Below are 55018 nucleotides of genomic sequence, written 5' to 3' on the forward strand. Positions count from 1 at the left end.
TTGTCGTGCGTGCCCAGATAGCCGGCGAAGTCGCCGGACTGGCGATTGAAACACTTGACGGTGCGGTAGTTCATCGAGGTCCCCTGGCGATGGCGCGAGCTCGAGGAGGGCGGCTGCGCGACCAAGCGGACGCGACCTTATCTTCAGCTTTCAGCTGTGCGTGTGAAAATATTCACCGAGGGTTGTGCCTGTCTCGATCGGCGCCTCAGGCGAGCAGTCCCGCCGTCCGCCTGATCGCCGCTTCCGCCTCCGCGACCAGGCTGGCCACGATCTCGGCCGCCGGGCGCACGTCGGTGATCCCGCCGGCGCTCTGGCCCATGGCCAGGCACGAGCGGTCGGGGTCCAGGCCCTCGGTCTGGCCGGCGATGCCGCCCAGCACCCCGGCCTGGACGCTGGCCATGGCCTGCAGGGGGAAGGGCTGGATGTCGCCGGCCCGGGTCTCCCAGTCGTCGACATAGGGGTTGGCGCGCACCCGCATCGGCTTGCCGGAATAGCAGCGGGTGCGGACGGTGTCCTCGTCGCGGGCGGCCAGGATGGCGTCCTGGTAGAGCGCGCCGGCGTGGGCCTCGGCGCTGGCGATGAAGCGGGTGCCCATCCAGACGCCTTGCGCCCCCAGGGCCAGGGCGGCCGCCAGCCCCCGACCGTCGTAAAGGCCGCCGGCGGCGATCACCGGGATGTCGACCGCCTCCACCGCCTGGGCCACCAGCGGCAGGGTGCCGACCAGGCCCGTGTGGCCGCCGCCTTCGCCGCCCTGGCAGATCACCGCGTCGCAGCCGGCCTCCTGCGCCTTCACCGCATGACGCACCGTGCCGCAGACCACCATCACCTTCAGCCCCGCCTCGTGCAGCCGGGCCAGGATCTGTGAGGGCACGCCCAGGCCGGCGATGAAGGCGCTGGCGCCCTCCTCGATGATGACCTCGACGCTGGCGGTCAGGGCGTCGGGCGTGGCGGCCAGCAGGTCGACGCCGAACGGCCTGTCGGTCAGGGCTTTGACCTGCCGCATCTGCTCGCGGATGAAATTGGGCGAGGTCCCGGCCATGCCCAGCACGCCGTAGCCGCCGGCGTTGGAGACCGCCGCCGCCAGCGGCGCGTACGAAACCCCGCCCATGCCGGCCAGCAGGATCGGATGCTCGATGTTCAGCAGGTCGCAGATCGGCGTGCGCAGGGCCATGGCGGCGGTCTCCCTATCGCGGCCCTCTGGCGGGGCCGTCCGGGGGAGAGTGCGCTCGCCCTTGCTGGCGGCAAGCGTGCCGCGAGGTCAGGCGCGGGGCGGTGGGCCCGGGGGCGCTATTCGTCGAGGATGCGCTCGGGATCCAGTTCCGGGGTCCAGAAGCAGGCGGCCATCGCCGCCAGCATGACGGCGACCATCGCCAGGAAACCACGCGGCGGGGCCAAACCCGCGATGTAGGGGCCCACGATGTCTTGCGGGGTCATCTCTCTCGTTTCCTCGTGAGCCGGCGCCCCGATCTGACGTCGAGACTGCCGTTCACGGAGGAAAGCGTCTCACCGAAGCGAAGGTTCGACAAGTCCCCATTTTTCAAGGGGTTATTGTGGACTCGCGGGTCCAGGATTGGAGCGGGGCAGGCCATGACGGCCCGCCCCGCCTCGCACCTCTAGCGCCGTACGGTCAGGCCCAGGGACAGCGCCCGCGGGCTTTCGCCATCGGCGTCTAGGCCGGGTCGTCCAGCGAGAAGCGGTCGGCGCTCTCGTCGTAGGAGAAGACCTCGGCGTAGCGGCTCCAGTTGGTCGCCGCGCGCAGGGTCTGGTCGGCGTAGTCGGGAGACATGAAGTCCTCCAGCTCGTCGCGGAAACGGCTGGCGGGGGCGGCGTGGCTGGGCCGGTCGTCCAGCACCCGGCGCACGTGGGCGGCCAGGGGAACGTGGGCCAGCAACTGCTGGGCGAAGATCGACTTGCGCGCGTCGACGTCGGCCTCGGCGTAGCGACGGGCCGTGGGCGTCAGCATCAGGTCGCCCTCGCGCAGTTCGGCCAGGCGCAGCAGCTGCAAGGTCTCGGCGATCGGAAAGAGCGCGTCGGCCTCGTACCGCAGCACCCGGGCCAGGTCGGGCATGTGCGCCCGGCCGTCGAACGGAGCGGCGCAAACCGCCTCGATCAGGCCGGCCATGACGTTGGTCGAGACGCGCGGCAGCACCATGCCAAGGCCCATGCCGGGAAAGACCCCGTCGCGAGCGGCGGCGGCCGCCTGGTCGGGCCGGGTCATCTGGGCGTAGATCCGCTCGACCAGGGCCCGGAAGGCCGGGTCCTGGCGGTTGCGCGGCTGCGGCAGGTCGACCTTGACCGTCGACGCCACCCGGCCCGGATTGGACGAGAACACCAGGATGCGGTCGCACATCAGCACCGCCTCCTCGATGTTGTGGGTGACCATCAGGATCGACTTGATCGGCATCCGGCCCTCGTTCCACAGGTCGAGCAGGTCGGTGCGCAGGGTCTCGGCGGTCAGCACGTCGAGGGCCGAGAACGGCTCGTCCATCAGCAGGATCGAGGGATCGACCACCAGGGCGCGGGCCAGGCCCACGCGCTGGCGCATGCCGCCCGACAGCTCCTTGGGATAGGCGTTCTCGAAGCCGTCCAGACCGATCAGGTCGATGGCGGCCAGGGCCCGGCGGCGGCGCTCGTCCGGGCGCACGCCCTTGGCCTCCAGCCCGACCTCGACGTTCTGCAGCACGGTCAGCCAGGGGAAGAGCGCGAAGCTCTGGAACACCATGCTGACCGTGGTGGGGCCGTCCTCGCGCGGCGGGAAGGCGATGTCGCCCGAGGTTGGCTTGATCAGGCCGGCGATCGACCGCAGCAGGGTCGACTTGCCCGAGCCCGAGCGGCCCAGCAGGCCAACGATCTCGTTCTCGTCGAGGGTCAGGTCGACATTGTCGAGCACCAGCAGGTTCGCGCCTTCGGCCTTGCCGTACAGGTGACGGATGGCCTTGGCTTCGACCAGGGCGGGCGATTGGATGGGGGTGAAGCAGGTCATGGACGCTCTCCCTTAGGCCAGACGGAGACGGCGCTCGGCGAAGCGGTACATCGGCCGCCAGAGCACGCGATTGAAGACGATGACGAAGACGGACATGACGGCCACGCCCAGGGCGACGCGGGCGCTGTCGCCGGCGGCGGTGGCCCTGGCGATGTAGGCGCCCAGGCCCGCGGCCTCGAGGCGCTGATGGCCCCAGCTGACCGCCTCGGCCACGATGCTGGCGTTCCACGACCCGCCCGAGGCGGTGAGCGCGCCGGTCACGTAGTAGGGAAAGATCCCCGGGATCGCGACCTGCCGCCACCACTGCCAGCCCCTGAGGCCAAACATGCCGGCGGCCTCCTTCAGGTCGCCCGGAATGGCGCTGGCCCCGGCGATGACGTTGAACAGGATGTACCACTGGGTCCCGAGCACCATCAGCGGCGAGAGCCAGATGTTCGGGTCCAGGCGCAGGGCGACGATGGCCGCCACCGCGAACGGGAACAGCACGTTGGCCGGGAAGGCCGCCAGGAACTGGGCGATCGGCTGCAGGCGCTCGGCCCAGGCCGGGCGCAGGCCGATCCAGACGCCGACCGGGACCCAGACGAGGGTGGCCAGGGCGATCAGCACGACGACGCGGACCAGGGTCGCCAAGCCCAGCAGCGAGACCTGGCCCAGGTCGCCGAGGGTCAGGCGCTGGCCGAGGAACGACCACAGCAGCCCGGCGCCGCCGACGACCGCGATGGCGACCAGCGCCAGCCAGAGGCCGTCCAGGACCCTGTCCAGCGCCGCGGGCGGCGCGGGCAGGCGCAGGGGCGGCAGGCGGACGGGCGGGCGCAGGCCTGAGGTGGCGCGGGACAGCCTCGCCAGCGGCTGGGCCAGCGACCGGATCCAGACGGCCCGGCGCAGCAGATCGTAGAGCCACGAGGCCGGACGCTGCTGGCTGGCGGTCTGTTCGAAGCGGAACTTGTCGGCCCAGGCCACGACGGGACGGAACACCAGCTGGTCGTAGAGCACGATGACCACGGCCATGGCGGCCACGCCCAGGGCCAGGGCCTTCATGTCCTGGCGGGCGATGGCGACCGACAGCCACGAGCCGATCCCGGGCAGGGTGACGGTGGTGTCGCCCACGGTGATGGCTTCCGACGCCACGACGAAGAACCAGCCGCCCGACATCGACATCATCACGTTCCAGACCAGGCCGGGCGTGGCGAACGGCAGCTCCAGCCGGACGAACCGGCGCCAGGGCGAGAAGCCGAACTGGCGGCTGACGTCGTCCAGGTCGGCCGGGATGGTCCGCAGCGACTGGTAGAAGCTGAAGGCCATGTTCCAGGCCTGGCTGGTGAAGATCGCGAAGATCGCCGCGCACTCCACGCCCAGCTGGCGGCCGGGGAACAGGCCCATGAAGAAGGTGACCGTGAAGGTCAGGAAGCCCAGCACCGGCACGGACTGCAGGATGTCGAGGGCGGGCGCGATCAGGAGCTCGGCCTTGCGGCTCTTGGCGGCCAGGGTGGCGACCGTGAACGTGAAGACGAGCGAGGCGAAGAGGGCCAGGAACATCCGCAGCGTCGTGCGCAGGGCGTATTCAGGCAGGCGGGCGGGATCCAGCGTGACCGGGGCGGCGTGCAGGGCCGCCAGGGGCTGGCTCATGTCCTCGGCCCCGCGCACGACCAGGACGGCCGCGGCGGCGAGCAGGAGGAAGGCGACCAGATCCGCCCACGAGGGGACGGTTCCGGCGCGAAGAAAGCGCGCGAGCGGACGCGCGGCCTTGAGGTCTCCGGAGAGGAAAACCATGGGGCTTGTCCTTGTGACTGTGGCCGCGACCGGCCGTCAGCAAGGAGCCCGTTGAACCCCTAGCGTGACGCCGTTCGCGGCGTGTTGGATCGACTGTGACTGTCGCTGGGCATGGGGTTTGGGTTTCCGTTGAAAGCGTCGTCGCCGCGTCGCGGCATCGAGCGCGGCGGCGGGATGCGCCCGCCGACCGACGTTGTCAAGTTGCTGTGGAGAAGATCCGTCGAGCGGCCGTCTTTTTCCGAAGCCCGCGTTCCGGGGCGCGGCGATCCGGCGATGCGCCTAGCGCCCGAACAGCGCGTAGGTCTGTTCGATGACCTGCCGGGTCAGGTCCCACTCGACGGCGGCCATGGCCTCTTCGCGGGTGAAGAAGCGGGCGTCGGCGGCGTCGTCGCCGGCCTTGGGTTCGCCGCCGGTCCATTCGGCGGCGTAGTCGAACATCACGAAGTGGCGGGTGGTCTCGCCGGTCTCGCGCGAGGTGAAGACGCCGTCGACGACATCAATGAGGCCTAGAAGCCGGGCTTCCACGCCCGTCTCCTCGCGCAGTTCGCGCAGGGCGGCGGCTTCCGCCGTTTCGCCGAACTCGATCCGTCCGCCCGGCAGGCTCCATTGGCCAAGACGCGGCGGCGTGCCGCGCTTGATCAGCAGCACCTCATGCCCCCGCAGGCAGATGACGCCGGCGGTGGGGGAGGGGATCGGAGCGGGGGTGTTCATGCGAAACCAGACTTCAAATCTACCGTCGAGCGCTCCCCCACCAGGGGCAAACACTCGCCGAGCCAAGCTTCCGCCGCCTTGCGCCCACGGGCCTTGAGGTCGGTCAGAAAGCTCCACTCGGTATTGAACTTGGACGCCAGCGACAGGTCGGCCAGCGGCTCGTCGGCCTTGATGGCGTGCAGCAGCATCCGCCGATAGCGCCCCCGGGCGTTGTCTTTCAAGAGGCCTTCGTCGAGCAGCTTCTGCACGAAGCCGATGGCGCGCAGTTCCGAGGACAACGCCGCGTTGAAGGTGATCTCGTTCAGGCGGTCCATGATCTCGCCCGGGGTCTTGGGCGTCTCGTCGCGGACGAAGGGATTGAGGCTGACCAGCAGGATGTCGTCGGGGGTCTTGTCGTAGAACAGCGGCCACAGGGGTGGGTTCGCGAGAAAGCCGCCGTCCCAGTAGGGCTCGCCGTCGATCTCCACCGCCTGGAACACCTGCGGCAGGCAGGCGCTGGCCAGCACGTGGCGGGCGGTCAGTTCGGTCTCGCGGAACACCTTGGCCTTGCTGGTGCGCACGGCCGTGGCGGCGATGTAGAGCTTGACCGGCGAGCGGGTCCGCAGGGCTTCGAAGTCGATCGTCTCGTCGAGGATGTCGTTCAGCGGATTGAGGTTGAACGGGTTGAACTCGTAGGGGCTCATCGACAGGGCCAGGGTCTCGGCCAGCCGCCAGCCCGGGGTGTTCTTGATCCAGTCGGCCGCGCCGCCGAACGCGCCCCCGAAGGCGCTGGTCCAGATGCTGGTGTCGCCGAAGACGTTGCGGCCGCCGTTGCGGTTGACCTGCTTCCAGAAGTCGTTGAGCGAGGCCTTGGCCCCCTCGCGGCCGCCGGCGATCAGGCCCGAGGCGTAGGCCACCGCGTTCATCGCCCCGGCCGAGGCGGCGGTGATGGCCTGGATCTCCAGGCTCTCCTCCTCCAGCAGCCGCTCGATCACGCCCCACTCGAAGGCGCCGTGCGAGCCGCCGCCCTGCAGCGCCAGGCTGATCGGACGCGGCCCCTTGGGCTTCCTCTTCAGCGGCGCGATGGGCATGGGGTCTGCCTTTGCCTCTAGAGCGGATCGATAGTCACAGCCTCGACCCCCTTCTCCGAGCCTCCCCGCGAAGGCGGGGATCCAAGCCGAGTCTGTGGGCCTGACGCGGGAAGCGCCTCATCCTGAACGTCAGCTTGGATCCCCGCTTTCGCGGGGATCTTACGGCTGAAAAGAGCTACTGCGCCGTCCAGCCGCCGTCGATGGCGAAGGAGGCGCCGTTGGCCGAGGCCCCCAGGTCGCTGACCAGGTACAGGAGCTGGCCCGACAGCTGCTCGAAGGTGACGAACTGCTTGGTCGGCTGGGCGGCCAGGATCACGTCCTTCATCACCGCCTCCTCGCTGATGCCGCGGGCCTTGGCCTGGTCGGTGATCTGGGCCTCGACCAGCGGGGTCTTCACGAAGCCGGGGCAGATGGCGTTGCAGGTGATGCCCTGCTGGGCCACTTCCAGGGCGATGGTCTTGGTCAGGCCCAGGATCCCGTGCTTGGCGGCCACATAGGCCGACTTGTAGGGCGAGGCGACCAGGCCGTGGGCCGAGGCGATGTTGACGATCCGCCCGCGGCCCTGCTCGCGCATGATCGGGATCGCCGCCTTCGACGCGTGGAAGGCCGACGACAGGTTGATGGCGATGATCAGGTCCCACTTGTCGTCGGGGAATTCCTCGACGGGGGCCACGTGCTGGACGCCGGCGTTGTTGACCAGGATGTCCAGCTCGCCGAACTCGGCCTTGGCGGCCTTGACCATGTCGGCGATCTCGACCGGCTTGGTCATGTCGGCGCCGTGGTACAGCACCTCGACGCCGTGCTTCTCGGCCAGTTCCGAGCGGGTGCGCTCGATGGCGGTCATTTCGCCCAGGCCGTTGAGCACGATGTTGACGCCTTGACCGGCGAGGGCGTCGGCCAGCGCATGGCCGATGCCGCTGGTCGAGCCGGTGACGATCGCGACCTGCCCCTGCAACCCGAAATCCACCGCCATGGCGCTCTCCTGCCGGCCGCTCGGGCCGCTTGAATTGTTGCAACGCAACATATAGCCCGCCGTTGCGAAAGAACGAGGGGCTATAAATTCATCGTTAGATGAATTCAGGGCTGCGGGCGAGCGAAAACCCAGTCGGCCTCGGTGGAGAGGTCGGGCCGGAAGCGGTAGCCGTCGCGGTCGAAGGCCTTGAGGTCGGCGGCCTTCTCGATGCGGCCGTCGATGATGTGGCGGGCCATGCGGCCGCGCGCCTTCTTGGCGTAGAAGCCCAGCACCTTCAGGGTTCCAGCCTTCTCTTCCTTGAAGTGGCAGGTGACCACCGGCAGCTTCAGGGCCTTGGCGTCGACGGCGCCGAAATATTCCTGGCTGGCCAGGTTCACCAGCGTCGGGTCCGCGTGGCCGGCGGCGGCCTCGTTGAGCGTCTTGGCGATGGTCTCGCCCCAGAAATCGTAGAGGGTGGCGCCGCGCTTGGTCTTCAGGCGGGTGCCCATCTCCAGGCGGTAGGGCTGCAGGGCGTCCAGCGGCCGCAGCACGCCATAGAGGCCCGACAGGATCCGCAGGTGGTCCTGCGCCCATTCCAGCGAGGCGCGGTCGAGTTCGCGCGCCGCCAGGCCGGCATAGACGTCGCCATTGAAGGCGATCACGGCCTGCAGCCCCTCTTCGACCTGCGGGTCGAAGTGCTGAAAGCGCTCGCGGTTCAGGTCGGCCAGCTTTTCGGAGATGTGCATCAGCCGGCGCAGGTCGGCGGCCGTCAGCTTGCGCGTGACCTTGGCCAGTTCGGCGATCTGCGGCTTCAGGGCCGGCGTCGTCAGCGGCAGCACCTCGCTGGGCGCGGTGAAGTCGAGCGACTTGGCGGGAGAGATGACCATCAGCATGGGGACGCAGATAGAGGCTTTGGCCCCGCTTCGCCAGCGGTGGCGGCTCATCGTGAGCCCGTAAGGGGCGCTATGCGCCCCTCAGGCCAGGGTCAGCACCAGCGGTCCGTTCCGCGTCGCCACCAGGGTGTGCTCGTACTGCACGGTGGGCTGGCCGCGCGGCGGACGCAGGGTCCAGCCGTCGTCCAGTTCCTCGACCCAGTCGGCGCCGAGCGACAGGAAGGGCTCGATGGTGAAGACCAGGCCCTCGGGGATGGTGCGACGGTCGCGCGGCTCGCGCCAGGTGGGGATCTCGCGGGGCTCGTCGTGCAGCGAGCGGCCGACCCCGTGGCTGGCCAGGTTGCGCACCAGGCTGTAGCCGTTCTTCTCGGCGAAGGTCTCGATGGCGCCGCCGATCGCGTTCAGCCGGCCGCCAGGCTGCACGGCCCGGATGCCCGCCCACATCGCCCGCCGCCCGTCGCGGCACAGGCGTTCGATGCGCTTGGACGTCGGCGGCACGGAAAAGCTGGCGCCGGTGTCGCCGAAATAGCCGTCCAGCTCGGCCGAGACGTCGATGTTGATCAGGTCGCCGGCCTTGATCACCGTGTCGCCGGGAATGCCGTGGGCGCAGTCGGGACCCACCGAGATGCAGGTCGCGCCGGGGAAATTGTAGGTCAGCTCCGGGGCCGAGCGCGCGCCGTCCTTCTCCAGCAGGGCGCGGCCGATGTCGTCCAGCTCCTTGGTGGTCATGCCCGGCTCCAAGGCCGCTCCCATGGCCGCCAGGGTGCGGGCCACCAGGGCGCCGATGACGCGCAGCTTCTCCAGCTGGTCTTCGTGCTCGATGGTCACGGCAGGGTCTCGATGGCCTTCGCCGCTTTGGGGCTGTCAGGCGCTGGATCGTCGCCGTCCACGCCGGCCTCCCGCAGCTCGCGCGCCACCAGTTCCTGGAAGGTCAGGTGCGGGTGCAGTTCGCACAGCATGCCGATCCTGATCCAGAACGCCGCCTGGCCGTTGATCGACCGGTACGACGCCTTGCTGGCCCGCCGCAGCTGCTCGTGCAGCTCGTCCTCGATGTTGACGATGCCCATGGGATATCTCGATCATATACGTTTCGTATATGCGATATATGGCCTGGGTGCGGGCGAGGCAAGCGATGAAGACGGCCAAGCTTGCCGCTGGACAATCGGCCCTCGTTCGCCTCACGGTTGGGCGCAGCGTGGGGCGAGTGCATGACGAGCGTGATGAAGCGGGCGGTGGCGCTGCTGCTGGTGGCGATGGCGCTGGCCGTGGCGGGGTGCAAGCCTCTGTCGTTGAGGAGCGATCCGGCCGCCGAGGCCGCTGCGCGCGCGGTCTATGACGACATCGCCGCCGGCCGGGCCGAGGCCGTGCGATCGCGGATGGCGCCGGAGGCCGCAAAGACGACCACGCCGGCCGCGATCCTGGCCCTGCGCCGTCTCGCGCCGCCGGCGGGGACGGTCGAGCGGCGGCTGATCACCTTCCAGGGGACCTTCGCGCCCGGCGTGGAGACGCTGGACCTGACCTACGAACTGCCTTTCCGCGACGAGGCCGTGCTCTATCACGTGCGGCTGGTGCGCGCCGACAAGACCCAGGCCTGGCGGCTCTGGGGCTGCGGCTTCAATCGCGCGAGCAACGCCGAACTGGCCAAGGGCGCCTTCACCCTAAGCGGCCGGACGCCTTTTCAGCTGGCGTTCCTGGCCGTCGTGGTGCTGTCGCCCCTCTTCATGCTGTGGGCGGCGGTCGCCGCCTTTCGGGCCCCGGGGTTGAAGCGAAAGTGGTTGTGGGTTCCGCTGTCGTTCCTCGGCGTCGGCGTCGCGTCGATCAACTGGACCACGGGCGCGGCGGGCTTCCAGCCGATACACATCGTGCTGCTCGGCGCCACGGCCAGCAAGCAGGGCTACGCCAACTTCTACCCGTGGATCCTGAAGTTCACCGTGCCGGTGGGCGCGGTGGCCGTCCACCTACGGGCCTGGAAGGCGCGGCGGGCCGCCAAGGTGACGGCGCCGCCGGCTCTCGATCAGGCAGCCTGAGGGCGGGCTATTCGGCCGCCGCCGACGATGTCGAAGCCTGCTGTCCCTTCGCCGCCGCGATCAGTTGGCGGGCGTGGGTCTGGACCTGGCGCAGGGTGGCGTTGGTCATGACCTGGGTGGTGTCGTTCAGCGCGTCGGTCACTCCGAAATAGGTCGGGTAGGCCGCCAGGTGGTTGGCGACGATCAGGCCGAAGAAGTCCTGCAGGCTGGCGTAGTCGATGTCCGGCGGGCTGGCCGCGAAGGTCTTGTGGGCGATCGGGGTGTAGGTCTTGAAGGCGAGCAGGCCGTCGGCCAGCAGGTCGATCGAGCCCAGCAGGGCGTCCATCTCCAGCTTGAACGCCAGGTCGCCGGTGTTGGTGAAGAAGCCCTTCAGATGCACGTCGTTCCAGGCGGTGGGCACGATGTCGTGGGCGTTGACGATGTCGGTGTTGAAGGGCGTCGGCCCGGTGTCGGCCGGCTGCGGGTAGAAGTGGGTGTAGAGGGCCGCGAAGTCCGGATTGCCGGGCGTCGGGCCGGCGCTGGGCAGGGCCAGGTGGGTGATCCCGGGGAACGGGCCGCCGTTCTGACCGATCACCGCCGTCGCCAGGGTCGGCGACAGCGCCCCGCCCAGGCTGTGGCCGGTGAAGATGATCGTGCCGCCGGTGTTGGCCTTGGCCCAGCTGGTGACGAAGGTCTGGATGCCGCCGCTCTTGGAGTCGGACATCGCCAGCAGGGCGGTGATGCCGGTGTGGGTGGCGTGCGAGATCTTCGGCGACGGCGCGCCGGTGAAGCCGCCGTTCCCATAGGCCCAGTCGACCTGGCGGACGATCGCGAAGTCCTCGGCCAGCCAGTCGTAGGCGTCGTCCTCGTTGGTGCCGGCCATGGCCACCACCAGGCAGGGCGCCCCGTTCACCGAGGCCTCGGCCGCGTACAGCAGGTTGTCGGCGTAGTAGAGCGCGGTCGGGTCGTCGCCGTCGTGGCTGGCGGCCTCGGGCCCCCAGACGACCGACCAGTCGGCGATCTGGCCGGCGTTGTCGGTGACGAAGGCGGCCACCGCCTGGGCCACGATGGCTTCCAGATTGGCCAGGGTGTCGACCTTGTCGCCGGCGGCGTTCGACAGCCAGGACAGGCAGAAGGCCTGCTGCTGCAGGGTCAGGCTCGAAGCGGGCATGATCGCCTCCCTATGTTGATTTTGATGGCGCGCGGCCCGGCCGTCGCCGAGGGCACGGTATCACGGTTTCAACTTGAGGATGTGATCTGTCGCACAAGGCGGCGCGGGGAATCCCCTTCGCCCGAAAATGCTCTAGGAAGGGGCCATGAACCAAACCCTCGCCCTCGCGGCCGCCCTGGCCTGGCCGCTGCCGATGATCGCCGCCCTCTACTTCGTGGCCCGCACCAAGGCGCTGAAGCTGCGGGTGATCTGGGCGGTGCTTGCCTTCGTCGGCGTCGGGGCGTTCTGGATGAAACCCTCGACCGGCGAGTGGGGCTTCGTTCCGTTCGCGATCAACATCCTGGGCCCGGGCGCGGCGGGCGGCCTGCTGAAGGCGACCTTCCCCGCCGGGGCGGTACTGTCGCTGATCATGGTCTATTTCGCCCGACGCAAGGCCAAGGCGGCCCAGGGCTAGGGCGTATCGACATTCAGCTGTTCGCGGCCTTCAAATCCGCGCATCCCCGCGCAGGCGGGGACCCAAGCTGGATTTCAGGATGAGGCGCGACCGTGGATCGACCGCAACCTCGGCTTGGATCCCCGCCTTCGCGGGGAGGCTCGGTGAAAAATGAGCTCAGGCCGGTGAATGTTGATCCAGCCCAGGGCCAGTGACGGCCTAGAACAGCACCCGCGGGTTCATGATCCGCTGCGGGTCGAGCGCCGCGCGGATCGCGCGCAGGGCGGCGACCTCGATGGGGTCCTTGTAGGCCAGAGCCTCGGCCGTCTTCATCGCGCCCAGGCCGTGTTCGGCGCTGATCGAGCCGGTGAAGCTGGCGGCGATGTCGTGGACGATGCGGGCGCCTTGCTCGCGCAGGGCGTCATGGGCGTCGTCGTCGCCGCCCTGGGCCTTCAGCACGTCGTAGTGCACGTTGCCGTCGCCCACATGGCCGAAGGCGACGATGCGGGTTCCGGGGAAGGCCTTGTCGATCGCCGCATTGGCCTGGCCGATGAACAGCGGAATCTTCGAGACCGGCACGCTGACGTCGTGCTTCCACACCGCGCCCTCGGGCTTCTGGCCGGCCGAGTGGCCTTCGCGGATGTGCCAGAAGTCCTTCATCTGGGTCTGCGTCTGGGCCACGGCCGCGTCGGCGATCAGGCCGGCCTCGAAGGCGCCGGCCAGCAGGCGTTCCAGCGCCGCCTCGGCCGCGCCGGGCTCGCCGCTGGCGATCTCGATCAGCACGTACCAGGGATGCTCCGTGGGCAGAGGATCTCGCAGGCCGGGCACGTTGCGCACGGTCAAAGCAAAGCCCAGGCGGCCCATCAGCTCGAAGGCCTCGACCGCGCCGCCGGTCTCGTCCTTGGCACGGGCGAGCAAGGTGATGGCGTCCTCGGGCGAGGCCAGGCCGACGATGGCCACGGCCCGCGAGGCCAGCGGCGCGTGCAGCTTCAGGGCCGCGGCGGTGACCACGCCCAGCGTGCCCTCGGCCCCGATCAGCAGCTGCTTGAGGTCGTAGCCGGTGTTGTCCTTGCGAAGGCGTTTCAGGCCGTTCCAGATCTCGCCGTTGGGCAGCACCGCTTCGATGCCCAGCACCTGCTCGCGCATCATGCCGTAGCGCAGCACGGCCGTGCCGCCGGCGTTGGTCGAGATCAGCCCGCCGATGGTGCACGAGCCTTCCGAAGCCACGCCCACCGTGAACCGCCGGCCGACGCTCGCCGCCTGCTGATGGGCCTCGTACAGGGTGACCCCGGCTTCCAGCACCATGACGTCGTCCAGGGCGTCGACGTCGCGCACCGCGCGCAGCTTTTCGGTCGACAGCAGGATCTCGCCCTGCGGGATCTGGCCGGCGACCAGGCCCGTGTTGCCGCCCTGCGGGGTGATCGCCACGCCCTCGGCCGCGCAGATGCCCACGACGGCGGCCACCTCGGCGGTGGTGCGCGGGGTGACCAGCAGCGGGGTCTCGCCCTTCCAGCGCCCGCGCCATTCCACCAGCTTCGGCGCCAGCCGCTCGGGATCCTGGCTCCATCCACCCTCGCCCAGCACGGACTTCAGGCGCGAGACGACATCTGCGGGAACGGGCTTGGTCATGGCCCGGGAGAATAGGGCGGAACGGGGAGGGGGTGAAGGCGCAGGACGCTTCAGGCCTATGCAGTTTTCGCATGTCGTTTATGCGGTTTTCGCGTATGTTGAACGAAATTGGAATTTCGTCCAACGAGGCTTTCAGATGGCGAAGAGGGAAATCGCTCCGTCGTCAACCGCCGTTACCGGCGCCTGGACCGTTCGGGATGAGCGGTCGGGCCGCTTCATGGAAACCCGCGTCGAAGCCGTAATGACCAGCGCCAAGCGGTCTGGTCTTTTGACTGAAAAGGACGGTCGCATCGGCGGCCGTCTCAGCGCCACCATCATCGCGCGGGCCAAGGCCAATACCGGCATCGCCACCGACACCGAGCTGCTGGAGTTCGCCCTGGCCAGCCTCGCCCTGGAAGACGGGTTCGCCGAGGCCTTCGAAGCGGTCGGCGGTACAGTGGATCCGGACCTGAAGCTCGGCTTCTGAGGTGGCGAGCTTCGACTTCGACGCCGCCCGGCGCTGGGCGCGTTTCGATCCGGGCCGCACCCTGGCCCGCCGCGCGGACGCCGACCTGCCGTTCGCCGACGCGGAAAACCTGGCCGGGGCGCCCCTGCTGCTCGACACCTGCGTCTATATCGACCGGATGCAGGGCCGCGCGCCCGACGTCGTCCGCACCTTGGTCGCAACGCGGCAGGTCAACCACGCGACCGTGGCCGTGCAGGAGCTGATGCACACGGTCGGGGTGCTGCGGCCCGACGATCCGCGCACGGCCGCCGCTATCGGGGCCATTGAGCGCCAGATCAAGGCTATGCCCGATCATCGTCTTTTCGAGCCCGACGCCGAGGTGCTGGGCCGCGCCGCCCTGCTGGCCGGGATGCTGTGCCGGCTGCAAGGCTACCGCGACGACGCGCGGCTGAAGGCCCTGCAGGATTGCGTGCTTTTCCTGCAGGCCCTGAAACTGGGCTTCACCGTGCTGACGGCCAACGTGCGGGAGTTCGACCTCCTGCTGCAGCTCGTGCCAGCGGGCAGGGTGCTGTTCTACCGGAAGGCTTGAGGGCGCGGAGAGGGGGGTCTCCGGAGGAGGTCGGGTGAGGGCGCGCGCAAACAGAAACGCCGCGACGGCGGGCGGGCTGTCGCGGCGTCTGAATTTTGAGAAACCCCTCATCCGTCGGCTTTCGCCGACACCTTCTCCCGCAAGGGGAGAAGGGGGTTATTTCCCGTCGCGGAACGGGTCGGCGGGGTAGACGCCCAGGATCTCGAACTTCTCGGAGAAGAACTGCAGCTCGTCGAAGGCCAGGGCCAGGCTGCGGTCTTCGGGGCGGCCATCGACCTCGGCGTAGAAGAAGGTGGCCGTGAAGGCGCCGTTCTCCATGTAGCTTTCCAGCTTGGTCATGTTGACGCCGTTGGTGGCGAAGCCGCCCAGGGCCTTGAACAGGGCCGCCGGCAGGTTGCGCACCCGGAAGACGAAGCTGGTCACGCAGCGGTGGGTGAACGACGGGGCCGGCGGGGCCGGGTCGGCGGTCATCACCAGGAAGCGGGTGGTGTTGTGGCGCTCGTCCTCGATGTCGCGGGCCAGGATGTCGAGGTCGTAGATCTCGGCGGCCAGGGCGGGGGCGACGGCGGCGCGGGTCGGGTCGGGCTTGGCGGCCAGGGCCTTGGCCGCGCCGGCGGTGTCGCCCGCGCCTTCCTTGGCCAGGCCCAGGCGCTTGAGGCTGTGGCGGCACTGGCTGAGCGCGATCGGCATCGAGACGGCGGTCGTCACGGTGTCCAGCGTCACGCCCTTGTTGGCCATCAGCTGGAAGCGGATCGGCTTGAAGCGCTCGCCGATGATCTTCAGGCCCGAGGCGGGCAGCAGGTGGTGGACGTCGGCCACCCGGCCGGCGATCGAGTTCTCGATCGGGATCATGCCCAGCTGGGCCGCGCCGGTCTTGATGGCCTCGAACGCCTCCTCGAAGGTGGCGCAGGGCAGCACTTCGTAGTCGGGGAAGTAGGTGCGGCACGCCTCGTGGCTGTTGGCGCCGGGTTCGCCCTGGAAGGCGATCTTCTTGAGGGTGCTCATCTAGCTTTCAGTCTTTTCGGCGTGGTCGCGCGCGGCCTGCAGGTCGGAAGGGTTGTCGACGGAGATCGGGGCCTCGCCCGCCACCGCCGCGCGGATCGTCAGGCCCAGCTCCATGGCCCGCAGCTGCTCCAGCTTCTCGCGCTTTTCCAGCGGCGAGGGGAGGGCGGCGTTGAACGCCTCCAGCGCCGCGCGGCGATAGCCGTAGATGCCGATGTGGCGCCAGACGGGCGCGTCGCCATAGAGGGTGGAGCGGGTGAAGTAGAGGGCGCGGCCGCTCTCTCCACTCGCGTCCATGGCCAGCACGGCCTTGACCACGTCGGGGTTGGACCGGTCGTCGGCCGAGGCTTCCGGCGCGACGACCGTGGCGATGTCGGCGTCGGCGTGGGCGGCCAGCTGGCCGGCGCAGGCGCTCAGCACCGCCGGGTCGACGAAGGGCATGTCGCCCTGCAGGTTGATGATCACGTCGTGGACGCCGTCCGGGTCCAGCACGGCCAGGGCCGCCAGGATGCGGTCGGAGCCCGAGGGCAGGGCCGGATCGGTCAGCACGGCGCGGCCGCCGGCGGCTTCCACCGCCGCCACGATCTCCGGATCGCCGGCCGCCACGGCCACCGGGCCGATGCCCGCGGCCTCCGCCTGGCGCAGCACGCGCACGATCATCGGCAGCCCGCCGATGTCGGCCAGCGGCTTGTTGGGGAGGCGGGTCGCCGCCATGCGGGCGGGGATGAGGACGATCGGGTTCATGGCGTACCGGAGTTGGGCGAAACGCGGTTCGCCCGGGTTGCGCACGGGGCGGTAGCGTGTCAGAGACCGGAGCGCAACATCGCGCGTGGGACGACCATGGGGGGACCCGCGCTCATAAATCGGCTCCGCCCACGTAAGGCGGGCCAATAAAGAGGCTGACAAGGCTGAGATGAGCGACCTTACGTTCAACAAGATTTTCGGCGGCGTGCTCCTGACCGGCCTGGTGATCTTCGGTCTGCGCGAGGCGTCCGACATCGTCTTCAAGAAGCACGAGGTCGAGAAGGCCGGCTACGAGATCGCCGTCCAGGAAGACACCGGCGGCGAGGGCGCGCCGGCCGCAGAGGTCCCGCCCGACTGGGGTTCGGTGATCCTGCTGCCCGCCAATATCGAGGCCGGCAAGGCCGTCGCGGCCAAGTGCGCCTCGTGCCACAACTTCGATTCGGGCGGCCCCAACGGCACCGGTCCCAACCTCTTCGGCACCCTGGGCAAGCATCCGGGCACGCACCCGGGCTTCGCCTATTCGTCGGCCATGACCGACTTCGGCGGCAAGAACCCGCAGTGGGACTACGACCATGTCGACCAGTTCCTCAAGGGTCCGCAGAAGTACATCTCGGGCACCAAGATGACCTTCGCGGGCCTGAAGAAGCAGGAAGACCGCATCGCCATCATCGCCTACCTGCACAGCCTGGGCTCGACCCTGCCCGTGCCGGCGCCCAAGCCGGCGGCGGCCGCCGCCGCTCCGGCTGCCGCGGCTCCGGCCGCGGAAGGCGCCGCGGCTCCGGCGGCTGGCGCTGCTCCGGCCCCGGTGGCCGCGGCTCCCGCCGCCCCGGCCCAGCACTGAGGCTCCAGACAGCCTGAAACCAAGAGCCCCGCCGGCGCGAACCGGCGGGGCTTTTTCATGATCCTTCTCCCCGCGACTCCTCCCCCGTGCAAACGGGGGAGGGGGACCACGAAGTGGTGGAGGGGGCGAGACTGGGCGGGGCAGCGGCGGTCGCCCCCTCCGTCACGTCGCCGATGGCGCCGCGCCACCTCCCCCGTTTCACGGGGGAGGAGCAGAGGTCTCCACCGACAGCGCCCACAGCCGCTCGGCCGCGTCCGGGTCCAGCGCGTGCGGCAGCACCCCGGCCCAGGGCTTGTCCTTGGTCCAGGCAACGGCCTGCTTGCAGTCTTCCAGATAGAGTCCGCCGACGCCGTCGAGTTCGGGGCCGACCGCCGCCCAGACGCTGGTGGCCGCGCCCTGCTGCGGGGTTTTGAAGCCGTCGCGCGGCTTGCCGTCCTCGCCGATCCAGCCCAGGGCGACCTGCTCCTCGATCGGCAGGTGGCGCTGCAGCGGGGTCATGATGCCGCCGGGCATGACGGCGTTGGCCCGCACGCCCAGGTCCTTGAACCGGGCGTCGAAGCCGACCGCGAACAGGCTGTTGGCGGTCTTGGCCTGGCCGTAGGCCTCCCACTTGTCGTAGGGCCGATGGCGGAAGTGCGGGTCCTCGAAATCCACGCCCGAGCGCCGGTGGCCGATCGACGACAGCGACACCAGGCGCGAGGGAACGCCCGATCCTTGCGCCCCCGCTATCAGGTTTTCCGCCAGCAGCGTCGACAGCGCGAAGTGGCCGAAGTGGTTGGTGCCGATCTGCATCTCCAGCCCGTCTTCGGTGTAGCCGAGCGGGCAGGCCATGACGCCGGCGTTGTTGATCAGCAGGTTCAGCGGCGCCTCGCCCCAGGTCTGAGCGAAGGCGCGCACCGAGGCCAGGCTGGAGAGGTCGAGCATCGCGAACCGGACCTTGCCGGGACCGGCCGTGCGTTCGATCTCGGCGACGGCTTGCGCGCCCAGGTCGGGCTTGCGGGCGGCGATCACCACCTCCGCGCCTGCTTCGGCCAGCGCCCGGGCGGTCTCGATCCCGATGCCGGTGGCCGCGCCGGTGACGATGGCGGTGCGGCCCGTGAGATCATGACCGGCGACCACCTCGCCGGCGGTGCTGCGGGCCCCGAAGGGCGAGACGATGCGGTCGGCCATGGCGAGGATCCTTGTCGGTCATGAGGAACCTCCCCCTGTGGGGGAGGCGATCGCGCAGCGATCGGTGGGGGGATTTTCCGCGAAGCCGGCCTATGCAGCGGAAGCTGAAAACGGCCCCCCTCCGTCGCCTTTGGCGACACCTCCCCCAGAGGGGGAGGATCTTTGTATCCTACCCCACCTTGCTGAAGTCCGGGGCTCGGCGTTCGGCGAAGGCCATGAACGCTTCGCGGGCCTCGGCGGTCTGCAGGCGCTCGGCGAACAGGGCGCCTTCCTTGTCCATCAGGTCGGCGATGGCCTCGGCGTCGCGCATCAGGCGCTTGGTGACGGTCAGGGCGCCCAGCGGGCGCTTGGCCAGCTGGTCGGCGGCGGCGCGGGCGCGGGCCCGCAGGTCTTCGGCCGGAACCACGGCGTTGGCCAGGCCCCAGGCGGCGGCGGTCGCACCGTCCACGGCCTCGCCCAGGGCGAACATGGCGTAGGCGCGGGCGTGGCCGATGCGGGCCGGCAGCAGCCAGCTCGACGCGGCCTCCGGGGCCAGGGCCAGGTTGACGAACGGCACGGTCAGGCGCGCGTCGGGGGCCACGAACACCAGGTCGCAGTGCAGCAGCATGGTCGTGCCCACGCCGACGGCCTGGCCGTGGACGGCGGCGACCAGCGGCCGGGTGGCGTTGGCCAGGGCTTTCAGGAACCGCCACACGTGGCGCTCCTCGGTGAAGGCGCCGGTGGCCTGGGCCACGAAGTCGCCCAGGTCGTTGCCAGCGCTGAAGCTGTCGCCGTCGCCCTGGAACACCACGACCCGGATCTCCGGATCGCGCTCGGCGCCCTCCAGGGCGTCGGCCAGGGCGCCGTACATGGCGTTGCTGAGGGCGTTCTTCTTGTCCGGGCGGGCCAGGGTGATGGTCAGGACGCCCGCCTCGCGGTCAATCTTCACGTGCTCGGTCATTGGGGAGCGTCTCCTTTGGGGAACTTGGTCTGCAGGCTCGAAAGCCAGCGGGCGACCACGGCGATCTCGTCGTCCGTGAAGCCTTCGGTGAGGTGGGCGTTGAGGTGGACGAGGCCGGCTTTCGCCTCCTCGCGGGCGGCGCGGCCGTGGTCGGTCAGGTGCAGGCGCAGGGCGCGGCCGTCCTTGGGATCGGGCCGGCGCTCGACCAGGCCGGCGCGGGTCATGCGGTCGACGAGGCCGGTCATGGCCGAGGGGGCCAGGTCCAGCGCCTCGGCCGCTTCGCCGATCAGCGCCCCGTCGGCGCCGCCCAGATAGAACAGCACCCCCGACTGGGCCGAGGTCAGGCCGTGCCGGTCGGCCGCCAGCTTGGCCTCGATCCAGCGCTGCACCCGCCGATGGCCGGAGGCGAGCAGGAAGACGAGGCGCTTGTCGGGGGCAGGGGCGGGGGGCGTCGACATGCGCCGACTATATGCTTCGTGTGCGGAATATCAAACGGGTGTTTTCCTACCTTGTCCCTCTCTCTTTGAGAGAGGGAGGGGCCCACGCCGAAGGCGTGGGAGGGTGAGAGGTAACAAACTCACCGAATGAAGCGCGGAGTTGCGACTTGGACGTCGGGTAGGTGGCTGCAGGTTCGGATTTGCCTGCTGGCGGTGAAACCTCTCACCCTCCCACCGCTTCGCGGCGGGCCCCTCCCTCTCTCTAAGAGAGAGGGAAATATCAAACCGCCCGATACCACCCCACGCCGGCCTCGTCCGCCTCGCGCACCGCCAGTCCGCGGCCGATCAGGCAGTTGAGGTGGGCCATGGCCTCGCCGGTGGCCATGCCCAGCACCTCCGGGCCGATCGGCCGGGCGAAGAGGGCGCCGAACGCGTCGATGGCGCGCTTGGGTTCGGCAAGCTTGCCGACCAGGCGGGAAAGGCCGCGCTCATGGCCGTTGATCAGCTGGTCGATGCGGGCGTGCAGGCCGCGGAAGGGGGCGTTGTGAGCTGGCAGCACCAGCACCTCGTCGGGCACGATCGCCTTGACCTTGGCCAGCGAGGTCAGCCAGTCGGTCAGCGGATCGGCGTCGGGCTCGGTGGGGAACACCGAGACGTTGGACGAGATCTTCGGCAGCACCTGGTCGCCCGAGATCAGCAGGCCCAGCGCCGGGCTCCACAGGCAGGCGTGGTCGGGCGAGTGGCCCTGGCCGGTCACCACCGTCCAGTCGTGCGCGCCGATGCGGAAGGTCTCGCCGTCCTCCATGCGCCTATAGCTGTCGGGCAGGGCGTGGATCGCCCGGCCAAAGCCGCCGAAGCGGGTCTTGTAGTTGTCGATGGCGTCCTCGTCCCAGCCGGCGGCGCGGAAGAACCGCACCCCGTCCTCGGGGGCCTCGCGGCCGGTGTCGGCCACCAGCATCCGGCACTGGAAGTATTCCAGCCTGGTCATCCACAGCCGGCAGTCGAAGCGGCGGGTCAGCCAGCCGGCCAGGCCCACATGGTCGGGGTGCAGGTGGGTGACGATGACGCGGGTCACCGGCCGTCCCTCCAGCGCCCCGGCGAAGGCGGCCTTCCAGGCCCCGCTGGTCTCCTTGGTGGCCATGCCGGTGTCGACGATCGTCCAGCCCTCGCCGTCGGTCAGCGCCCAGACATTGATGAAGCCCAGCGAGCCGCCCAGCGGCTGACGCAGCCACAGCACCCCCGGCGCGACCTCGACCGCCTGGCCCGAACCGGGCTCCGGCTCGACCTCGAACGGATAGGCTAGGCGCGGCCGGCGCGGCGATTCCGCGTCGCTGGCGGCCTCCTCGAACCCGTCGTTCATCGCCGTTTCACTCCCCTGCAGCCCATTTTTTATGGCCAAGCCGCGCCATGATTGCGCCCCTGTCGGACGACATCTTGACCCTAGATGCAAGCGGGCGCTTAAGTCCGCCGCGAGGAATTCACCCCCAGGAGACTACAGACATGAGGCCATTCGCGATCGGCCTGACGGCCGCCCTCGCGGTCGCCGTGCTCGTTCCGGCCGCCGTCCTTTCGGCGCCGAAGGATGCCAAGCCCGCCGCCGCCGCCGTCGACGCCAAGTCGCGTGAAACCGGCATGAAGGAAGCGCCGCCGCTGATGGCGCAGACGACCATCGCCTGCCAAGTGTCCGACGCGCGCCTGATCGGCGCTGACAAGAAGACCAGCACCTCCTACTACGAAGTCGCCTGCCAGGAAGGCATGGGCTACGCCATCGTGGCCAAGAAGGACGCCGCTCCGCAGGCGTTCAACTGCCTTGAGACCGGCCAGGTCGGCGCCGACGGCAAGGAATCGGGCCTCAAGTGCCTGCTGCCGGCCAACGCCGATCCCAAGCAGGGCCTGAAGCCCTACCTCGCCAAGGCCAGCGCCGCCTGCGACCTGCAGAACGCCCGCGCCATCGGCACCGGCAACAACAACTCGTTCTTCGAAGTCGCCTGTAAGGGCGGCGCCGGCTACATCGTCCAGGTCCCGGTCCCGATGAAGCTCGAAGGCACGGTGGCCAACAGCTGCCTGCTGTACGAAGAAACCGGCAACATCTCGTGCAAGCTGACCGACCGCGCCACCCAGCTGCAGGTCGTCGACACCCTGGCCGCCGCCGCCAACAACGGCTGCGCGGTGAAGGACAAGCGCTACATCCTGACCACCAAGACCGACAACTACTTCGAAGTCTCGTGCCAGGACGGCAAGGGCTATGTGCTGCAGCAGACCCTGGCCAGCGGCGCTCTCTCCCGCGCCATCGACTGCGCCAACGCCCCGGGCGGCGCCGAGTGCACCCTGACCGACAGCCGCGCGGCCAAGACCGAGCAGGCCGGCCTCTACACCAGCCTGGCCAAGAAGGCCGGCTTCGACTGCAAGGTCGAATCCTACGGCCTGTTCCCGTCGAACGACCCCAAGAAGGAAGTGGTCGAGCTGAAGTGCTCGAACCGTCCGGACGGCGGCATCGGCATGTTCTCGCCCACCGAGAACCGCGTCTATGACTGCCTGTTCTCGGAGCTGAACGGCTTCCGCTGCAGCTACACCAAGCCGAACGCGGTGTTCCCGCGCCTGTGGTCCGACCTGAAGGCCTACGGCAAGGGCAGCTGCGAGGTTTCCGACGCCCGGGTCATCGGCCGCACCGAGACCGACGGCTTCATCGAAGTCGCCTGCGCCGACGGCCTGCCGGGCTGGGTGATGTCCTACCCGCTGAACGCGCCCGCGCCCAAGCCGAAGGAACTCCTGTCCTGCCTGCAGGCCAAGGGCGTCGGCGGCGGCTGCAAGCTGCCGACCAACATCAAGAAGTAAGAGCTTTCCGGAGCTCTGACGAAGAACCCCGCCGGTGCGAACCGGCGGGGATTTTTGTGTCCGGGGAGGGCCCCCTCAGTCGCTCCGCGACAGCTCCCCCAGAGGGGGAGCATCTGACGGCGCGAACCCAGATCCTCCCCCTTTGGGGGAGGTGGCCCGGAGGGCCGGAGGGGGTTAGGCCAGCGCCGCCTCGATCAACCTTGGCCCCTTGCCGGCCATCGCCCGTTCGAACGCCGCGTCGAAGGCCTCGGCCGTCTCCACCCGCTGCGCGGGCACGCCCAGCCCCTGCGACACCGCCACCCAGTCGATGCGCGGTTCGCCGATGTCGAGCAGCTTGCTGGCCGCCGGGCCCGCCGGGCCGGCGCCGGTGCGGGAAAGCTCGATGCCGAGGATGCGGTAGACGTGGTTGGCGAAGACCACGACCACGACGTCCAGCTGCTCGCGGGCGATCGTCCACAGGCCCTGCACCGTGTACATGCCCGCCCCGTCGCCGGTCAGGGCCAGGACCTTGGCGTCGGGCCGGGCCACGGCCGCGCCGATGGCCAGCGGGATGCCCTGGCCGATGGCGCCGCCGGTCAGCGACAGCCAGTCGTGGGCGCGGGCGGCGCGGGTCTGGGTGAAGATCGGCAGGCCGGCGGTCACCGCGTCGTCGGAGATCACCGTATCGGCCGGCATGTGGCGGGCGATGGCCGCCCCGATCGCCCAGGCGTCCAGCTTGCCGGCCGGCGCGGGCGGCGGGGCGTAGGGCTCGGCCGGACCGGCGGCGGGGGCCTCCAGGGCGTCGGCCAGGGCGTTGAGGGCGGCGGCCGCATCGTCGCCCCGGCCGCACAGGGTCTCCAGCCCGCAGTGCTCGGGCACGAGCACGCTGGGCCGGTCGGGATAGGCGAAGAAGGCCACCGGCCGCTCGGTGGCGACCAGCACCATCAGGTCGGCGCCGTCGAGCTCCTTGAGGGCCTGTTCGCCGAAATAGGGCAGCTTGTCGGGACGGAAGCGGCCCTCGCCGCGCGCCTGGCGGGCGGTGAAGGTGTCGGTCAGCACCCGGATCCCCAGGGCCGCCAGCCGCCCGGCGGCGGCGATCCCGTCCGCGCGGCAGGCGCCCGAGCCCAGCAGCAGCACCGGCGCCTTGGCCGCCTTCACCGCGTGGGCGACGGCGGCGATCGTCTCGTCGTCGGGCGCGCCGGGGGCGGGGATCTCGGCCACCCCGCCGTGCACCGTGGCCTCGTTCCAGGCGGCGTCGGCGGGCAGGATCAGGCAGGCGTTGCCCGCCGGCGTCCCGTAGCTGGCGGTGATCGCCTCGGCGGCCAGCGGCCCGACGCTGTCGGCGCTCTCGGCCGACTTCACCCACAGCGAGTTGGGCGCGGCCAGGGCGGCGATGTCGCTGTTGAGGGGGGCGTCGAAGCCTCGGTGGTAGGTGGCGTGGTCGCCCACCACGTTGACGATCGGGGTGAAGGCCCGGCGGGCGTTGTGCAGATTGGCCGCGCCGTTGGCGTAGCCCGGCCCCAGGTGCAGCAGGGTGCAGGCCGGCCTGCCCGCGATCCGCCCATAGCCGTCGGCCGCCCCGGTCGCCACGCCCTCGAACAGGCACAGGATCGAGCGCATGCGCGGCTCGCGGTCCAGGGCCGAGACGAACTGCATCTCGCTGGTGCCCGGGTTGGCGAAGCAGGCGGTGACGCCGTTGTCGGCCAGGGTGGTGATCAGGGCGTCAGCGCCGTTCATGTGGTTCTTCCTTCCCTAGCATCAAGATGCTCCCCCTCTGGGGGAGCTGTCGCCCCCGGGTCCGGCCGCAGGCCGGCCCGAGGATAGACTCCGCGACTGAGGGGGACCGCCGAAGGCGGTGCTGACCCCCTCCGGCCCTCTGGGCCACCTCCCCCAAAGGGGGAGGATCGCCTTGGCCTACCCAAACACCATCACGTCTTCATCGGGCGCGACCGCGAACAGCCGCTCGATCTCCGCCGGCCGTCGCTCCCGCGCCAGGGCCTGGTTGATATAGCCCTTGTCGGTCAGCTCGCCGCTGGCCGCGTCGGGGGCGCCGGGCAGGATCAGGGCGCGGGCCACGCGGCCGCCGCCCTTGGCCCCGGCGTTGAAGCGCTCCAGCCCGGCCCGGATCGCCGCCCGCACGGCCGCCGCGTCGCCGATGCGCTCGCAGGTCCTGGGCTCCAGGAACAGCATCAGCCCGACGCCGTCGCGGCCCTCGCCGCAGACCACGGCGTCGCTGGCCGCCCCGCCGATGGCCGAGATCGTCGCCACCCGCAGGGCGCCGGCGGCGACGAAGGTCCCGCTGGCCAGCTTGAAGTTCTCCACCAGCCGCCCGTCGAACACGAGGCCCGCCGAGGGATCGTCCGGATCGGCCAGCCGCGCGGCGTCGCCCAGGCGGTAGAAGCCGTCCTCGTCGAAGGCTTCCCGCGTCGCTTCGGGCTGGTCGAGATAGCCGGGCGAGACCTGCGGGCCCTTGACCCGGATCTCCAGCTTCTCGCCGGCCGGGACCAGCTTCACCGCCGTGCCGGGCGTGGGCAGGCCGACCATCCCTGCGCGCCCGTTCAGCCAGTGGATGTTGCAGGCCGTCGGCCCGGTCTCGGTGGCGCCGTAGCCGGCCGCGAAGGTGATGCGCTGGCCGGTCGTCTCCAGGGCCACGGCCTGCACCCGGTCGAGGATCGACTGGGCCATGGCCGCGCCGCCGTACTGCAGCACCCGCACTTTCCGGAAGAAGGTCGCCGCCAGCACCGGGTCGCGCTCCAGCTCGCCGACCAGCAGGCCCCAGCCGGCCGGCACCATGTTGTGATAGGTCGGCGAGACCTCGCGCAGGTTCCGCAGCGTTTCGGAAAACCGCCCCGGCACGGGCTGGCCGGTGTCGATGTACAGCGTGCCGCCCCGGTGCAGCACCATGTGCAGAATGGCGTTGGCCCCCAGGCTGTGGCTCCAGGGCGCGGAATTGACCAGCACCGGCGGATCGGGGTCGGCGTAGCAGGCCTCGATCTGGGCGGCGTTGAGCGCGATGTTGGCGTGGGTGCAGATCACCGCCTTGGGCCGGCCGGTCGAACCCGAGGTCAGCAACAGCTTGGCGAGGTCGCCGGCCTGCGCGACGTCGGCCGCTGGCGGGCTGGCCAGCAGGGCGTCGAAGGGCTGGTCGCCGGGGCGCGGGTTGCGGCTGGCGACCACCGGCAGGCTGTCGATGGCGGGATGATCCAGAGCCTGGGCGAAGGCGGCCGCGTCGTCGACATAGACCGCCGCCGGCTTGATCCGCTCGACCGCCTGGGCCAGGCGCGAGAGGTCGGCGCCGGCCAGGCCATACTGCGGCGATACCGGCGCGGCCGGGGCGCCCAGGCTCATGGCCGCATAGGCGATCAGAGCGTGGTCTATGCCGTTGCGGGCCAGGATCAGCAGCGGCGCGCCGCGCGACAGGCCAAGGGTCGAGAGGCCGCCGGCCAGGGCGGCGATGCGCGGCGCGGCCTCGCCATAGGTGACCGTCCGCCAGCCGTCCTGGCCCTCGATGCGCTCGGCCAGCCAGACCCGGTTGGGCGCCTCTGCAGCCCAGCGGGCCAGCGGGGCGGTGGTGGTCCGCACCGCGTCGGAATAGGGCATGGGGTTGCGCAGGATCAGCGCCTCGCCGTGCTTTTCGACCTCCAGCGCCCGCTGCGCATAGCGGGCGTCACGGAACGGAGCGCTGACGAGGGTGTCCATGCCCCCTGTTATGGAGCGCGTCGAACGGCCGTTCAACCTCGTCGAGCGGCGTTCGCTCGTCCTTCTCCCCTTGCGGGAGAAGGTGTCATCCGAAGGATGACGGATGAGGGGTCTCTCAGACGCAAAACGCCGCGACAGCTGAACAGCCGTCGCGGCGTTTCTGTACGTGCGACCCCTCACCCGACCCCACTGCGTGGGGCCACCCTCTCCCGCAAGGGGAGAGGGAACTATTTCGCCAACGTCTCCAGGAACCGCACCGGCTCGCCCTTGCCCTCGGCGATGATCTCGTCGTCGCGCATGACCACGATGCCGCGGACGATGGTGGCCACCGGCCAGGCCTTGGCCTCGAAGCCGTCGAACGGGGTCCAGCCGGCGCGGTTGGCCATCTGCTCGTGGGTGATGGTCTTGCGGGCCTTCATGTCGACGATGGTGAAGTCGGCGTCGAAGCCTTCGGCCAGGCGGCCCTTGTCGGCCAGGCCGAACACGCGGTTCACGCCATGGCTGGTCAGGTCGACGAAGCGCTCGAGGGAAAGCTTGCCGTCGACCACATGGGTCAGCATCACCGGCACCAGCGTCTGGACGCCCGGCATGCCCGACGGCGAGGCCGGGTAGGGGCGGGCCTTCTCCTCGCGGGTGTGGGGGGCGTGGTCGCTGCCCAGCACGTCGGCGATGCCGGCCTCGATGCCGCGCCAGACGCCGGCCACGTGATAGGCGTCGCGGATCGGCGGGTTCATCTGGGCGAAGCCCTTCAGCCGCTCATAGGCCTCGGGCGCGACCAGGGTCAGGTGCTGGGGCGTGACCTCGACGCTGGCGACGTCCTTGTTCTGGGCCAGGAAGTCGATCTCTTCCTTGGTGGTGACGTGCAGCACGTGGATGCGCTTGCCCAGGTTCTTGGCGATGCGCACCAGGCGGTGGGTCGACTGCAGGGCGGCCTGGGCGTCGCGCACCTCGGGGTGGCTGGTCCAGTCGCCGGGACGGGCCAGGTGGCGGCGGTCGGCCAGGCGGTATTCGTCTTCCGAGTGGAAGGCCGCGCGGCGGTTCACGTGCCGCAGCACGTTCTCGACCCCCTCGTCGTCCTGCACCAGCAGGCTGCCCGTCGAGGCGCCCATGAACACCTTGATGCCGCAGCAGCCCGGCAGGCGTTCCAGTTCGCCCAGGAAGTTGGCGTTCTCGTGGGTGCCGCCGACATAGAAGGCGTGGTCGGTGTGCATCCGGTTCTTGGCGCGGGCCAGTTTGTCGGCCAGGGCGTCCGGATCGGTGGTGGTCGGCTCGGTGTTGGGCATCTCGAACACGGCGACCACGCCGCCGAGGGCCGCGCCGCGCGAACCGCTTTCGAGATCCTCTTTCCACTCCAGGCCCGGCTCGCGGAAGTGCACCTGGCTGTCGATCACGCCCGGCAGCACGGTCAGGCCCGTGGCGTCGAACACCTCGCCGGCGCTGGCCTGGCTGAGGTCGCCGATGGCGACGATCTTGCCGCCGCGCACGCCGACGTCGGTGATCCCGCGCCCGGCATGGTTCACCACCTCGCCCCCACGGACGATCAGGTCGAAGGTCTGGGACATGGCGCGCGCTCCTGAGGGGGTTGCCGGGGTCTAGGTCTGCTGGGGGCGGGTGGCAACACCAAACTAAACCCCTCTCTCATAGAGAGAGGGAGGGGCCCGACGCCGAAGGCGGTGGGAGGGTGAGAGGTTTCACCGTTGGCCGGCTTGTCCCGGCGCGTTCCGAGACGCTTCACCGCTCACGGAGATCACCGTCGACGGATGACGCGCGGTAGCAAAAGGCAGAGCCGACGACCGCGCCTGGTTCGGAGAGAGTGTTACCTCTCACCCTCCCATGGCTTCGCCATGGGCCCCTCCCTCTCTCAAAGAGAGAGGGTAATTCTAAGCCGGCGGGCTGGCTTCGCCGCTGGCGCGTTTGCGGCGGCGGGGGGAGACCTTGAGTTTGGGTTCGGCTTCGGCCGGCTCTTCGGCGATGGCCGGGGTTTCGGCGGCGGTTTCCAGAGCCACTTCCGGCGCGGCGGTTTCGACCGGCGGCTCGGCGGCCGGTTCTTCAACCGGCGGCGCGACGACGACCGCGCTGGCGCGGGCCTCGTCCAGCAACTCCACGGCCGCGCGAACCACCTTGGCCACCGGCAGGTCGCTCATGTGGCGGATGGCTTGTGAGAGGTCGGGGTCGACGGCCTTGAACTGTTCGAAGTCGCGCGGGCCGCGCACGGCGCGGGTCAGCGGGCCCCAGGGGCCGTAGCGGCGCTCGTCCGAGGGGCCGAACAGGCCGACGGTCGGCGTGCCGGCCGCGGCGGCGATGTGCATCAGGCCGCTGTCGTTGCCGATGAAGAGGTCGGCGCGCTTGAGGCAGGCATAGGCGGTCAGCAAATCGACCTTGCCGGTCAGGTCGATGCAGCGGCCGCGCGCCGAGGCCATACGCAGCTCCTCGACCATGCGCCCGTCTTCCGGACCGCCGAGGATCAGCAGGCGACCGCCCTCCAGCTTGCCGCCGGGGCCGAGCAGCTGGGCCGCCGTCTGGGTGAAGCGCTCGATCGGCCAGACCTTGCCGATCCAGTTGGCGGCCGGGCCCATGGCCAGGATCGGGCCGGCCTGCTCATTGCCGCGCGGGGCCAGCATCTGGTCGGCCAGGGCCTGGACTTCCGGGGTGATGTAGAGGTGCGGGGCCGGCGGGGCGTCTTCGATCTTCAGCACGCGGGCGGTCTCGATCACCTTGTGGGCGATCTCGCCGGGGGTCTTCTTCCAGATCGCCCGCTTCTCGCGGCGCAGGAAGAGGGCGGTGGCGCTGCCGCGCAGATCGACCACCAGGCCCCACTTCTTGTGACGCACCTGGTTCCACAGCTTGAACCAGTGACCCTTGCCCTTGCCCTTCTCCATGACGATCACCCGGTCGAGGCCGGGGACGTGGGCGAACAGGGGGGCGGCCAGCGGGCCGGCGACGATGGTGAAGCGGGCGTTGGGGATCTCGTCGGCCAGCATTCTGATCAGGCCGGACGACAGCACGGCGTCGCCGATACGCGTGGCGGTGATGAAGAGAATCGGGAAGGCCCGCTGTGTCATCGGTCCATCTATAGGGTGAACCGCCTGTCAACGCATCCCGTTATCCCGCTTAAGCTTTCTTCGCATGAAAGACTGGCGGATGCGTCGCCCTGGCGCCACATGTTCGGCCATGACCAGCCCGCGCACCGCCCATCTTTCCTCCCGCGCCGTCATCGCCGTCGCCGGCCCCGATTGGCGCAGCTTCCTGCAGGGTCTGCTGACCCAGGACGTCGAGACGCTCGCGCCCGGCGAGCTGCGCTTTTCGGGCCTGCTGACCCCGCAGGGGCGGCTGCTCTACGACCTGTTCGTGGCCGGCCTTCCGGACGGGGCGCTGCTGGATGTCGCCGCCGACCACCGTGAGGCCATCGTCACGCGGCTGTCGATGTATCGCCTGCGGGCCAAGGCCGAGATCGGGGCTTCCGACCTGGCGGTCGGCGCGGTGTTCGCGCCGGACGGCGCACCGGTGGTGGGCGAGGGCTTCTACGCCGATCCGCGCCTGCCGGCCCTGGGCGCGCGGGTCTACGGCCCGACGGCCGAGCCCGACGCGACCGAGGCCGAGTACGACGCCCATCGCCTGGCCCTGGGCGTGCCCGGCCCGGCCGACTGGCTCAGCGACAAGGCCTATCCGATCGAGGCCGACTTCGACCTGCTCTCGGGCATCGACTTCAAGAAGGGCTGCTTCGTCGGCCAGGAGACCACCAGCCGCATGAAGCGGCGCGGCACGATCAAGAACCGCATGCTGCCGATCGCCTTCGACGGTCCCGCTCCGGCCTTCGGCGCCGAGGTGCTGGCCGGCGAGCTGCGGGCCGGCGAGGTGCTGAGCGGCGGCGAGGGCCGGGCCATGGCCCTGCTGCGGCTGGACCGCATCGAGGGCGCGGACCTGACGGTCGACGGCCGCCCCGTGCGGGTCGAGCGCCCCGACTGGGTCCCGCCGACGCCGGTGGCGGCGTCGACGGTCTAGCCGGCCCCTTCCAGCCAGGGCACGCGCGGCAGGCGGGTGTCGCCGTCCAGCTGGCAGACCGAGCGCGGCGAGTTCGGCCCCACCTCGGCGAGGATGCGGTCGATCTCCTTGCGGTAGCCGCGCGAGGCGGCGCCGTTGAAGCCGTTGCTGGCGGGCAGGGCGGCCAGCGGCTGCGCCAGGTCGCGTCGTCCCATCCGCAGCAGCGCCAGCACGGAAGCCTCGATCACATCGGCGCGGGCGTCGCCCCGGGGGATGGCCGCGACCCGGTCGGCGACGCTCACCGCCGCCGGTCCCGCCCGGCAGAGGCCCAGCAGGGCGTCGGTGCGGCCCGGCACGGAGCGGACGGCCTCGATCCTTTTCGCCAGGGGCAGGGCGGCCGGCGCGCCCAGATCGCCCAGGCGGACGGCCAGCCCCTCCAGAGCCGCGTCCTCGCCGACCAGCGGCGCCAGGCGCGGGCCGATGCGGGCGAAGGCCTCGGCCGGCAGGGCGGCGGCCACGTCGGCGAAGGTCTGCTGGGCGCTGGAGCGGGAGCGATCGCCATAGGCCCGCCCGATCGCCGCCAGCAGGGCCTCGGCGTCCACCTGGTCGGCGTTGCTGACCACGATCCAGCGGCTGAAGTCCTCGTCCTGGGCCAGGTCTTCGCCGGCCATCAGGCGCGAGAAGCGGGCCAGGCCGCGGTTCACGGCCTGGCGTCCGAAGGCGCGGGCCTGGGCCACGGCCGGTTCCGAACCCGCCGCCAGGGCGCGGGTCTGGGCCTCGTCGAGCGACAGGATCAGCTTGCCGCCGGTCCTGGTCGTATGGATCGGCCGCTCCGCCAGGCCAAGGACCCCGGCGACCATGCCCGCAAAGCCCCCCGCCCCGCCGCCGACCCCCGGCTTCAGCTGGTAGAGCGTGTGGGTGCATTCGTGGCGGGTCCAGGTGAGGCAGCCCACCAGCGGGAAGGGGATCGGCGAGGGGACGGCGGCGATCCCATAGGCCAGGGCGACGGCGCGGCCGTCCGGCGCCGTCAGGGTCAGGCGCCGCAGTCCCGGCTCCAGATCCCCGGGTCCTTCGCCGGTGGCCACCCGCACCACCGGCCCCTGCGGTTCGCCGGGCAGGCTCAGCACGCAGGCGTTGGACACGAGCGCCCGGCCGACCATCATCCGCTGCGCCGTCATCCGCAGGTCGGGGGACTTGGGAATGGTCTCGCAGGTCGCGCGCGGCAGCACCCGCAGCGCGGCCGGCTGGCCGCTGCGGTAGACATCGGGATAGCGGTAGACGACCGGCAGGGCGTAGCGCTCGACCAGGCTCTGGGCCAGTTGACCGGGGGCCAGGATCGAGGCCTGGGCCGGATCGAAGGGCAGGCGCACGGCGGCGTTCTCGCGCCGCAGCCGCTCGTCCAGCGCGCGATAGTCCAGATAGCCCGTGACGCACCAGACCAGGTTGCCGCCATAGACCAGCACCGGGATGATCAGCATCCAGCGGGGCGCGGCCCGGCGCCAGGCGTCGACCGCCATCGTCACCAGGGCGGCGTTGAACAGCAGGCCGATCCAAAGCGGCGACAGGGCGAAGAACAGGATCAGGTTCAGCAGCGGGATCTGCTGCAGCAGATAGGCCGGGATCATCGCCAGCAGGAACAGCGGCCAGGCGGGCCACCGCCGGGGCTTGGCCGGCCCGTAGGGACTGGGAGCGGGTTTTCGCCGTCCGAACGTCTCGCTCATGCGGGCCGTCTCCGTCGCCAAGCGCGCGGGCTCTACTCGCTCATAAATTGATTACTGATTATTCATCGCGCGGGCGATTGCGGCGACAGGGATCTGGGCTCAAGTCTTCGGGCGAGCATCGCCGTCTGGGGGAAAGCCAATGAACCGCCGTGAACTCCTGGGCGCGGGCGCCCTGCTGGCCGTCCCTCTGGCCGCGCTCGCCGGACCCGCCCTGGCGACCGACATCGACCGCTTCTCCGTGGTCTTGCGGGGCAAGGGGCCGGACGTGATCCTGATCCCGGGCCTGGCCTCGTCGCGGGCGGTCTGGGCGCCGACGGCCAAGGCGCTGGAGGATCGCTACCGCGTCCACCTGGTGCAGGTGGCGGGTTTCGCCGGCGATCCGGCCGGAGCCAACGCCGAGGGCGCGGTCGCGGCCGGCGTCGCCGAGGGCCTGGCCGCCTACATCCAGGCCAAGGGGCTGAAGGCGCCGGCCGTCATCGGCCATTCGATGGGCGGCACGATCGGCCTGATGCTGGCGGCCCGGCATCCGGGCCTCGTCGGCCGCCTGATGGTGGTCGACATGTTCCCCAACCTGGCCATGGCCTATTTCGGACCGGGCGCCTCGCGCGACGCCGTGGCCAAGGGCGCGGCCGACTTCCGCCAGCGGATCGAGACCTCGCCGCCGGACCAGTACCTGGGCCGCCAGACCCAGACCGCCGCGACCATGGTGCTCACCGAGAGCGCCCGCAAGGCGGTGGTCGACGACTCCCTGGCCAGCGACCGCAAGGTCGTGGGCCGGGCGATGGAGGAACTGCTGACCACCGACCTCGCGCCCGAGCTGCCGCACATCACCGCCCCGACCACCGTGGTCTGGGCCTGGAACAAGGCCAGCTTCGCGCCCGCCGAGGCCTTCGCCGGCTGGTACGGCGCGGCCTATGCGCCGCTGAAGGGTGTCAAGCTCGTCCGCATCGACGAGGCCGCCCACTTCGTGATGATCGACCAGCCGGCCCGCTTCCAGGCCGAGGTCGAGGTCTTCCTGAAGCCTTAGCCGGCCTGCGCGCGTGTTCCTCAAAAGTTCTGGTTTTCGGGCGTCGTTCTGCTAGCCTCGCCGCATGACTGAGATCCATCGCTGCACCTGGCGGGGCATGAACGGCGACCCGCTGTACGAGGCCTACCACGACACCGAGTGGGGCGTGCCCGAGTACGACAGCCGCGCCCTTTGGGAGAAGCTGGTGCTCGACGGCTTCCAGGCCGGGCTGTCGTGGATCACCATCCTCAAGAAGCGCGAGGCCTTCCGCGCCGCCTTCGCCGATTTCGACCCCGAGATCGTCGCCCGCTTCGGGGCCGAGGATCGCGCCCGGCTGATGGCCGACGCCGGCATCATCCGCTCCAACGCCAAGATCGACGCGGCCATCAACGGCGCGCGGATCTATCTCGACATGCGCGATCGCGGCGAGGACTTCTCGCAGTTTCTGTGGGGCATCGTCGGCGGCGCCCCGATCCAGAACAGCTTCACCGGCATGGGCGACGTCCCGGCCCAGACGCCGCTGGCCGTCGAGATGGCCAAGGCCCTGAAGGCCAAGGGCTTCAAGTTCTGCGGCCCGGTGATCGTCTACGCCTTCATGCAGGCCGTCGGCATGGTCAACGACCACTTCGTGACGTGCTTCCGCCACGACGAGTGCCGGGCGCTGGGCGGGGAGCGGGGGTAGGGCGCGACGGCTCGCGGGCCTTGGCCCTGCGCGCTATGCTCGCATGATGGACGCCAGCACCGTTGAGTTAGACGCCGCGAAATCCCGCCTCCGCGCGGCCATGCAAGATTTCGAGGCCTGGGCGGAGCGGGAGGCGCCGGTTTCCTCGCGAGGGGGAGAGTGGGAAGTCAACTATCCGGATTGGGGCGAGATCCACGACGCCTACCTGGATCTGCTGCGCGTGATCCATCTCGAAGCGCTGGACGCCGAGACGTCGCATCGCCTGCTCTACCTGCTCGGTCGGGACAATGAGATCCAGTTCCTCGAGCGGGAGCTGGTGGCGCGACCGCCCCTGCTGCTCGCCCTGACGGAAGCGGCGCTGCGGTCCGACGACGCGGATGCGCGGTGGCAGATCGCCGACGCGCTCGGCGCCGTCGATGTTCCCGACGAAAGCGTCGTCTCCACGCTTGAGGCGTTCGTCGTTGATCCGGAGGAGTATGTCTCCCGGCGTGCGCTCCTGGCCCTGGCCCGACGGACGTCGGCGACCATCGAGCCATGGGCGGTCAGGGCGTGGGAGACGGGCGGGGAGTACCAGCGAATAGCGGCGCTCCACGCCCTAGCGACCCGGGGCTCGGCGTTGCTCGCGTTCTATCTCGCCGAAGCCGACGCCGATGGCCGCGAGCATCTGGCGAACTTCGCGGAGCGGATCCGCAAGAACGGCCCCGAGGCCTGATCGGCAATCACCGGCCTGAGCTCATTTTCCCCCGAGCATCCCCGCGAAGGCGGGGACCCAAGCTGAATTTCAGGCGGGGGCGCGCGGCCGTGGATCATCCGCGGCCTCGGCTTGGATCCCCGCCTTCGAGGGGAAGAACGGGTTTGGGTGGCGCAGGGCGGAGGACTGCCCGCCGCCGCCTACCGCGCCGCCGCGACTTCGGCGGGGCTGGGCGTCTTGGCGAAGCGCACCGGGTTGCAGTCGGCCAGCTGGGCGTCGGACAGCGTCACGCCGCGATAGCCGAAGCCCGTCACGGTTCCCAGTTCGCGCGCCAGGCGTCGGCAGCTGCGCAGGGGCGGCAGCGACTTTACCTGAAGCGAGCGGCAGACCTGGCCCTCGCAGCGCCAGGCCGCGCCGTCGAAGACGATGTAGTCGCGGGGCGCGGGCGCGCTGAGGGTTAGCCAGGCGTTCTGGGCCTGGGGTTCGGCCATGGCGGGGCCGCCCGTCGCGACCAGGGCCGCGACGGCGAAGAGAAAGCTACGCATGGGAAAGCTCCGGGGAGGAGGTTGGGGAGGGTACGCTTACTGGGTACCGGTCGGCCGCCGCGCCTAGGCGGCGGCCTTGAAGAGCGTGAATTCCTCGCCCAGCGCCCGCGCCACCGAGGGGCGGACTTGCAGGCGGTCGCGATAGGCGGAAAGGGCGGGATAGGGCGTGAAGTCCATCGCCAGGTAGCGGGCCCAGACCAGCATCACGAACAGATAGGCGTCGGCGACGCCGAAGCGGTCCTGCAGGAACGCGCGTCCGGCCAGGTGCGCCTCCAGCACGGCGAAGCGCTCGGCGGCTGACGCCCGGGCCAGGGCCTTGGCGTCTTCCGGCGCGCTGGCGGCCAGCAGGACGCCGAAGGTCCGGGCGTGCAGCTCGGCGCCGACGAAGCTCAGCCAGCTCTGGGCGCGGCGGCGCTCGGGGCCGTCGGGGGCGATCAGGCCGGCGGCCGGGAACAGGTCGGCCACATGCTGCAGGATCACCGCGTTCTCATAGATCAGCTCGCCGTCGCCCGTGCGCAGCACCGGCACCTGGCCCATCGGATTGATCGCCAGGAACGGCGCGCCGTCGTGCGTGCGCTTGGGCCGGGCCTTGGTGTCGACCTGGATGAAGTTGATCGGCGCGCCCGCCTCGTAGGCGGCGATCCGCGTCGCCATCGAACAGGCCATCGGAGAGAAGTACAGGTCCATCGCCGCCTCCGTTTGCATTTTCATACTGTTTCGCATAAAAATAACCGAGGTCAAGGAATAAGCTGCGAAACGGTACAAAAAGCAGCGTCGGCCTGGAGAGAGTCGAGATGTCGGAACAACCCGCCAAGCGCCGAGGCCGCCCGCGCGCCTACGACCCTCAGGTCGCCCTGGCCAAGGCCACCGAGACCTTCTGGACCCAGGGCTACGCCGGCGCCTCGCTGGACGACCTCAGCGCCGCCACCGGCATGAACCGCCCCAGCCTGTACGGGGCGTTCGGCGACAAGCAGGCGCTCTTCTCCGCCGCCATCGACGCCTACATGGACGCCTCGCGCGGGGCGATGGTCCAGGCGTTCCGGGCCGGGGGCACGCTGCGCCAGGCGCTGGAGCGGGTCTATCGCGCGGCGCTGGACATCTATCTGTCGGGCGAGGACGGCGGGCGCGGCTGCTTCATGGTCAGCGCGGGCCTGGGCCAGGCGGTGGTCGATCCGGCCGTGCGCGACAAGGTGGCGGCCGGTCTGCACGAGCTGGACCGGGGCTTCGAGCGCCTAGTGGCCCGCGCCGAAGCCGCCGGCGAACTGCCCCCCGGCGCCGACCCGGCGGTGCTGGCCCGCGTGGCCGGCGGCATGCTCAACGCCCTGTCGGTCCGCGCCCGCGCCGGCGAGACCCGCGAGCAGCTGGAAGCCACGATCCAGGCGACGGTGGAACTGGTGTGCGGGGCTGCGCGAGACCCCTCTCTCTGAGAGAGAGGGAGGGGCCCGCGCCGAAGGCGTGGGAGGGTGAGAGGTTACAGTCTCTCCGGATAAGGTACGGCCTTAGGGAGGCGGGGATAACCCGCCAACGGTGAAACCCCTCACCCTCCCACCGCTTCGCGGCGGGCCCCTCCCTCTCCCTATGGAAGAGGGGCTTGGAGTTGCTTCACCGGAACCCGCGTCACCTGCACGTCCTCCTTGTTGGCGGCGTAGCCGACATAGAGCCAGCCGTTCCAGACCACGCTCTTGGGATAGTGATAGCCCGGCCGCTTGTACTGGCCTGGAAACCGCAGCGGCTGCAGGTCGGCCTGGCCGCGCAGGCGCCAGCTGCGGTTGAAGCGCTGGCCGTCGGGGCTGAGCGTCACCGCCAGCGGCAGGCGCGGGCGGTCGGTGTTGGGGGCGTTGACGAGATAGGCGGTCCCGTCGGGCAGGTTGCCGGCGCTCTGCTTGGCGCGGGCGTCGGGCACGTCGGTCAGGGCCGGCGTCGTCCAGGTCTGGCCCCGGTCGCAGCTTTCCGCGGCCAGCTGGCGGAAGCTGAGATCCTCGTCGCGGAACACCATCACCGCGCAGCCGTCGGCGCGGCGGAACAGGCTGGGCTCGATCTCGCGGCTGAGGCGCTTTTCGTGCGGGGCGGCGGCGCCCCCTAGAGAGATAGGCGACGTGTCGCGCGGCAGGCTCTCCATCTTCCCCTGCCTCCAGCCCGAGACGCCCAGCGGGTCGTCGGTGAAGAACGGCTTGGCGATCATCCCCGGCCGCAGGTGGAAGGCGGTCATCACCCGGCCGTCGACCCGGTGCGGATCCTGCTCGATCACCCCTTCGACCGGCTTGCCATCGGCGCCCGTCACCCGGCGCGGCGCGCTCCAGCTCCGCCCGTCGCGGCTGGTGCGGTATTCGGCGTAGCCGCCGGCCCCCGACTGGAAGCCCTCCGGCCAGACATTGGCGTAGGCGACCAGCACCTTGCCGTCGCTCCACCAGCCGCCGCTGGAGCGCATCAGCCCGCCGGTCCCGGCCGGCGCCAGTTCCTTGGGCGCGCTCCACCGCTCGCCATCGTCGCTGACGCTGTAGGCGACCCAGGTGTCGGCGGAATCCTCGTCGCGGGCCGAGCTCTGCCACTGGGCGTAGAGGCGGCCCTTGAAGGCGATCAGCGCCACGCCGTTGCTGAACTTGTCTGTGCCTTCGGTCGGCGCGAAGACGGTGAAGGTCTCCGCCCCGGGCGCCGGCGCGAGGCCGAGGTCGGGCCGGCCCTGTGCGAAGAGGTTCGGGGCGACCGTGTAAGGCGGGGCTTGCGGCGCGGCGGCGGCCGTCAGCAGCAGGACGGCGGCAAGGCTGGCGATCGATGACAATCTCATGCGCGCGCCGCGTCGGCGGCGTGATCGACCCGCCACACCACCTGGTTTCCCCAATAGGTGATCGTCGTCGGCTCCGGCCCCAGGACGAGTTCGAACCAGAACTGGTCGCCCCAAGCGGCGTCCGTCCCGATGGTCATGCCGCCGAGGCTGCGGCCGCCTTCCGGGTGAAGGTCGCTCGTCACCACGTGCCAGGTCATGGCGACACCGCCGATGACGGTGTCGATCACGCCGTCCCAGTCGTCGGTGGGACGAAAGGCCAGGTCGTAGGCGCCGTCCGGGCCGATCATCCGGACGGTGAAGGGGGCGGGCGTCGTGGTTCTCATGCGTCCAGCCTAGCGGGGCGAGGCGCCCCTCCGCTACCGCCGCCGCGCGACCAGAGCCCAGATCGTCGCCGCCACCGAGACGCCCAGGGCCGCCGCGCCGATCCAGTCCCAGGCGCCGTCGCCCAGCAGGGCGACGACCAGGCCAAGCAGGCTGAGCGCCGCCACGGCCAGCGGGATGCGGAACACCTGCCAGAGCGAAAGATGGCCCCGGCTCATTTCAGCGTCCCCCGCTTGACCAGCCACAGATAGAGGCCCGAGCCGAGGATCACGATGGTCGCCAGATCGAGCAGCGCCCACAGGATCTTCAGCGGCAGCCCGCCGTAGTCGCCAAAGTGCAGCGGCTGCGACAGCGACAGGGCCGCCACGTACCAGGGCGTCGGGGCCACGGCGGCCAGCTGGCCCGTGCGAGCGTCGATCAGGGCCGGGGTGGTCAGGCGGGCGGTCAGCGGCGTGTCGCCGTGGAAGAACACCGCGTAGTGGTGCTGCGTCGAATAGGTCGAGCCGGGGAAGGCCACGAACTGCAGCTGCTTGCCGGGCAGGGCCAGCCTGGCCCGCTCGACCGCCGCGTTCAGCGAGCTGCGCGCCGCGATCGGCGCGGGCGCATCATAGGCGGTGGTCAGCTCCTTCAGCGCCGTGTCCTTCCAGTAGGCGATGATCGGCGTGGCCAGGGTGTTGACGACGCCGGTGACGCCCACGACCAGCACCCAGGCCAGGGTCACCGCGCCCAGCAGGTTGTGATAGTCGAGCCAGCGGGTCCGCGCGGCCTTGTGGGCCCGCACCGTGCCGAACGGCAGCCGGCGCATGAACGGCGCGTACAGCACCACGCCAGACACCAGGGCGACGACCAGCAGCAGCCCCATCGCCCCCAGGAACAGCATGCCCGGCAGGCCCAGGAACATGTCGGTGTGCAGCTGGAGCAGGAACTCCATCACCGGATGGCCGGCCACCGACGGGGCCGGATCGCCGCTGGTCTGGTCGATCGGCTGGAAGCTGTAGCCCGACTTGCCCGGGACCACGCTGGTGACGTTCACCACCGGCCGGTCCTCGTCGAAGCTCATGAAGGCGGGAACCTCGCCGGGCTTGCGGGCCATGGCCGCGGCCAGCACCTGGTCGAGGTCGAGCTTGGGGCCATTGGGCCGGGCCGGCGTCCAGGCCTGGTGCATGGCCACCTCCTCGATCTCGTGGGTGAACACGAGCGGCAGGCCGGTGACGCACAGCATCAGCAGGAACAGGGTCGAGACCAGGCTCGACCACTTGTGCGCCCACGACCAGGCCCGCAGCGTCGAGGCCTTCATCGGGCGACGAACGGGAAGGCGAGGGCGGGCACGGCGAGATCTCCAGCGCTGAGAATGCGTCGCGATAGAGAAAAAGCCCAGGTCTGACAATCGGATCGTGGCGAGTAGGGAGCCCGGCGAGGCCGGGCCGACTGGCGGCGCAACCTTTCCGTGCTAGAGCTTCGGGGGTGGGCGCTGCGTCGCCGCCGTCATGTGGGGGCATGGACGATGATCCGCAGAACGTTGCTGACGAGCCTTCTGGCCCTGCTGGGCTGCGGGCGCCGTTCCGAGGCCGCGACCTCGATCCTGGACCGGATGGAAGCCCAGGCCCTGCCTTGCGTGATCCTGCAGTCGGGTCGGGGCGCGCCGGTGGGCAGGCTGGGCGGCCGGCCCGATCTCGACGCCCGCCACGACTGGCCGATGTGGAAGGACGCGCCGCAGGCGTTCCTGCTCCAGCTCAACCTGGCGGCCCTGCGCCGGAGCGGCGGACCCGACTGGCTGCCCGAGCACGGCGCCCTGTTCTTCTTCTACGACGCGGAGCAATCGACCTGGGGCTTCGATCCGGCCGATCGGGGCAGCTGGCGGGTGATCCACGACCCGCAGGGCTTCGCCGCCCGCCCGCGCACCCCGCCGGCCGGCCTGCCCGATGACGCCGCCTATCGAAGCCGCGCCTTGGGCGGGCGTCCCGACCGCTCACGACCGGACGCGGAGCTGATGGGCCTCCCCTGGCCGGATGTCGACACGCCGGAATACGGCGCCTACGAGGCCCGGCTGAACGCCAACGCGCCCAAGAACGCGCCCTGGCACCAGGTCGGCGGCCACCCCGCCGCGATCCAGGACAGCGGCATGGCGCTGGAGTGCCAGCTGGCCTCCAACGGGGTCTATGTCGGCGGGCCGGAAGGCTACGCCTCCAGCCGGCGCAAGCAGCTGGAGGCGGGCGCCAAGGATTGGCGGCTGCTGCTGCAGATCGATTCCGACGACGGCGCGGGCATGATGTGGGGCGACGTCGGGCGGCTCTATTTCTGGATCCGCGAGGAAGAGGCCCGCCGGTGCGACTTCGCGGGAACCTGGATGGTGCTGCAGTGCTCCTGACGGGGCCGTCTTCGCCAACCGCCCCCGTTCCCTTCACGGCCGAACACGCCTAAACACCCGCCCATGCCGAACGGTCCCGACATGATGCTGGAAGCCGCCTGCGGGCCGGGACCGGTCTGCGGGGTGGACGAGGCCGGCCGCGGGCCGTGGGCCGGTCCGGTCAGCGCCGCCGCCGTGATCCTCGATCCGGCCCGGGTCCCTGCGGGCCTCAACGACTCCAAGAAGCTGTCGGCCAAGGCCCGCATGGCCCTGGAGGTCGAGATCAAGGCGATGGCGATCGCCTGGTGCGTGGGCATGGCGTCGGTCGAGGAGATCGCGGAGCTCAACATCCTGCACGCCGCCGGCCTGGCCATGAAGCGCGCCGTCGAGGGGCTGGGGGTCAAGCCGGCCTTCGCCCTGGTGGACGGCAACTACCGCTTCGTTCTGCCGTGCGAGGTCAAGACCGTGGTCAAGGGCGACAGCCTGTCGTGCTCGATCGCGGCCGCCTCGATCCTGGCCAAGGAAGCCCGCGACCGGATCATGGTCGAGGCCGACGGCCTCTATCCCGGCTACGGCTTCGCCGGCCACAAGGGCTACCACGCCCCCATCCACCTCGAAGGCCTCCGCAAACTCGGCCCCTCGCCGATCCACCGCCTGAGCTGGGCCCCGGTGAAGCTGGCGCTGGCGGGGGAGTTGGGCGAGGGCTGAGGGGGAGTAGTACCCGCGGCGTTCCCGTCGTTTCCTCGGCATGTACCGATCCGACATTCGTGGCGGGAATCTCCACGCTCTAATCTTTTCGCCGATACTCAAAGTTGTCGAAGGTCGCCTGTCCGGTTCCGGCGGAGACCAGTGTCGGCCGGAGGGCTAGAAATCCTTTGAAATTGTTGTGGTTCATGGTCGAGACGTCAATCTGATCGGCCAGCTGCTCCCAGCGGCGACCGTCCCCACTGACCAGGAAAGTGGCCCGCTCGTCGTCATTGATTATCTTCAAATAGAAGTGGCCGCCGTAGCTGCTCGGCTTGGTAATGCTGTCTGTCGCGGACCTATGGATCGTGATCGATACGCCGTCGGAGGTCACCCCGGCCAACGCCTTGTCGTTGTAGACCAGAAGCAGACCGCCGGACGCTCCCTGGTCCACCTTGATCTCGACCTGCACCTCGTAACGGGGATCGGTGGCCGTCACGATCAACTGCTTGGCGGTCTGGGGCGTGCCGCCCGTCGCCTTGATCGATAGAACGCCGTCTTTCACCGACACGCCGTCGAGATTACGCCAGGACGTCCACTGAAGACCAAGCTGCTCGCCCGAGAACGTGTCTGACAAAATCATGTCGGCAAGCCCAGGCGCTGAAGGCGGGCCGGGCAAGGGGTGAGGCGCCTGGGCCAGCACCGGCCAACCGTCCGCCGTCCAGTCGATGGGATCGATCAAGGTCATGCGGCCCAGGGTGTAGGCCGCCTTTTCGTAGGCGTGATAGACGATCCACCAGTTGCCGTTGACGTCGTCGACGATCGTTCCGTGGCCTTTGGACCACCACGGCTCCTTGGCGTCATAGGTGTGGATGAGCGGGTTGTAAGGCGAGTTTTCCCACGGACCATTGACGCTCTTGGCCCGGGCGACGATGGCCATGTGGCTGGTGGCCGGGCCGGCTGTGCCGCCCTCGGCCGACACCATGTAGAAATAGTCGCCCTTGCGAAACAGCTTGGGCGATTCCAGGCACATGCATTCGGTCTTCCAGTCGGACGGATAGCGCCAGCCGGCATAGACCTCCCGAACGTCTCCGACCTTGTTGAGGCCGTCGTCAGACAGCTGGGCCATGCGCCCGGCCGAGGTGAACAGGTATCGCTTGCCGTCTTCTCCAATGACGTGACCGGGATCGATCTTCGGAATTTTGAGATCGATTGGCCGGCTCCAGGGTCCACGAATGCTGTCTGCCGTGATCACCCAGTTGGTCTTGTCCGATGGATAGTAGATGTAAAACTTGCCGTTGACCTTGCTCAGTTCCGGCGCATAGGCGTCGGCCGCCTCGGTCATGGCGCGCGCGATCGGCGACCAGTGGATCAGGTCGGTCGAATGCCAGATCAGGAACGCTGGAGCATAGCCGAACGGCGAATGCGTCATGTAGTAGTCAGCGCCGTCCCTCAGAATAGAGGGGTCCGCGTAGTCTCCCCGCAGAACCGCCTTGGGATATCCGGCGGGACTTGTGGCGAAGGGCGGCGGCGCCTGCGAGGCGCTTGTTTGCGCTTGTGCTTCGCCTCCGAGAACCAAGGCCGCCAGGAATAGACCGGTAAGGTGGGCTCGAACGTCTTTCTGGCGCGCGATGTCTGCCGAAAAGCCCTCCTTGGGCGTCGACGTGCTCAGCGGCATTCTCTTTGTCCTGCTTCTGGTATTGGCGGCTTTCCGCACCTGAGGTCGATCCGCCTAGCTTGCGGGCGCCCACTGGAAGCGACTGCCGTCGCCGTTGTCGCTCTTGGGGCCGGGGCTATCGGCGGAAACCCGGCCAGTCTGGCGATCGACACGCAGAAACCGGTTCGTCTTCAGAGACATCAACACCAGGTCGCCATCGGGCGTCTCGATCCATTGGAAGCTCTGGGCGACCGACGGGCGGGCCTTTTGCAGCTTGACCTGAGCGTCTTGCGTGACGGTCAGGAATCCTTCCCCGCGCTTCAAAGCGACTCGTCCGAACTTCATGTCCACGACCGTAAAGGCGCCCGACAAGACCGGAGCGACGGCGTTGGCCAGGGCGATCCTGCGTCCATAGGGAATGGGCCGCGACAGACCGTGCGGGTGAGGCTCCTGGACATCGACCGCGTCGAAGTCGGCGAAGCCGCCCGGCGCGCCTTGGGTGTTGAAATTGAACAGGGCGTAACGAACGCCCTGGAAGGTCATGCCCTGAAAGATCATGGGCCATGCGTTTCCGATCGGGGCGAAGGACGCGCCGTCGACCGAGTAGCTGAAGCGGGCTTTCTCGGTGATGTAGTCGCAATCAGCCCGTAGCCAGACCCGCCTGGCCGACAGAGGAACCCGAGTGTAGGCGCCGGTCAGTTCGTCGAATAGGACGAGACCGCGACCGTCCGCTGACTGTTCTACGCCCAACCAGGCATAGGGCTTGTTGAAAAGCGCCAGACCCGCGACGTCGCCCGATTGCAGGCCGTCCAGATCAAGAACGACCGTTACGGTCGACGCGGGGCCGATCGCGCGCTGTGTCAGGGTGTTCTTGGCGTCCCACAAGGTGGCCGCCGGGAGGCTGTGAAGGCGAAGGCTCCCTGGCCGCTCGATCAACGACCAGCGGTGGTCGTCCGGCGCGTGGTTCCACTGCCAGATCGGCAGAAGCGTCGGCGCGGCAAAGTCGTCGCTGCGCTGGTAGGGCGGGTGAGGCTGCGAGATTGTGCGCGTCTTCGGTTTGACCCAGGTGCGCGGCGTGCGGCCAAGATTGCCCGGCAGGCCAAAATAGGGCCAGCCGTCCTTCCAGGTAACGGGAGAAAGGGCCGTCAGACGACCGACCGAATTGTAGTCCATCATCGACCAGCCCCACCATTCGCCGAGGGGGGTCTGCACGACCCCGCCCTGGTGCAGCGAAACCCGTCCAGCCGGAGTCGCATTGGCAGGTCTGACGACGAAGGGCGGCGCCTTGGCGCCCTCCAGGCGATTGCCCTCGTTAAGCCCGAAATCTTCGTCGATGCTGATGGCCGGGTTGATTTCGTATGGGCCCTCGGGGCGATCGGCCCGTGCGGCGGGCATGCGCATGCGTCCATCCCACCAGGCTGAGATGATGTAGTACTTGCCGTCGATCTTGTAGAAGTGAGATCCCTCGCCCATGCCGGAGCCGCGCTTGATGATCACGCGCTCCGTGCCTGGCACGATGTCCAGGAGATCGGCGCCGAGCTGGGCAATGCGGATCTCATTGTAGCCCCACACCACGTAGACCTTGCCGTCTTCGTCGAAGAGCACGGACAGGTCGTGGAACGACCGCTTCATGGCTGTGCGGGTCCACGGACCAGCAGGGTTTGTCGCCGTGAAGAGCTGGGTGGTCTGACCGTTTACGTTGCTGAAGATGTAGAACACGCCGTCGTGGTGGCGGAAGCTGGGCGCCCAAATGCCGCGGCCATACACATTCTTTCCTTCCTCCAACCGGAAGGCGGGACCCAGATCAAGCGTGGGCGAGGCGTAGGCGACGAAATCCCAGTTCACCAGATCGGTGGAGTGCAGGATTGGCAGGCCCGGCATCGAATGCATGGTCGTGCCGGTCAGGTAGAAATCGTCTCCGACGCGGATCAGATCGGGATCGGAAAACTCGTCGTAGAACAGGGGATTGGTGAAGGTGCCGTCGCCGTTGTCGGCGACCCAACTCTTGGAGAGTGCGGGTGACGGGGCGGGGTGTTCCGTCGCGAAGGAAGGCCCCGTCAAAGCCATCAACAGTGCGATCAAGAACGCCGTTTTCAACGATCCCGTTGCGCACGTGCGTTCTATTTGTCTGACATTTAGAAGGCCGTTTAACAGTTCTCGTGGGCGCGGAGTTGGCCTTCGCTCCCGTAGCGCGTCTACGAGCAGATCGCACTGTTGAGAGGAGTTCACCCGGATATCCATCGCCCGGTCACTGGCGGCGAATTTCCAAGCCGAGTGTCGCTGCACGGCCCTCTCCATCCCATAGTATGATATTTTGTCCTACAATTTGCGATTTGACGCGTCGTGTCAAACGCGTGGCTCATCTCCAGTGGAGGAGCCGAGTGTTGGCTTTGACGAGGTCCGAGCTCGGCACGTCGCCAACATCGTCATCGGCGCCATGTGATCGGAGCTCTTCCTGCGGGCCGCATTCGGGATTTGGAGGCGCCTGCCGTCACGACCTCTTGGGCGCAGACGTCGCCTCACCACCCATGGCTGACGTCCAGTCGGGCTGCTTCCAAGACGGGCGCGCGCCTACGCCCGCCGCCACCCCGTCGGCAGTCCCACCCCCGCCGCCTCGATGCGCGCCACGGCCTCGGCCAAAGGCTCGACCGCCACGGCCATGTGGTGGGCGTTGGCGTGGACGATGGTGTCGGGGTCGAGCAGGATCGCCACGTGGCCTTTCCAGAAGACGAGGTCGCCGCGCCGGCGCTCGGCCTCGTCGATCGGCTGGAAGAAGCCGAACTGCATGTCGGTGTCGCGCGGGACGGCCTTTCCCGAGGCGGCCAGGGCCTGCTGCACCAGGCCCGAGCAGTCCAGCCCCAGGCTTTCCCGCCCGCCCCACTGGTAGGGCGCGCCCAGGAACGACAGGGCCGTGGCGGCCGGGTCGGGGGCGGTGGCCACGCCGATGGGGGCCAGATGCGCCTCGACGAACCAGCCGGTCCCCGCGCCCTTGGCGAAGCGGCCCTCGCGGGCCTCGACCGTGACCAGGGCGTTCAGGGAATAGAGCCCCACGGGCCGCGACTTGATGTCCGGCTCGCCGAACGCATAGGTGCGCAGGCCCGCCACCTGATGGGTCGCGGGCTCGCCCAGGGGCGCGAGGTCGGCCTCCGCCACCCAGCCCACATAACCGTCGCGCGCCGCCTGGCCCCAGGCGAAGCCGTCCCGCATGTCGAGCACCGCGAAGCGCTCGCCGAACAGCAACTGGCTCTCCTGCTCGGCGTCGGGCGCGGGGGCCTTGCGCAGGGCGGCCGTGGGCGCGGCGACCTGGCGGGCCTTGGGCGCGTCGTAGCGCTCGGCGGCGACGATCCCTTCCAAAGCCAGGTCGGCGAGGTCGGGGCGGGCCAGGGTGAGGCGGCGATCCGGCGCCATCAGGCGAACTTGCTCTTCAGCATGGCGTAGAGGCCGCGGATGGCCTGGGCCTCGCCGCCGCTGGGCCGGCCGGCGGCGCCCTTGGGGTTCCAGGCGTAGATGTCGAGGTGAACCCACGCGCCCGTGGTCGGGGCGAAGCGCTGCAGGAACAGGGCGGCGGTCACCGAGCCGGCCTGGGCCCAGGCGTCGGGGTCGTTCTTCAGGTCGGCGATGTCGCTTTCCAGCGCCTCGCGATAGCCGTCCCACAGCGGCATGCGCCACACCGGGTCCGAAGCGGCGCGGGCGCCGGCCTCGATCTGGCCGGCCAGGGCGTCGTCGGGGGTGTAGAACGGGATCACCTGCGGGCCCAGGGCCACGCGGGCGGCGCCGGTCAGGGTGGCGAGATCGATGGTCAGGGCCGGCGAAAGCTCGGCCGCGCGGGTCAGGGCGTCGGCCAGGATCAGGCGGCCCTCGGCGTCGGTGTTGCCGACCTCGATCGTGAGCCCGGCGCGGCTGTCGAGCACGTCGCCCGGCCGCATGGCGTCGCCGGCGATGGCGTTCTCGACCACCGGCACCAGCACGATGAGGCGCACGGGCAGCTTGGCCGCCATCACCATGCGGGCGAGCGCCAGGGCGTGGGCGGCGCCGCCCATGTCCTTCTTCATCAGCCGCATGCCGGCCGAGGGCTTGATGTCCAGGCCCCCGGTGTCGAACACCACGCCCTTGCCGACCAGGGCGACCACCGGGTGCTTCTCGTCGCCCCACTGCAGCTCCAGCATGCGCGGCGCGCGTTCGGGCACGGCGGCGCGGCCCACGGCGTGGACGGCCGGATAGCCTTCGGTCAGCAGGTCGTCGCCGACGATGGCGGAGAAGGTCGCGCCGAACTGTTCGGCGATCTCGCGGGCGATGGTCTCGATCTGGCGCGGGCCCATGGCGTTGGCCGGGCTGTTGACCATGTCGCGGGCCAGGGCGCAGGCGTGGACGATGGCCTGGACCTCGGAAAGATCCACGCCCTCGGCCGCGACAAGGCGTCGCGCGCCGTCGGCGCCCCGGGCCTTGAAGCGGTCGAAGCGATAGGTCCCCAGGGCGAAGGCCAGGGCGATCTGGCCGGCGTCGAGGCCCTCCGGCGTCGCGTGCAGGCGATAGTCGCCGGCCGGCAGCTTGGCCGGCAGGGCGCGGAAGGCCATGGCGTCGGCCCGTCCGCCCTTGGAAACCCGTTGCCCCAGGCCGAACAGCACGCGGTCCAAGGCGCCTTCCGGGGTGGGGGCGACCACCACCTGGCCGGCCTTGCCGCTGAAGTCCGACAGCTTGGCGAAGCCGCGCACGAAGCTGGGCCGCGCCTCCAGGAACGCCGCGACCTCGTCTTCGTAGAGGGCGTGCACCGGGATCACGGGGCCGTCGACGGCGCCGCGCGAGGAGGCGGCGATCAGGGGTTCGGTCATGGGCCGGGGCTTTCGCGGATTTATGCTTAACGATTCCTTGAGGGGGCCGGGCGATGCTCGACCCTACCTCTCCGGAGACTGCCCTTTCATGTGTCGCAAGCCCGCCCTGCTCGCAACCGTTCTCGCACCCGTTCTGCTGCTGGCCGCCGTCCCGGCGTTCGCCGCCGACAAGGGCAAGACCCCCACGACGAGTGACGCGTCCGCCTCCGTCTCCGCCCCGGCCCCCGCGCGCCGCAAGGCCAGCCCCGCCGAGCGCGCCGAGGTCCGCCGGATGGAGCCCCTGGCCCGCGCCGCCTTCTGGAGCGCCGAGGTCGAGGCCGATCCGCGCGACGCCGAGGCCGGGGTGGGCCTCTCCCAGGCCCTGCGCACCCTGGGCCGCTACGACGAGGCCGCCGACGCGGTCGGCCGCGTGCTGGTCGCCACGCCGAACGACCAGGAAGCCCTGCTGGAATCCGCTCGCGTGCAGGTGGCGCGCGGCGAGGGCTTCTTCGCCATCGAGCCGGCCAAGGCCGCCGCCGCCGCCGCCCCGCGCGACTGGCGTCCGCTCACCCTGCTGGGCGTGGCCTACGAGCAGTCCAAGCGCGACGACGAGGCGCTCGCCGCCCACCGCCAGGCCGTCGCCCTGGCCCCCAACGAAGCCGCCCCGGCGGCGAACCTGGCCATGTACCTGGCCGGCCACGGCGACCTGCCGGGCGCCGAGGCCCTGCTGCGCAAGGCCGCGACCCTGCCGTCCTCGACCATCCAGATCCGCCAGAACCTGGCCCTCGTCGTCGGCCTGCAAGGCCGCGTCGACGAAGCCGAGAAACTGGCCCGCCAGGACCTCCCGCCCCAGGTCGTCGACAACAACCTCGCCTGGCTCCGCGCCGCGCTGGGCCAGGGCGGCGGCACCCGGACGTGGGAAGCGGTCAAGGCGGGGAGCTGAGGGCTCACTCGCCGTCGCTGATGGCGCGATTTCCGGCTCGACCTTAAGTGGATCCTGCGGCACGCTTCCGGCTTCGGAGGGGGACGTGGCCGACAGCAATCGACGTAGAGCCCTGGCCGACGTGGTGAGCGTCGAGGCCTGGCACGCGGCCCTGGAGCAGGGCGGGGGCAAGGCCGACCTGCATGTCGACGTCGTCTTCGGCGTCGGCCGCATCGGCGGCGGCGATCCGTCGGGGGTGCGGTTCAGGCTGGGCCTTAGGCGCGCCGAGGTGATCGTCGTCGTGCCGATGCACGAGCCGGCCCATATCGGCGGCGAGTCCGTTCCCCGTGAGACCGTCGGCCAGGTGGTCGGCAAGGTCGAGACCAAGGCCAAGGTCAGCAAGAAGGTGGGTCTGGCTCTGGACGGGCAGGGCGGGGCTTCGGCTACGGGCGTTCAGGCCAAGGCGAGCGCAAAGGCGAATATGGCCCTCGCCGCCAGCAAGGACTGCACGGTGAGCGCCAGCCGCGCCTACAAGGGCCTGGGCGTGACGCAGATGAACACCGGCGAAGGGCAGCGGCGCTGGATCATCGTTCCAGAGCTCGGCGAGACCGTGCTGACCGGGCGCCCCTGGGACGCCACGAAGCAAACGCGGGGTGAGGTCAAGGACGGTCGTCCCGCAGGGTCGCGCAGTCTCCCCGGCGTGGTCAGGGTCGAGGTGCGCTGCCTGCGTGAAGACCTGGAAATCAGCAACATCGCGCTGAAGGACGGGTTCCTGGGCAGGCTCAGTCGGAACCGCGAGCTGGCCGCCGAGGCCGCCATCCGCACCCTGCTCTCGGCGGAGGGGTTAGTCGCTGGCGACATGAGCGACCCCTATGCCGAACTAACCCTGGTCATGACCTTCGCCGATGCCGTCTGAAGGCGAGACTTGGCTATCGGCGGTGGCCCGCGTGCTCCGCGCCGAGACCGACGACCTACGCGAACTGGCACGGATCGCGGGGCTCGATCCTGCGACCATGTACATCGGCACGCGCATGGACGGCGCCGACATGCGCGGCCAGGACCTGCGGGGGATGGCGTTCCCAGGGCTCGACCGCAGCAAGGTGCGGACGGACGCGCGCACGCTGCTGGACGAGCCGGTAGCGGCGGAAGAGCTATCTTCTCCGGCGGTTGAAAAGCAGCGTTCGGAAACGACATTGCTCTTCTTCCATGATGCCGAAGTCTTTGCGAGCTACCGAAGCGCCAAGCCGCTGCCATTCGACACCATGGCTTTCGGGCCGGATGACGCGAAGGCGTTCTGGCAGGCTTGCCAAGATTTCGATGGGCCCCGTCTCACCGTCGAGCTCGGTGAGAAGAGGACGTCTCCGTGGGGGCGTTGGATATGGCGTGATGGCCCGCCGGCCGATCTGATCCGCATCATTGGAGTCGATGGGCGCGCTGATCGCTTTCACGAATTTGCGCGGGCTGTGCAGCAAGAAGTCCCTGCTCCGACGATATTGGTCCCGCTTGATCCTGGTTTTGGCGAGCAAAACAGAAATCCAGTTCTTGCGACGTCGATCCGCTATCTGATCGGTGTGGCGAGCATATATTGGCCAGGTGTCGTGGGCTTTGTGCAGCGGACCGGCCTGGCGACCTTCGTCAGTCAGCGATCAGAAGCCTCGGACAGCGGCGCTGCATGGTTCCAGATTTTCGCGCGTGCTTGGAGTTTAGATCTCGATCCGGAACGATCACTACGGATCCAATTGGCGAGAGGCGATGCTTCGCTTCAAAGCGAAGCTGCCGTGGTTTTCCCGGGAGGCCACGACATATTTGTCATGCCGCGGGAGGACTGGCCCGCACACGATGTCGCTATTCTCACCAGGGGGGTCTCCTGCGATCGCGACAAGGTGCGCTTCGACTACCGACGCTTGGCTCAGAGTCTTCTTGCGAGGAATGGTTGGAATCCCTCGAGTGAATATTGGGAGGGGGCGGACTGGCAGGCTGACGACGTCTATATGCGAAACGGGCCGGTGCGCGGCATGAGTCTGGATCTGGACGTCCTTATCGCGCCGCATCTCCAGCTGTCTGGGGTGTCACGACTGTTGGCTGAGTTTTCGATTCGCCGCGGGACGGGCTTGGTCATAAGCGAACATGCCGACCCCGGCGCCATCCTGTCGACGCTCGCAAGCCAGGACCGCTTGCTTGTCAGCCTTGAAGATCTTCGCTGGCTGGATTCCCACGCAACCAGTTTGTGGCTGACCATCGGTCACCAGGCGCGGCGGATCGCTCGCGGCATGTCCAGTTCGTCGCGGTTTCTTTACGTGGCCGCGCTGATCCGGAAAGCTCTTGAGTTGAAGAGGGTCAGCCAGAATTATCGACAGATTCTCGCGGGGCTGATTGGTGCCCCGGGGACTGAGCCGCGCGAACAGATCGACATCACGCCGCTCGGTTTCGACAAGTCGAGGGTAGCCTTCGCGATCACGATACCCAGTCTTCCTTCTGAACCGGGTGCAGCCGGGTTGGCCTTGGTGATCGACGAGCACGGTCCGTCCGTAGCGCCTCAGCGCTCCGTCGCATTCTAACCCCGCGGCGAAACCAGCCGCTTCAACGGCGCCGCCACGGCGACCGCCGCCTCCACCCCCACCGGCGTCTCCACCACGAACCGGCTGCCCAGGCCCGGTGTGCTGTCCAGGGTGATCTCGCCGCCCATGGTCTCGACGATCTGGCGGGTGATGCTGAGGCCAAGGCCGGTGCCGCCGACGTGGCGGGCGGGGTCGCCGACCTGTTCGAAGGGGCGGAAGACCGCGTCCAGCTGGTCGGGGGCGACGCCGACGCCGGTGTCTTCGACGGTGAAGCGCAGGCGGGCCTCGCCGCCGGCTTTCGGCTCGAGGCTTTCGACGCTCAGCGACACGCGGCCCTGGTCGGTGAACTTCACCGCGTTGCCCAGCAGGTTGATCAGCACCTGGCGCAGGCGCTTGGGGTCGGCGACGATGGTGCGGGGGGCGTCGGCCGCCAGGTCGACGGCGAAGGCCAGGCCCTTCTCCTCGGCCCGCAGCCGGAACATCTGGTCGATCTCGTCGAGGCAGGCGCGCAGGTCGAAGGCGGCGGGCTGGAGGTCGAGCCGCCCGGCCTCGATCTTGGCGATGTCGAGGATGTCGCTGATCATCGCCAGCAGGTGCTCGCCGCTGGAGCGGATGGCGTCGACGGCCGTGCGCTGCCTGTCGTCCAGCGCGCCGCGGCTGAGCCAGTAGCTGTAGCCGATCACCGCGTTCAGCGGCGTGCGCAGCTCGTGGCTCATGTGGCCCAGGAACTGCGACTTGGCCGCGTTGGCTGCCTCGGCGGCGGCGCGGGCCTCGCCCATCACCCGGGCTTCCTCCAACTGGCGGCGCTGGCGGGTTTCGAACTCGCGGCGCATGCCCAGCAGGCGCCCCACCAGAAAGCCGCCGGTCACCACCAGCCAGACGCCCAGGATGATCAGGTACCACTGGCCGTCCGACAGCGAGACGCCCTCGAGGTCGATCTCGTCGAGCGACACGGTCAGCGGGCCGGGCGCGGCGTCGTCGGTGGTGATGGCGATCGCCCGCACGTCGGCCAGGTTCGGGGCGGCGTCGCGGGGCGACACGCCGTGGCTGCTGACCCACCAGCCCTCGGCGGTCAGGCGGTCCAGCGGCAGGCGGATCTCGTTGGCGCCCGGATCGACCGGGAATTCCAGGACCAGCGGCACGTCCTGGTCGCCGACCTTGCCACGTAGGGCCGCCGGCGGGGCGGTCTTGACCTGCAGCTTCAGCCGGTCGCCGCCGCCGCTGTAGGTCAGGCGCAGGGTGATGCTCTGGTAGCGGGTGAAGTCGAGCCCCTTGCTTGCGCCGCCGGTGGTCAGCTGCAGGCCATAGCCGCAATAGGGATAGTTGACGGCCGCCCGGATGTCGCAGCGCCAGGCCATCTGCCGATGCGGATCGGGGGTGACGCTGGAGCGGCCGCCGGTCTCGGCGTCGGAGAAGGCGTAGGCGATCACCTGGTCCGACTGCGGCGTCAGGGCCAGGCTCTGGCGGGTGAGGGCGCCCTTGCCCAGCACCGCGGCGAAGGTCACCGCGATCAGCAGGAACAGCGCCGCCTCGACCTTCAGATGCCGATAGCGCCGCCAGCCGCCGTTCTCGTTGAACGCCGGCGACGACACCGGTGTCCGTGAGGTTGAACGAGGATCCGGACGCTGCGGCACGAGGCGCTCCTGGAGGCCTGTGCGGGCCGCGAAAGGAAGAAGCGCGACCTTAGCTCGAGCATGTTTGACCGCCGTTTAACGCGGCGCCGGAAATCTTCGGCTCGGCGCCGCGACCTTTTGTCGGCCTCTCGGCGTGAATGACCTTTGCGAGCGCCATGCGCCATGGTTCAACCCGAAGTGGTCGCCACAGCCCCAAGGAAACGCCATGTCCGTTCGCCGCCGGATCGCCGCCGCCGCCGCGCTCGCCGCGCTCGTCTCAGCAAGCGCGGTTCCGCCCGCCTGGGCCCAGATCCCCGGCGACCTGCGCGACCTGATCGGCGCCCGGGCGGCGGGCGGCGAAAGCGAGCTGCAGCGGCGGGGCTACGAATTCGACCATGTGGACGAGGGCGGCAGCGCCAAGTGGAGCTATTGGCGGCGCGGCGACGACTGCGTCCAGGTCACCACCCGCGACGGCCGCTACCTGACCATCGTCGAGGCCCGCAACCTGTGCCGCAAGAAGAGCTCTGACTCCAAGGCCGCCGCCGTCGTGGCGGGCGTGGCCATCGTCGGCCTGGCCGCCGCCCTGGCGGCTCACAAGCAGAAGCACGGCGACGCCGACCGCGCCCACGACGACGAATACGAGCGCGGTTACCAGGCGGCCCTCTACGGCTCCGACTATGACGACCGGCACGAGACCGAGGGCTATCACGAGGGCTTCCTGGCCGGGCAGTCCGAGCGCGACAACCGCCGCTACGCCAACACCCGCTACGTCCGTAACGCCCCGCGCGCGGCCCAGGACGCCTGCTCGCGCCGGGCCGACGCGTTCCAGAACCGTCCCGCCGGCTCAAGCGTGCCGATCAGCGTCCGCGACCTGGGGCGCGGCGACTGGGAGCTGACCATGGCCACCGGCCCCTATCGCTCGCGCTGCTTCGCCTCGTCCGACGGCCAGGTCCGCTCGATCGAGCCGTACTGACGTCTTCAGGCCAGGGCCAGCGGGATCAGGATCAGCAGCATGTAGAAGAGGGCGCGCGCCAGGGCCGCCACGGCGGTCACGGCCGCGCGGGCCGGCGGGATCGACAGATGCCGCGACAGCCAGCGGGTCTGGGCCACGATCAGCCAGACGGTCGAGGCCAGGATCACCGCCGCGCCGGCCCCGACCAGGGCCGGGGTCCCGCGCTGCACGGCCATCAGGCCCAGCGACACGGCCAGCGCCACCGGCGAGGCCAGGTAGCACTGGGCGTAGAACGGCCGCCGCAGGGTCTGGCGCGAAATCGCCACGCCCTGCTTGCGCAGCCGGGTCAGGGTCACGACCAGCGGCGTGAGGCCAAACAGCAGGCAGCGGAACATCAGCAGGTTCTGCTGGGAGTCGTAGAGCGCCTTGGCCAGGGGCGGGGCGTTGGCCGGCTGGGGAACGTGGACCGCCCAGCCGATGGCGTTGGCGATCACCAGGGTGATGATCAGCAGCACCGGCGGGCTCAGCGCGTCATCGTAGCGCAGGTCCTCGGGCTGGCCTTCCTCGCGGTCGGAATAGGCCATGGCGGTCATCGGCCGGCTGACGATCCGCAGCATGGTGCGCGGGTAGAAGTAGAGCCAGGTCATGGCTTCGAAGAGCAGTTCCTCGAAGCTTCTCAGGATCTTCAGCAGGTCCACGAAGCAGGCTCCCGTTGCGCCGACCGGTCGGTGATAGCAGCAGCGGGCCGCGATTTCTGCCCATCCATCGCAAGGCGAGAGGCGAGCGCTATACAGCCATGGCGAAGCGTCGCCATAGTCGCCCGCGCAGTGGAGCTTCGATCATGGCAGGGCCGACCCCGCGAGACTTTCCCTATATCCGCGCCGCGCCCGAAGGCCTGTCGGCCGGTTGGTGGGTCATGGTGCTGGGAAGCTGCGTCGCCGGTTTCGTGGCGCTGATGCTGCTGGCGCGCGCGCCGGGCGGTCCGATGGCGCTGGCCGGGCCGGTGCTGTTCGCCGCCATGCCGCTGCTGGCGCTGAGGGCGGCCGCCGGACGCGGCTGGACGGCGCTGTTCCCGCGCCTCACCTTGACCGACGTGCTGGCCGGCCTGCTGACCGTTCCCCTCGCCCTGCTGCTGTCGAGCGCGGTCGCCCTGGTCTTCACCAAGGCCGGCGGCGTCGCCGTCAATCCGGTCGCGGGTCTGCTCACGCGGCTGGACGGCTGGGAGCGCGTCGTCTTCATCGCCGGCACCGCGCCGCAGCTGCTGGGCGAGGAGCTGATCACCATCCTGCCGTTCCTGGCGCTGCTGACGCTGTTTCATCGCCGGTTCGGACTGGCCCTGCGGTCTTCGGTTCTGGCCGCCTGGATTCTGTCGGCCGCGATCTTCGGCCTGCTGCACCTGTCGACCTACGACTGGAACCTGGCCCAGGTGCTGCTGGTCATCGGCGT

The 55018-nt window shown here is 69.7% G+C and carries 53 protein-coding genes and 1 pseudogene (2 of these 54 running past the window's edge); 18 read left to right on the forward strand and 36 right to left on the reverse strand.

What is annotated here, in order from left to right; genetic code table 11:
- The 11 genes from AC07NG_RS10295 to AC07NG_RS10345 all read right to left on the reverse strand — a co-directional run.
- A protein-coding gene (locus tag AC07NG_RS10295; RefSeq protein ID WP_494593769.1) for a PI-PLC domain-containing protein crosses the window boundary here: on the reverse strand, positions 1–74 show its beginning. The gene continues 1267 nt to the left of window position 1, outside the view; 74 of the gene's 1341 nt are visible here — the first part of the coding sequence; its start codon is at positions 72–74; its stop codon lies beyond the left edge, outside the window.
- Positions 75–205: 131 nt separating this feature from the next.
- Entirely contained in the window at positions 206–1171 is a 966-nt protein-coding gene (locus AC07NG_RS10300; protein ID WP_494593771.1) for an NAD(P)H-dependent flavin oxidoreductase, read from the reverse strand.
- Between the two features lie 116 nt (positions 1172–1287).
- The gene (locus AC07NG_RS10305; protein WP_199228323.1) at positions 1288–1434 is read right to left on the reverse strand and encodes a hypothetical protein; all 147 of its coding nucleotides are present in this window, start codon (positions 1432–1434) and stop codon (positions 1288–1290) included.
- Between the two features lie 235 nt (positions 1435–1669).
- Complete coding sequence (locus AC07NG_RS10310) at positions 1670–2983, reverse strand: ABC transporter ATP-binding protein (protein ID WP_494593773.1); 1314 nt, start codon at positions 2981–2983, stop codon at positions 1670–1672.
- A 12-nt stretch (positions 2984–2995) separates the two neighbouring features.
- Positions 2996–4753 carry an ABC transporter permease gene (locus AC07NG_RS10315; RefSeq protein ID WP_494593775.1) on the reverse strand — a complete coding sequence of 586 codons (1758 nt, stop codon included), beginning with the start codon at positions 4751–4753 and terminating at the stop codon, positions 2996–2998.
- 279 nt (positions 4754–5032) lie between these two features.
- On the reverse strand, positions 5033–5464 hold the full coding sequence (locus AC07NG_RS10320; protein WP_110118299.1) for an NUDIX hydrolase: 432 nt from the start codon (positions 5462–5464) through the stop codon (positions 5033–5035).
- Positions 5461–6534, reverse strand: a complete 1074-nt coding sequence (locus AC07NG_RS10325) for a patatin-like phospholipase family protein (RefSeq protein ID WP_494593777.1) — start codon at positions 6532–6534, stop codon at positions 5461–5463. Before AC07NG_RS10325 ends, AC07NG_RS10320 begins: the two co-directional genes overlap by 4 nt.
- 175 nt (positions 6535–6709) lie before the next feature.
- The gene (locus tag AC07NG_RS10330; RefSeq protein ID WP_487290371.1) at positions 6710–7507 is read right to left on the reverse strand and encodes a 3-hydroxybutyrate dehydrogenase; all 798 of its coding nucleotides are present in this window, start codon (positions 7505–7507) and stop codon (positions 6710–6712) included.
- 104 nt (positions 7508–7611) lie between these two features.
- The gene (yaaA, locus tag AC07NG_RS10335; protein ID WP_494593779.1) at positions 7612–8379 is read right to left on the reverse strand and encodes a peroxide stress protein YaaA; all 768 of its coding nucleotides are present in this window, start codon (positions 8377–8379) and stop codon (positions 7612–7614) included.
- Positions 8380–8460: 81 nt separating this feature from the next.
- Positions 8461–9207 (reverse strand): type I methionyl aminopeptidase, encoded by a 747-nt coding sequence (gene map / locus AC07NG_RS10340; RefSeq protein WP_494593781.1) that lies wholly within the window; start codon positions 9205–9207, stop codon positions 8461–8463.
- On the reverse strand, positions 9204–9446 hold the full coding sequence (locus AC07NG_RS10345) for a ParD-like family protein (RefSeq protein ID WP_494593783.1): 243 nt from the start codon (positions 9444–9446) through the stop codon (positions 9204–9206). The genes map and AC07NG_RS10345 overlap by 4 nt, the downstream gene beginning before the upstream one ends.
- 141 nt (positions 9447–9587) lie before the next feature.
- Between AC07NG_RS10345 and AC07NG_RS10350 the strand changes: the two genes are divergently transcribed.
- Positions 9588–10406, forward strand: coding sequence for a hypothetical protein (locus tag AC07NG_RS10350; RefSeq protein WP_494593784.1), 819 nt, complete (start codon positions 9588–9590; stop codon positions 10404–10406).
- A gap of 7 nt (positions 10407–10413) precedes the next feature.
- Here the strand turns inward: AC07NG_RS10350 and AC07NG_RS10355 are convergent, their stop codons facing one another.
- Positions 10414–11556: a lipase family protein gene (locus tag AC07NG_RS10355; RefSeq protein ID WP_494593786.1), complete on the reverse strand. Its 1143-nt coding sequence runs from the start codon at positions 11554–11556 to the stop codon at positions 10414–10416.
- A 145-nt stretch (positions 11557–11701) separates the two neighbouring features.
- Between AC07NG_RS10355 and AC07NG_RS10360 the strand changes: the two genes are divergently transcribed.
- Positions 11702–12010 (forward strand): hypothetical protein, encoded by a 309-nt coding sequence (locus tag AC07NG_RS10360; protein WP_494593788.1) that lies wholly within the window; start codon positions 11702–11704, stop codon positions 12008–12010.
- Positions 12011–12208: 198 nt separating this feature from the next.
- Here the strand turns inward: AC07NG_RS10360 and AC07NG_RS10365 are convergent, their stop codons facing one another.
- Positions 12209–13618: an FAD-binding oxidoreductase gene (locus AC07NG_RS10365; RefSeq protein WP_494593790.1), complete on the reverse strand. Its 1410-nt coding sequence runs from the start codon at positions 13616–13618 to the stop codon at positions 12209–12211.
- 217 nt (positions 13619–13835) lie between these two features.
- Between AC07NG_RS10365 and AC07NG_RS10370 the strand changes: the two genes are divergently transcribed.
- Entirely contained in the window at positions 13836–14084 is a 249-nt protein-coding gene (locus AC07NG_RS10370; protein ID WP_494593792.1) for a hypothetical protein, read from the forward strand.
- 1 nt (position 14085) lies between these two features.
- Positions 14086–14652 (forward strand): type II toxin-antitoxin system VapC family toxin, encoded by a 567-nt coding sequence (locus tag AC07NG_RS10375; RefSeq protein ID WP_494593794.1) that lies wholly within the window; start codon positions 14086–14088, stop codon positions 14650–14652.
- A 156-nt stretch (positions 14653–14808) separates the two neighbouring features.
- On the opposite strand, the gene AC07NG_RS10380 is transcribed toward AC07NG_RS10375, so the two are convergent.
- Together AC07NG_RS10380 and AC07NG_RS10385 are read right to left on the reverse strand one after the other, a co-directional pair.
- The gene (locus tag AC07NG_RS10380; RefSeq protein WP_494593796.1) at positions 14809–15657 is read right to left on the reverse strand and encodes a prephenate dehydratase; all 849 of its coding nucleotides are present in this window, start codon (positions 15655–15657) and stop codon (positions 14809–14811) included.
- A complete protein-coding gene (locus tag AC07NG_RS10385; RefSeq protein ID WP_494593798.1) occupies positions 15658–16398 on the reverse strand; it encodes a 3-deoxy-manno-octulosonate cytidylyltransferase in 741 nt (246 codons plus the stop codon).
- Positions 16399–16567: 169 nt separating this feature from the next.
- Between AC07NG_RS10385 and AC07NG_RS10390 the strand changes: the two genes are divergently transcribed.
- Entirely contained in the window at positions 16568–17239 is a 672-nt protein-coding gene (locus AC07NG_RS10390) for a c-type cytochrome (RefSeq protein WP_494593800.1), read from the forward strand.
- Between the two features lie 198 nt (positions 17240–17437).
- On the opposite strand, the gene AC07NG_RS10395 is transcribed toward AC07NG_RS10390, so the two are convergent.
- From AC07NG_RS10395 to AC07NG_RS10410, 4 genes are all read right to left on the reverse strand, one after another.
- The gene (locus AC07NG_RS10395) at positions 17438–18409 is read right to left on the reverse strand and encodes an SDR family NAD(P)-dependent oxidoreductase (protein WP_494593801.1); all 972 of its coding nucleotides are present in this window, start codon (positions 18407–18409) and stop codon (positions 17438–17440) included.
- A gap of 169 nt (positions 18410–18578) precedes the next feature.
- Entirely contained in the window at positions 18579–19349 is a 771-nt protein-coding gene (locus tag AC07NG_RS10400) for an enoyl-CoA hydratase (RefSeq protein WP_494593803.1), read from the reverse strand.
- A complete protein-coding gene (locus AC07NG_RS10405) occupies positions 19346–19807 on the reverse strand; it encodes a MarR family winged helix-turn-helix transcriptional regulator (RefSeq protein WP_492853952.1) in 462 nt (153 codons plus the stop codon). Before AC07NG_RS10405 ends, AC07NG_RS10400 begins: the two co-directional genes overlap by 4 nt.
- Positions 19808–20066: 259 nt before the next feature.
- Positions 20067–21146, reverse strand: a complete 1080-nt coding sequence (locus tag AC07NG_RS10410; RefSeq protein WP_494593805.1) for an MBL fold metallo-hydrolase — start codon at positions 21144–21146, stop codon at positions 20067–20069.
- 140 nt (positions 21147–21286) lie between these two features.
- Here AC07NG_RS10410 and AC07NG_RS10415 point away from each other — a divergent pair, with 140 nt between their 5' ends.
- Positions 21287–22621, forward strand: a complete 1335-nt coding sequence (locus AC07NG_RS10415) for a hypothetical protein (RefSeq protein WP_492853950.1) — start codon at positions 21287–21289, stop codon at positions 22619–22621.
- A 174-nt stretch (positions 22622–22795) separates the two neighbouring features.
- Here AC07NG_RS10415 and AC07NG_RS10420 read toward each other — a convergent pair whose 3' ends face one another.
- The 4 genes from AC07NG_RS10420 to AC07NG_RS10435 form a co-directional block, all read right to left on the reverse strand.
- The gene (locus tag AC07NG_RS10420) at positions 22796–24337 is read right to left on the reverse strand and encodes an acetolactate synthase large subunit (RefSeq protein ID WP_494593807.1); all 1542 of its coding nucleotides are present in this window, start codon (positions 24335–24337) and stop codon (positions 22796–22798) included.
- Positions 24338–24514: 177 nt separating this feature from the next.
- Positions 24515–26299, reverse strand: a complete 1785-nt coding sequence (locus AC07NG_RS10425; RefSeq protein ID WP_494593809.1) for a feruloyl-CoA synthase — start codon at positions 26297–26299, stop codon at positions 24515–24517.
- A 227-nt stretch (positions 26300–26526) separates the two neighbouring features.
- Complete coding sequence (locus tag AC07NG_RS10430) at positions 26527–27861, reverse strand: dihydroorotase (protein ID WP_494593811.1); 1335 nt, start codon at positions 27859–27861, stop codon at positions 26527–26529.
- Between the two features lie 318 nt (positions 27862–28179).
- Positions 28180–29361 carry a glycosyltransferase family 9 protein gene (locus AC07NG_RS10435; protein ID WP_494593813.1) on the reverse strand — a complete coding sequence of 394 codons (1182 nt, stop codon included), beginning with the start codon at positions 29359–29361 and terminating at the stop codon, positions 28180–28182.
- Between the two features lie 109 nt (positions 29362–29470).
- Here AC07NG_RS10435 and ygfZ point away from each other — a divergent pair, with 109 nt between their 5' ends.
- A complete protein-coding gene (gene ygfZ / locus AC07NG_RS10440; RefSeq protein WP_494593939.1) occupies positions 29471–30301 on the forward strand; it encodes a CAF17-like 4Fe-4S cluster assembly/insertion protein YgfZ in 831 nt (276 codons plus the stop codon).
- On the opposite strand, the gene AC07NG_RS10445 is transcribed toward ygfZ, so the two are convergent.
- Entirely contained in the window at positions 30298–32001 is a 1704-nt protein-coding gene (locus AC07NG_RS10445; protein WP_494593815.1) for a hypothetical protein, read from the reverse strand. The genes ygfZ and AC07NG_RS10445 overlap by 4 nt on opposite strands.
- Before the next feature lie 139 nt (positions 32002–32140).
- On the opposite strand from AC07NG_RS10445, the gene AC07NG_RS10450 reads away from it, so the two are divergent.
- The 3 genes from AC07NG_RS10450 (at position 32141) to AC07NG_RS10460 (ending at position 34401) form a co-directional block, all read left to right on the forward strand.
- Positions 32141–33028 carry an alpha/beta fold hydrolase gene (locus AC07NG_RS10450; RefSeq protein WP_494593817.1) on the forward strand — a complete coding sequence of 296 codons (888 nt, stop codon included), beginning with the start codon at positions 32141–32143 and terminating at the stop codon, positions 33026–33028.
- Positions 33029–33092: 64 nt separating this feature from the next.
- Positions 33093–33689: a DNA-3-methyladenine glycosylase I gene (locus AC07NG_RS10455; protein ID WP_494593819.1), complete on the forward strand. Its 597-nt coding sequence runs from the start codon at positions 33093–33095 to the stop codon at positions 33687–33689.
- 46 nt (positions 33690–33735) lie between these two features.
- Positions 33736–34401, forward strand: coding sequence for a HEAT repeat domain-containing protein (locus AC07NG_RS10460; RefSeq protein WP_494593821.1), 666 nt, complete (start codon positions 33736–33738; stop codon positions 34399–34401).
- 179 nt (positions 34402–34580) lie between these two features.
- Here the strand turns inward: AC07NG_RS10460 and AC07NG_RS10465 are convergent, their stop codons facing one another.
- Both AC07NG_RS10465 and AC07NG_RS10470 read right to left on the reverse strand, forming a co-directional pair.
- The gene (locus tag AC07NG_RS10465; RefSeq protein WP_494593823.1) at positions 34581–34925 is read right to left on the reverse strand and encodes a DUF8200 family protein; all 345 of its coding nucleotides are present in this window, start codon (positions 34923–34925) and stop codon (positions 34581–34583) included.
- A gap of 63 nt (positions 34926–34988) precedes the next feature.
- Positions 34989–35636 (reverse strand): glutathione S-transferase C-terminal domain-containing protein, encoded by a 648-nt coding sequence (locus AC07NG_RS10470; protein ID WP_494593825.1) that lies wholly within the window; start codon positions 35634–35636, stop codon positions 34989–34991.
- An 83-nt stretch (positions 35637–35719) separates the two neighbouring features.
- On the opposite strand from AC07NG_RS10470, the gene AC07NG_RS10475 reads away from it, so the two are divergent.
- Positions 35720–36352: a TetR/AcrR family transcriptional regulator gene (locus tag AC07NG_RS10475; RefSeq protein WP_494593827.1), complete on the forward strand. Its 633-nt coding sequence runs from the start codon at positions 35720–35722 to the stop codon at positions 36350–36352.
- A 149-nt stretch (positions 36353–36501) separates the two neighbouring features.
- On the opposite strand, the gene AC07NG_RS10480 is transcribed toward AC07NG_RS10475, so the two are convergent.
- From AC07NG_RS10480 to AC07NG_RS10495, 4 genes and pseudogenes are all read right to left on the reverse strand, one after another.
- On the reverse strand, positions 36502–37710 hold the full coding sequence (locus AC07NG_RS10480) for a sialidase family protein (RefSeq protein ID WP_494593829.1): 1209 nt from the start codon (positions 37708–37710) through the stop codon (positions 36502–36504).
- Entirely contained in the window at positions 37707–38033 is a 327-nt protein-coding gene (locus AC07NG_RS10485; protein WP_494593831.1) for a hypothetical protein, read from the reverse strand. The genes AC07NG_RS10480 and AC07NG_RS10485 overlap by 4 nt, the downstream gene beginning before the upstream one ends.
- A 33-nt stretch (positions 38034–38066) precedes the next feature.
- On the reverse strand, positions 38067–38249 hold the full coding sequence (locus tag AC07NG_RS10490; RefSeq protein WP_494593833.1) for a hypothetical protein: 183 nt from the start codon (positions 38247–38249) through the stop codon (positions 38067–38069).
- A pseudogene (locus AC07NG_RS10495) lies at positions 38246–39331 on the reverse strand (PepSY-associated TM helix domain-containing protein); the annotation flags it as partial. The gene AC07NG_RS10490 and the pseudogene AC07NG_RS10495, both read right to left, overlap by 4 nt.
- A 204-nt stretch (positions 39332–39535) precedes the next feature.
- Here AC07NG_RS10495 and AC07NG_RS10500 point away from each other — a divergent pair.
- On the forward strand, positions 39536–40399 hold the full coding sequence (locus AC07NG_RS10500; RefSeq protein WP_494593835.1) for a YwqG family protein: 864 nt from the start codon (positions 39536–39538) through the stop codon (positions 40397–40399).
- 63 nt (positions 40400–40462) lie between these two features.
- A complete protein-coding gene (gene rnhB, locus AC07NG_RS10505; protein WP_494593836.1) occupies positions 40463–41086 on the forward strand; it encodes a ribonuclease HII in 624 nt (207 codons plus the stop codon).
- A gap of 79 nt (positions 41087–41165) precedes the next feature.
- Here the strand turns inward: rnhB and AC07NG_RS10510 are convergent, their stop codons facing one another.
- The 4 genes from AC07NG_RS10510 to AC07NG_RS10525 form a co-directional block, all read right to left on the reverse strand.
- The gene (locus AC07NG_RS10510) at positions 41166–42740 is read right to left on the reverse strand and encodes a family 43 glycosylhydrolase (protein ID WP_494593838.1); all 1575 of its coding nucleotides are present in this window, start codon (positions 42738–42740) and stop codon (positions 41166–41168) included.
- 54 nt (positions 42741–42794) lie between these two features.
- Positions 42795–44801 carry a family 43 glycosylhydrolase gene (locus tag AC07NG_RS10515; RefSeq protein ID WP_494593840.1) on the reverse strand — a complete coding sequence of 669 codons (2007 nt, stop codon included), beginning with the start codon at positions 44799–44801 and terminating at the stop codon, positions 42795–42797.
- 489 nt (positions 44802–45290) lie between these two features.
- Positions 45291–46127 (reverse strand): C40 family peptidase, encoded by an 837-nt coding sequence (locus AC07NG_RS10520; RefSeq protein ID WP_494593842.1) that lies wholly within the window; start codon positions 46125–46127, stop codon positions 45291–45293.
- Complete coding sequence (locus AC07NG_RS10525; RefSeq protein WP_494593844.1) at positions 46127–47548, reverse strand: leucyl aminopeptidase family protein; 1422 nt, start codon at positions 47546–47548, stop codon at positions 46127–46129. The genes AC07NG_RS10520 and AC07NG_RS10525 overlap by 1 nt, the downstream gene beginning before the upstream one ends.
- Before the next feature lie 88 nt (positions 47549–47636).
- On the opposite strand from AC07NG_RS10525, the gene AC07NG_RS10530 reads away from it, so the two are divergent.
- From AC07NG_RS10530 to AC07NG_RS10540, 3 genes are all read left to right on the forward strand, one after another.
- Positions 47637–48470 (forward strand): tetratricopeptide repeat protein, encoded by an 834-nt coding sequence (locus AC07NG_RS10530; protein WP_494593846.1) that lies wholly within the window; start codon positions 47637–47639, stop codon positions 48468–48470.
- 85 nt (positions 48471–48555) lie between these two features.
- Positions 48556–49365, forward strand: a complete 810-nt coding sequence (locus AC07NG_RS10535; protein WP_494593848.1) for a hypothetical protein — start codon at positions 48556–48558, stop codon at positions 49363–49365.
- A 22-nt stretch (positions 49366–49387) separates the two neighbouring features.
- Positions 49388–51007 carry a hypothetical protein gene (locus AC07NG_RS10540; protein WP_494593850.1) on the forward strand — a complete coding sequence of 540 codons (1620 nt, stop codon included), beginning with the start codon at positions 49388–49390 and terminating at the stop codon, positions 51005–51007.
- On the opposite strand, the gene AC07NG_RS10545 is transcribed toward AC07NG_RS10540, so the two are convergent.
- Complete coding sequence (locus tag AC07NG_RS10545; protein ID WP_494593852.1) at positions 51004–52599, reverse strand: sensor histidine kinase; 1596 nt, start codon at positions 52597–52599, stop codon at positions 51004–51006. The genes AC07NG_RS10540 and AC07NG_RS10545 overlap by 4 nt on opposite strands.
- A 247-nt stretch (positions 52600–52846) precedes the next feature.
- Between AC07NG_RS10545 and AC07NG_RS10550 the strand changes: the two genes are divergently transcribed.
- Positions 52847–53593: a hypothetical protein gene (locus tag AC07NG_RS10550; RefSeq protein ID WP_494593854.1), complete on the forward strand. Its 747-nt coding sequence runs from the start codon at positions 52847–52849 to the stop codon at positions 53591–53593.
- 5 nt (positions 53594–53598) lie between these two features.
- Here the strand turns inward: AC07NG_RS10550 and AC07NG_RS10555 are convergent, their stop codons facing one another.
- Positions 53599–54270 carry a hypothetical protein gene (locus AC07NG_RS10555; RefSeq protein WP_494593855.1) on the reverse strand — a complete coding sequence of 224 codons (672 nt, stop codon included), beginning with the start codon at positions 54268–54270 and terminating at the stop codon, positions 53599–53601.
- Positions 54271–54413: 143 nt separating this feature from the next.
- Here AC07NG_RS10555 and AC07NG_RS10560 point away from each other — a divergent pair, with 143 nt between their 5' ends.
- Positions 54414–55018 carry the 5' portion of a CPBP family intramembrane glutamic endopeptidase gene (locus AC07NG_RS10560; protein WP_494593857.1) on the forward strand. 124 nt of this gene lie beyond the right edge of the window, so 605 of the gene's 729 nt are visible here — the first part of the coding sequence; it begins with the start codon at positions 54414–54416; the stop codon falls past the right edge of the window.

Source organism: Caulobacter sp. GW821-FHT10C03, from assembly GCF_059415485.1.

Coding starts and splice junctions, on each gene's coding strand:
- AC07NG_RS10300 (WP_494593771.1), bottom strand. CDS start 1,171: ATGGCCCTGCGCACGCCGATCTGCGACCTGCTGAACATCGAGCATCCG.
- AC07NG_RS10305 (WP_199228323.1), bottom strand. CDS start 1,434: ATGACCCCGCAAGACATCGTGGGCCCCTACATCGCGGGTTTGGCCCCG.
- AC07NG_RS10310 (WP_494593773.1), bottom strand. CDS start 2,983: ATGACCTGCTTCACCCCCATCCAATCGCCCGCCCTGGTCGAAGCCAAG.
- AC07NG_RS10315 (WP_494593775.1), bottom strand. CDS start 4,753: ATGGTTTTCCTCTCCGGAGACCTCAAGGCCGCGCGTCCGCTCGCGCGC.
- AC07NG_RS10320 (WP_110118299.1), bottom strand. CDS start 5,464: ATGAACACCCCCGCTCCGATCCCCTCCCCCACCGCCGGCGTCATCTGC.
- AC07NG_RS10325 (WP_494593777.1), bottom strand. CDS start 6,534: ATGCCCATCGCGCCGCTGAAGAGGAAGCCCAAGGGGCCGCGTCCGATC.
- AC07NG_RS10330 (WP_487290371.1), bottom strand. CDS start 7,507: ATGGCGGTGGATTTCGGGTTGCAGGGGCAGGTCGCGATCGTCACCGGC.
- yaaA (WP_494593779.1), bottom strand. CDS start 8,379: ATGCTGATGGTCATCTCTCCCGCCAAGTCGCTCGACTTCACCGCGCCC.
- AC07NG_RS10345 (WP_494593783.1), bottom strand. CDS start 9,446: ATGGGCATCGTCAACATCGAGGACGAGCTGCACGAGCAGCTGCGGCGG.
- AC07NG_RS10350 (WP_494593784.1), top strand. CDS start 9,588: ATGACGAGCGTGATGAAGCGGGCGGTGGCGCTGCTGCTGGTGGCGATG.
- AC07NG_RS10355 (WP_494593786.1), bottom strand. CDS start 11,556: ATGCCCGCTTCGAGCCTGACCCTGCAGCAGCAGGCCTTCTGCCTGTCC.
- AC07NG_RS10360 (WP_494593788.1), top strand. CDS start 11,702: ATGAACCAAACCCTCGCCCTCGCGGCCGCCCTGGCCTGGCCGCTGCCG.
- AC07NG_RS10365 (WP_494593790.1), bottom strand. CDS start 13,618: ATGACCAAGCCCGTTCCCGCAGATGTCGTCTCGCGCCTGAAGTCCGTG.
- AC07NG_RS10370 (WP_494593792.1), top strand. CDS start 13,836: ATGGAAACCCGCGTCGAAGCCGTAATGACCAGCGCCAAGCGGTCTGGT.
- AC07NG_RS10380 (WP_494593796.1), bottom strand. CDS start 15,657: ATGAGCACCCTCAAGAAGATCGCCTTCCAGGGCGAACCCGGCGCCAAC.
- AC07NG_RS10385 (WP_494593798.1), bottom strand. CDS start 16,398: ATGAACCCGATCGTCCTCATCCCCGCCCGCATGGCGGCGACCCGCCTC.
- AC07NG_RS10390 (WP_494593800.1), top strand. CDS start 16,568: ATGAGCGACCTTACGTTCAACAAGATTTTCGGCGGCGTGCTCCTGACC.
- AC07NG_RS10395 (WP_494593801.1), bottom strand. CDS start 18,409: ATGGCCGACCGCATCGTCTCGCCCTTCGGGGCCCGCAGCACCGCCGGC.
- AC07NG_RS10400 (WP_494593803.1), bottom strand. CDS start 19,349: ATGACCGAGCACGTGAAGATTGACCGCGAGGCGGGCGTCCTGACCATC.
- AC07NG_RS10405 (WP_492853952.1), bottom strand. CDS start 19,807: ATGTCGACGCCCCCCGCCCCTGCCCCCGACAAGCGCCTCGTCTTCCTG.
- AC07NG_RS10410 (WP_494593805.1), bottom strand. CDS start 21,146: ATGAACGACGGGTTCGAGGAGGCCGCCAGCGACGCGGAATCGCCGCGC.
- AC07NG_RS10415 (WP_492853950.1), top strand. CDS start 21,287: ATGAGGCCATTCGCGATCGGCCTGACGGCCGCCCTCGCGGTCGCCGTG.
- AC07NG_RS10420 (WP_494593807.1), bottom strand. CDS start 24,337: ATGAACGGCGCTGACGCCCTGATCACCACCCTGGCCGACAACGGCGTC.
- AC07NG_RS10425 (WP_494593809.1), bottom strand. CDS start 26,299: ATGGACACCCTCGTCAGCGCTCCGTTCCGTGACGCCCGCTATGCGCAG.
- AC07NG_RS10430 (WP_494593811.1), bottom strand. CDS start 27,861: ATGTCCCAGACCTTCGACCTGATCGTCCGTGGGGGCGAGGTGGTGAAC.
- AC07NG_RS10435 (WP_494593813.1), bottom strand. CDS start 29,361: ATGACACAGCGGGCCTTCCCGATTCTCTTCATCACCGCCACGCGTATC.
- ygfZ (WP_494593939.1), top strand. CDS start 29,471: ATGACCAGCCCGCGCACCGCCCATCTTTCCTCCCGCGCCGTCATCGCC.
- AC07NG_RS10445 (WP_494593815.1), bottom strand. CDS start 32,001: ATGAGCGAGACGTTCGGACGGCGAAAACCCGCTCCCAGTCCCTACGGG.
- AC07NG_RS10450 (WP_494593817.1), top strand. CDS start 32,141: ATGAACCGCCGTGAACTCCTGGGCGCGGGCGCCCTGCTGGCCGTCCCT.
- AC07NG_RS10455 (WP_494593819.1), top strand. CDS start 33,093: ATGACTGAGATCCATCGCTGCACCTGGCGGGGCATGAACGGCGACCCG.
- AC07NG_RS10460 (WP_494593821.1), top strand. CDS start 33,736: ATGGACGCCAGCACCGTTGAGTTAGACGCCGCGAAATCCCGCCTCCGC.
- AC07NG_RS10465 (WP_494593823.1), bottom strand. CDS start 34,925: ATGCGTAGCTTTCTCTTCGCCGTCGCGGCCCTGGTCGCGACGGGCGGC.
- AC07NG_RS10470 (WP_494593825.1), bottom strand. CDS start 35,636: ATGAAAATGCAAACGGAGGCGGCGATGGACCTGTACTTCTCTCCGATG.
- AC07NG_RS10475 (WP_494593827.1), top strand. CDS start 35,720: ATGTCGGAACAACCCGCCAAGCGCCGAGGCCGCCCGCGCGCCTACGAC.
- AC07NG_RS10480 (WP_494593829.1), bottom strand. CDS start 37,710: ATGAGATTGTCATCGATCGCCAGCCTTGCCGCCGTCCTGCTGCTGACG.
- AC07NG_RS10485 (WP_494593831.1), bottom strand. CDS start 38,033: ATGAGAACCACGACGCCCGCCCCCTTCACCGTCCGGATGATCGGCCCG.
- AC07NG_RS10490 (WP_494593833.1), bottom strand. CDS start 38,249: ATGAGCCGGGGCCATCTTTCGCTCTGGCAGGTGTTCCGCATCCCGCTG.
- AC07NG_RS10500 (WP_494593835.1), top strand. CDS start 39,536: ATGATCCGCAGAACGTTGCTGACGAGCCTTCTGGCCCTGCTGGGCTGC.
- rnhB (WP_494593836.1), top strand. CDS start 40,463: ATGCCGAACGGTCCCGACATGATGCTGGAAGCCGCCTGCGGGCCGGGA.
- AC07NG_RS10510 (WP_494593838.1), bottom strand. CDS start 42,740: ATGCCGCTGAGCACGTCGACGCCCAAGGAGGGCTTTTCGGCAGACATC.
- AC07NG_RS10520 (WP_494593842.1), bottom strand. CDS start 46,127: ATGGCGCCGGATCGCCGCCTCACCCTGGCCCGCCCCGACCTCGCCGAC.
- AC07NG_RS10525 (WP_494593844.1), bottom strand. CDS start 47,548: ATGACCGAACCCCTGATCGCCGCCTCCTCGCGCGGCGCCGTCGACGGC.
- AC07NG_RS10530 (WP_494593846.1), top strand. CDS start 47,637: ATGTGTCGCAAGCCCGCCCTGCTCGCAACCGTTCTCGCACCCGTTCTG.
- AC07NG_RS10550 (WP_494593854.1), top strand. CDS start 52,847: ATGTCCGTTCGCCGCCGGATCGCCGCCGCCGCCGCGCTCGCCGCGCTC.